Source organism: Endozoicomonas arenosclerae (assembly GCF_001562015.1).
GTDB lineage: Bacteria > Pseudomonadota > Gammaproteobacteria > Pseudomonadales > Endozoicomonadaceae > Endozoicomonas_A > Endozoicomonas_A arenosclerae.
Map to the genome: position 1 here is coordinate 1 of NZ_LASA01000077.1, position 52,763 is coordinate 52,763.

The 52,763-nt window shown below is 48.0% G+C and carries 39 protein-coding genes, 1 pseudogene and 1 riboswitch; of the genes and pseudogenes, 22 read left to right on the forward strand and 18 right to left on the reverse strand.

Annotation, left to right across the window (positions count from 1 at the left end; all coding sequences use genetic code 11):
• Positions 1-319 precede the first annotated feature (319 nt).
• A complete protein-coding gene (locus tag WG89_RS11700) occupies positions 320-1,192 on the reverse strand; it encodes an aspartoacylase (RefSeq protein WP_062266032.1) in 873 nt (290 codons plus the stop codon).
• A 123-nt stretch (positions 1,193-1,315) separates the two neighbouring features.
• Here WG89_RS11700 and WG89_RS11705 point away from each other — a divergent pair, with 123 nt between their 5' ends.
• The 3 genes from WG89_RS11705 (at position 1,316) to WG89_RS11715 (ending at position 5,666) form a co-directional block, all read left to right on the forward strand.
• Positions 1,316-3,358, forward strand: coding sequence for an FUSC family protein (locus tag WG89_RS11705; protein WP_062266036.1), 2,043 nt, complete (start codon positions 1,316-1,318; stop codon positions 3,356-3,358).
• Positions 3,355-4,239, forward strand: a complete 885-nt coding sequence (locus WG89_RS11710) for an HlyD family secretion protein (RefSeq protein WP_062266038.1) — start codon at positions 3,355-3,357, stop codon at positions 4,237-4,239. The genes WG89_RS11705 and WG89_RS11710 overlap by 4 nt, the downstream gene beginning before the upstream one ends.
• A 134-nt stretch (positions 4,240-4,373) precedes the next feature.
• On the forward strand, positions 4,374-5,666 hold the full coding sequence (locus WG89_RS11715; protein ID WP_062266041.1) for a multidrug effflux MFS transporter: 1,293 nt from the start codon (positions 4,374-4,376) through the stop codon (positions 5,664-5,666).
• Here WG89_RS11715 and WG89_RS11720 read toward each other — a convergent pair.
• Positions 5,594-6,562: a LysR family transcriptional regulator gene (locus tag WG89_RS11720; protein ID WP_079253805.1), complete on the reverse strand. Its 969-nt coding sequence runs from the start codon at positions 6,560-6,562 to the stop codon at positions 5,594-5,596. The two genes, WG89_RS11715 and WG89_RS11720, sit on opposite strands and share 73 nt — an antisense overlap.
• A gap of 178 nt (positions 6,563-6,740) precedes the next feature.
• Between WG89_RS11720 and WG89_RS11725 the strand changes: the two genes are divergently transcribed.
• Positions 6,741-7,514 carry a ferredoxin--NADP reductase gene (locus WG89_RS11725; protein WP_062266139.1) on the forward strand — a complete coding sequence of 258 codons (774 nt, stop codon included), beginning with the start codon at positions 6,741-6,743 and terminating at the stop codon, positions 7,512-7,514.
• Between the two features lie 56 nt (positions 7,515-7,570).
• Here WG89_RS11725 and WG89_RS11730 read toward each other — a convergent pair whose 3' ends face one another.
• Entirely contained in the window at positions 7,571-9,049 is a 1,479-nt protein-coding gene (locus WG89_RS11730; RefSeq protein ID WP_062266044.1) for a carbon starvation CstA family protein, read from the reverse strand.
• Positions 9,050-9,592: 543 nt separating this feature from the next.
• Here WG89_RS11730 and WG89_RS11735 point away from each other — a divergent pair.
• Positions 9,593-11,059, forward strand: coding sequence for a catalase (locus WG89_RS11735; RefSeq protein WP_062266047.1), 1,467 nt, complete (start codon positions 9,593-9,595; stop codon positions 11,057-11,059).
• A 38-nt stretch (positions 11,060-11,097) separates the two neighbouring features.
• Here WG89_RS11735 and WG89_RS11740 read toward each other — a convergent pair whose 3' ends face one another.
• Positions 11,098-12,681, reverse strand: a complete 1,584-nt coding sequence (locus tag WG89_RS11740) for a hypothetical protein (protein ID WP_062266050.1) — start codon at positions 12,679-12,681, stop codon at positions 11,098-11,100.
• Positions 12,682-12,810: 129 nt separating this feature from the next.
• Between WG89_RS11740 and WG89_RS11745 the strand changes: the two genes are divergently transcribed.
• Entirely contained in the window at positions 12,811-15,888 is a 3,078-nt protein-coding gene (locus WG89_RS11745; protein ID WP_062266053.1) for a hypothetical protein, read from the forward strand.
• Here the strand turns inward: WG89_RS11745 and WG89_RS11750 are convergent, their stop codons facing one another.
• Positions 15,889-16,098: a hypothetical protein gene (locus tag WG89_RS11750; RefSeq protein WP_062266056.1), complete on the reverse strand. Its 210-nt coding sequence runs from the start codon at positions 16,096-16,098 to the stop codon at positions 15,889-15,891.
• A 293-nt stretch (positions 16,099-16,391) separates the two neighbouring features.
• Here WG89_RS11750 and WG89_RS11755 point away from each other — a divergent pair, with 293 nt between their 5' ends.
• Positions 16,392-18,605 carry a vWA domain-containing protein gene (locus tag WG89_RS11755; protein WP_172806796.1) on the forward strand — a complete coding sequence of 738 codons (2,214 nt, stop codon included), beginning with the start codon at positions 16,392-16,394 and terminating at the stop codon, positions 18,603-18,605.
• 40 nt (positions 18,606-18,645) lie between these two features.
• Here WG89_RS11755 and WG89_RS11760 read toward each other — a convergent pair whose 3' ends face one another.
• Positions 18,646-19,815, reverse strand: coding sequence for a pyridoxal-phosphate-dependent aminotransferase family protein (locus tag WG89_RS11760; protein ID WP_062266063.1), 1,170 nt, complete (start codon positions 19,813-19,815; stop codon positions 18,646-18,648).
• A 204-nt stretch (positions 19,816-20,019) separates the two neighbouring features.
• Between WG89_RS11760 and WG89_RS11765 the strand changes: the two genes are divergently transcribed.
• Positions 20,020-20,730, forward strand: coding sequence for a DNA-3-methyladenine glycosylase I (locus tag WG89_RS11765; RefSeq protein WP_062266066.1), 711 nt, complete (start codon positions 20,020-20,022; stop codon positions 20,728-20,730).
• Here WG89_RS11765 and WG89_RS11770 read toward each other — a convergent pair.
• The gene (locus tag WG89_RS11770; RefSeq protein WP_062266069.1) at positions 20,724-21,731 is read right to left on the reverse strand and encodes a hypothetical protein; all 1,008 of its coding nucleotides are present in this window, start codon (positions 21,729-21,731) and stop codon (positions 20,724-20,726) included. The genes WG89_RS11765 and WG89_RS11770 overlap by 7 nt on opposite strands.
• A gap of 417 nt (positions 21,732-22,148) precedes the next feature.
• Here WG89_RS11770 and WG89_RS11775 point away from each other — a divergent pair, with 417 nt between their 5' ends.
• From WG89_RS11775 to WG89_RS11795, 5 genes are all read left to right on the forward strand, one after another.
• Complete coding sequence (locus WG89_RS11775; protein ID WP_062266072.1) at positions 22,149-24,584, forward strand: DMSO/selenate family reductase complex A subunit; 2,436 nt, start codon at positions 22,149-22,151, stop codon at positions 24,582-24,584.
• A gap of 14 nt (positions 24,585-24,598) precedes the next feature.
• On the forward strand, positions 24,599-25,219 hold the full coding sequence (locus tag WG89_RS11780; protein ID WP_062266075.1) for a DMSO/selenate family reductase complex B subunit: 621 nt from the start codon (positions 24,599-24,601) through the stop codon (positions 25,217-25,219).
• A 2-nt stretch (positions 25,220-25,221) separates the two neighbouring features.
• Complete coding sequence (locus WG89_RS11785) at positions 25,222-26,067, forward strand: dimethyl sulfoxide reductase anchor subunit family protein (RefSeq protein WP_062266077.1); 846 nt, start codon at positions 25,222-25,224, stop codon at positions 26,065-26,067.
• A 78-nt stretch (positions 26,068-26,145) separates the two neighbouring features.
• Entirely contained in the window at positions 26,146-26,805 is a 660-nt protein-coding gene (locus WG89_RS11790) for a TorD/DmsD family molecular chaperone (RefSeq protein ID WP_062266081.1), read from the forward strand.
• 214 nt (positions 26,806-27,019) lie between these two features.
• Positions 27,020-27,973, forward strand: coding sequence for an AEC family transporter (locus WG89_RS11795; protein ID WP_062266084.1), 954 nt, complete (start codon positions 27,020-27,022; stop codon positions 27,971-27,973).
• A gap of 16 nt (positions 27,974-27,989) precedes the next feature.
• Here WG89_RS11795 and WG89_RS11800 read toward each other — a convergent pair whose 3' ends face one another.
• Entirely contained in the window at positions 27,990-29,183 is a 1,194-nt protein-coding gene (locus WG89_RS11800; RefSeq protein ID WP_062266088.1) for a hypothetical protein, read from the reverse strand.
• A 142-nt stretch (positions 29,184-29,325) separates the two neighbouring features.
• On the opposite strand from WG89_RS11800, the gene WG89_RS11805 reads away from it, so the two are divergent.
• Positions 29,326-29,838, forward strand: coding sequence for a lactoylglutathione lyase family protein (locus tag WG89_RS11805; protein ID WP_062266090.1), 513 nt, complete (start codon positions 29,326-29,328; stop codon positions 29,836-29,838).
• Here WG89_RS11805 and WG89_RS11810 read toward each other — a convergent pair.
• Positions 29,826-30,446 carry a hypothetical protein gene (locus WG89_RS11810; protein WP_062266093.1) on the reverse strand — a complete coding sequence of 207 codons (621 nt, stop codon included), beginning with the start codon at positions 30,444-30,446 and terminating at the stop codon, positions 29,826-29,828. The genes WG89_RS11805 and WG89_RS11810 overlap by 13 nt on opposite strands.
• Positions 30,447-30,641: 195 nt before the next feature.
• Between WG89_RS11810 and WG89_RS11815 the strand changes: the two genes are divergently transcribed.
• Positions 30,642-31,235, forward strand: a complete 594-nt coding sequence (locus WG89_RS11815; RefSeq protein WP_062266096.1) for a TetR/AcrR family transcriptional regulator — start codon at positions 30,642-30,644, stop codon at positions 31,233-31,235.
• Positions 31,236-31,504: 269 nt separating this feature from the next.
• Here WG89_RS11815 and ribB read toward each other — a convergent pair whose 3' ends face one another.
• Entirely contained in the window at positions 31,505-32,158 is a 654-nt protein-coding gene (ribB, locus tag WG89_RS11820; RefSeq protein ID WP_062266099.1) for a 3,4-dihydroxy-2-butanone-4-phosphate synthase, read from the reverse strand.
• Positions 32,159-32,277: 119 nt separating this feature from the next.
• A riboswitch (FMN riboswitch) is annotated at positions 32,278-32,431 on the reverse strand.
• 141 nt (positions 32,432-32,572) lie between these two features.
• Here ribB and WG89_RS11825 point away from each other — a divergent pair.
• Entirely contained in the window at positions 32,573-33,553 is a 981-nt protein-coding gene (locus WG89_RS11825; RefSeq protein WP_172806797.1) for a protein-tyrosine phosphatase family protein, read from the forward strand.
• On the opposite strand, the gene WG89_RS11830 is transcribed toward WG89_RS11825, so the two are convergent.
• The 4 genes from WG89_RS11830 to trxC all read right to left on the reverse strand — a co-directional run bounded on the left by WG89_RS11830 (position 33,550) and on the right by trxC (position 37,617).
• A complete protein-coding gene (locus WG89_RS11830) occupies positions 33,550-34,416 on the reverse strand; it encodes a hypothetical protein (protein WP_062266105.1) in 867 nt (288 codons plus the stop codon). The two genes, WG89_RS11825 and WG89_RS11830, sit on opposite strands and share 4 nt — an antisense overlap.
• Positions 34,417-34,517: 101 nt before the next feature.
• Positions 34,518-35,126, reverse strand: a complete 609-nt coding sequence (locus tag WG89_RS11835) for a hypothetical protein (protein ID WP_062266108.1) — start codon at positions 35,124-35,126, stop codon at positions 34,518-34,520.
• A gap of 81 nt (positions 35,127-35,207) precedes the next feature.
• A complete protein-coding gene (locus WG89_RS11840) occupies positions 35,208-37,085 on the reverse strand; it encodes a hypothetical protein (protein WP_062266111.1) in 1,878 nt (625 codons plus the stop codon).
• Positions 37,086-37,170: 85 nt separating this feature from the next.
• On the reverse strand, positions 37,171-37,617 hold the full coding sequence (trxC, locus tag WG89_RS11845; RefSeq protein ID WP_062266114.1) for a thioredoxin TrxC: 447 nt from the start codon (positions 37,615-37,617) through the stop codon (positions 37,171-37,173).
• A 142-nt stretch (positions 37,618-37,759) separates the two neighbouring features.
• On the opposite strand from trxC, the gene WG89_RS11850 reads away from it, so the two are divergent.
• From WG89_RS11850 to WG89_RS11875, 6 genes are all read left to right on the forward strand, one after another.
• On the forward strand, positions 37,760-38,176 hold the full coding sequence (locus tag WG89_RS11850) for a response regulator (RefSeq protein ID WP_062266117.1): 417 nt from the start codon (positions 37,760-37,762) through the stop codon (positions 38,174-38,176).
• A gap of 100 nt (positions 38,177-38,276) precedes the next feature.
• The gene (locus WG89_RS11855) at positions 38,277-38,942 is read left to right on the forward strand and encodes a hypothetical protein (protein WP_153301554.1); all 666 of its coding nucleotides are present in this window, start codon (positions 38,277-38,279) and stop codon (positions 38,940-38,942) included.
• Positions 38,943-38,957: 15 nt separating this feature from the next.
• Positions 38,958-40,382, forward strand: coding sequence for a M12 family metallo-peptidase (locus tag WG89_RS11860; protein WP_062266123.1), 1,425 nt, complete (start codon positions 38,958-38,960; stop codon positions 40,380-40,382).
• Positions 40,383-40,466: 84 nt separating this feature from the next.
• On the forward strand, positions 40,467-40,787 hold the full coding sequence (gene sugE / locus WG89_RS11865; protein WP_062266125.1) for a quaternary ammonium compound efflux SMR transporter SugE: 321 nt from the start codon (positions 40,467-40,469) through the stop codon (positions 40,785-40,787).
• Positions 40,788-40,906: 119 nt separating this feature from the next.
• Positions 40,907-42,289, forward strand: coding sequence for a hypothetical protein (locus tag WG89_RS11870; protein WP_062266127.1), 1,383 nt, complete (start codon positions 40,907-40,909; stop codon positions 42,287-42,289).
• Between the two features lie 59 nt (positions 42,290-42,348).
• Positions 42,349-43,668: a Fic family protein gene (locus WG89_RS11875; protein WP_062266130.1), complete on the forward strand. Its 1,320-nt coding sequence runs from the start codon at positions 42,349-42,351 to the stop codon at positions 43,666-43,668.
• A gap of 81 nt (positions 43,669-43,749) precedes the next feature.
• On the opposite strand, the gene leuS is transcribed toward WG89_RS11875, so the two are convergent.
• From leuS to WG89_RS32095, 4 genes and pseudogenes are all read right to left on the reverse strand, one after another.
• Complete coding sequence (leuS, locus tag WG89_RS11880) at positions 43,750-46,347, reverse strand: leucine--tRNA ligase (protein WP_062266141.1); 2,598 nt, start codon at positions 46,345-46,347, stop codon at positions 43,750-43,752.
• A gap of 231 nt (positions 46,348-46,578) precedes the next feature.
• Positions 46,579-49,659: a YncE family protein gene (locus WG89_RS11885; protein WP_079253807.1), complete on the reverse strand. Its 3,081-nt coding sequence runs from the start codon at positions 49,657-49,659 to the stop codon at positions 46,579-46,581.
• Between the two features lie 280 nt (positions 49,660-49,939).
• The gene (locus WG89_RS11890; protein WP_153301555.1) at positions 49,940-52,396 is read right to left on the reverse strand and encodes an ATP-binding cassette domain-containing protein; all 2,457 of its coding nucleotides are present in this window, start codon (positions 52,394-52,396) and stop codon (positions 49,940-49,942) included.
• Positions 52,397-52,647: 251 nt separating this feature from the next.
• Positions 52,648-52,763 (reverse strand): annotated as a pseudogene (locus tag WG89_RS32095) (IS5/IS1182 family transposase); the annotation flags it as partial.

Sequence of the window (52,763 nt, forward strand, 5' to 3'; positions counted from 1 at the left end):
CCAGCCTTTTGATCCTGTGCCTCGATAAGAATTGATCAGTGGAGACAGGTCGAGCTGGTCAACAACATCCACCACAAAGCGAGCCATATGACCTTCTGGAAGATAATCCTGGATGCTGGCAGGGAAAAGGTCGGGAGTGTTTCGGTCGACCGGTTTGAACTTCCACTTATTCATAGTGCTTTGAGTGTTACTGGTACTGGAATCAGGATTTTACCTGTTTTGCTGGTTAAGTCCGACAGGCTCCTAGGCAATGAAATGCAGGGCTTTCGTTTTGCTTACAGACAAAAAAGCAATAATAAGTGGCTCGTTATTCTCTGATTTAATGCTGCAGCTTGATGATCTCCTTTTGAGTGATCACCAGAGCTGTATTTTCATGATAATAAGCGGCTTCATTGATAAAGATGGGGTAGCCTGATTCACCTTTATACATTGTCTCCGTGCCATCCATATTCTGGAACAGAGGCATGCCAGGCTTCAGCTCTTCAAAATCCTTATCCTGTAACGAGCTATGAACCATAGCGGATAACTGTCCGCCGTCGTTTCTTGGGTAAAGAATTCGGTCTGTAACTTTATAGACTTCAACGGATTCAGGTAAAACGGCGTTCTGCTCGTCGTGTGGCATCAGGGTAAAATCAACCAGATGTTTTATTACCGCTTCAGTTTCAGCAAACTGGTCGTGGCGCAAAATCCCATTGGGAAGAGGCCCAACCTCAATGGCCATTGCATAATCAGAAAGGCTGTTCAGAGTGCGACTGAAGTTAGTATCGCGGTCACTCAGGATGACTTTTACATCCGGCATATGCTGCTGCACATAAGTGGCTGCCTGAAGGTTAAAGGCTGCATGATCTCTGACTATCAGAGTCATTCCCATGTTGCTGGTGGTACTGTGGAGGTCAATAATAAAACGATCATTTTTTGATTTTGGACCAAGCAGCTGATTGATTTCCCGAGCCCGGCGGTGCTCGTATAGGGCATCATCATTTCCGTTAAGAATGTCATCAGTAAAGGAACGGTTCAGGTCTTCATCAATGAATCGCCTGGTTGTTTTGTGGGCCTCTGGGTTTGCCAGTAAATAGTCAACTGGAATAGTGCTATGGCTGAAACTCTGCTCCTGCTCCAGTTTCCTGATCAGATAAGGACCAATAAACTCGTTGCCATGAGTGCCACCAACAATGGTGATTTTTTTAATCATAAAAAGTCCTGTCCCACTGAATCGTTCTGCAAAATAGACTAAACCTGCCGTGAGGCTACTACAACTACTTGTTCTTATGAGCAGCTATACTCTGGCTGCCTCATCCGGGAGCCAGTTAAGCCCATGACCCGCCATTCCAGCAGCCAAGTTGGAGATTTGTTGATCCCATATGATGGCTGGCGAGCCAGAGAATCCATCAAGGTAGCAGTAGCTGTAGCGATCTGTCTGGTTATTATTTTCAATTTCCAGATTGAGAATGGCTTTATGGCGCTGTTGGTGATCACAGTGATTAATGCTGTTTTCCCCCATGATATGACCCGCATGACACTGGAGCGATTCGGTGGTGCAAGTTGTGGGACGCTTCTTGGCTTTCTGCTGATTCAATTCACTGATCCGGTGGTGCAAACCTGTCTTACTGTTGTGGGTGTTCTTTTGCTGATCTGGCCCTATACCCTGGGCAGACTGCATTATGCCTCTGTTTTTGCGGCCCTGACTCTGGCCATTCTCTATCAGATGAATTTTATGGACAGTAGCCGGACCATCACCTTTGGCATGCACTGGATGTTACTGATTGCTATGGGGGGCGGGATTCTCTGGCTGGTCAGTTCTCTCATGTACCCCCAAAATGCTACCTGGGCTTTGCGCTTGCAACTGGATCGGTTTCTGGCTGACTTATACAAAATGAGAAGCAGGCATCGGATTACGGCTCTGCCTTTTCTGGAAAGGTTGTTTCAGGCGGGGGGACGGTTTCTGGATGCTGGAGAACAGATCCGGTGTCGTAAGCTTTGCTCGGTTATTCAACCCCTCTCAGAGGAGTTAAGCGAATTACGACATCTATTGCCCCTGATCAAAAATGACATTGCGTCTGACTATTGGCAGAACTTACACGCTTTTTCCGAGTCGGCAGAGAGATTGCTCCGTCAATCCAATGCCGTCTCCCATCATTGGCAGAAAGATGCTGAGTGTATGGCGAGTCTGTATCAACAAATGCAATCCCACTTCTATCAGTTCTGGGAGCAGTACAGTGCCAGTCAGCTAAAAAGTCATCTGGTGCCTGTGGCCAAAGCCCAGAGGTGTTGCTATGCCATTCTTCAACATTGCCAGTATTTGTTTGAAACCGGGGATTCCCTGACAAAAATGCCTGTGACAGAGCAGCCGGTTGCTGATCTTCATAGCTTGAGAAGAGCGATCAAAATAACCGTCATTATTCTCGTCACTGCCCAGATTTCTCTGCAGATGCATTGGCAGGGTGGTTTCCAGGCACTGATTGCTGCCACAGTGATGGCTATTCAGCCTAATGCCGGTTTGTTACTGAGTCGTATATCTCAACGACTGACAGGGTTATTGACGGGTGCTGCAGTGGCGGTTTTTGTAGCTATGCTGTTGAGCCATATCACCAGTGTCTGGGTGTTAATTGGCTGTTATTTTGTGGGCATCTATTTTGCCAACTATTTCAGCCTGGGCAGTGAACGATACAGCTACGGTGCCTTACAGGCTGGTGTAGCCCTGACATTGACGCTTTCCTATGGCAACTCCACAACCGATATTGACTTGCTGGTGATGGCAGAGCGAATAGCCGGTCTTTTTGAAGGCTTTGCCATCGCCATGATCATCTTGATGCTTTTTCCTGACAGTCCGGGCAGTCAGTATCGTCAGGCATTAAATAAGCTTCAGAGAAGATTGCTTTTGAGGCTTGGGCAAAAAGAAAGTACTGGGCTGGCTGTTCTCCACTTCAATCAGGATATTGCCTTTTTACACCAGCTGGCTTCACAGTCTGACCATCTTTCCACATTTACACGTCAGTTGCCCAGATATAGACCTTTGACCGTTGTGGCCACACGGTTGGTCCGTAATATCAGTGCCATGGAAAAGCACTTTCATGATCTTTCCGGACAAAGCCGGATGAAACCTCTTGGACAAAGTGTCTGCAGGGATTTCTCTGAAATTCTGACGGGGTGCTTTCAAACGCAGACTGCCAGAGAAAAGATGATCGCTCTGCATGAAATGAGGCGCAATCTGGTGAAAATACTCCGCAACCTGCAAGCACCAGATGTTCGGCAAAGTCATTCTTCAGCCAGTCTGAGCCATACTGTCTGCGCATTGCTGGCTTGTCGGGATGCCTGCCAGAATCTGATGACACTGCAACGCTATTACCAGAAATTATGACTACTCCTCAACGTTATGCGACTGTGATTGTGAGTGTGTTTTTATGGGTTGCCGGATTTGTTCTGGTGACTAATCGCTATATCCCCAATACTGACTTTGCCACGCTTCAGGCTTATACCGTACCGGTATCCAGCCTGGTGGCGGGGAATATTACCCGTGTTGAAGTGACGGATAACCAGAAAGTGTCTGCAGGCGATCTTCTGTTTGGTATTGATCCGGAGCCGGTGAATATCAGCCTGACCCAGGCTCAGGAAGCCTATCAGGTGGCTCATGAGCACTTTCAATCACTCAATCGCCTGTTTCAGTCTAAGAGTGTCAGCCGTGACGACTTTCTTCAGGCCGGAAAGGCTTTGTACCTCAACGCCCGTTCCCTGGCGGAAGCGCGTTATCAGCAAAAGCACATTCTTACTCATGCTCCGGTAACCGGGTTTGTTACGAATCTTGAAGTCCGCCCTGGACAGTATGCCGAGACGGGACAGAGAATCATGACATTGATTGATGACAGTGACTGGTGGATTTACACCAATGTTAAGGAGAACAATTTGACGAGGGTCATTCCTGGCCAGCCCGTTTTGATCAGTTTGAATACCTGTCCGGGGTTGGTGATCAAAGGAACTGTTTCAACCATCGCCAGAGGGGTTGATACCGATGAAACTGGTCCGAGCGGATTGGCTCAGGTGGAGAGAAGCAGTAACTGGATTCGACTGGCCCAGCGATTTCCGGTCAGGGTAATCTTTGATCGCAGTCAGCTGCCAGAAGATTGCAGGCTTTATAATGGAACGACTGCCATCACTTCCATCCTTACGGTTGATAACTTTTTATCCAGAACCGTTGCTTCAGGCATTCAACAGCTCAGAACCCACCTTCAATACTTGTACTAGCTGACAAACTCAAAGTCGGTCTGGATTACCGACTAGGGAATAAAGTGTTAGGATGCTGCGAATGGACGACGCATTTTTACTAAATATCCCATAAAAAAGTCGTATGACACTAAGAATTTTCAAGGATTCCGGCCATGGAGCAGGCAAGCCCATCTTCGCCTAATAATAAGCTGTCTACCCGTCTTGCTCTGATGCTTGCTGCACTGGTTTCAATTGGCCCATTCGCTATCGATGCTTATTTGCCTGCGCTGCCTGGTATGGCCGTTTTCTATGACGTTTCTATGGCCAGCGTTCAGATGTCGATCAGTCTGTTCTTCGTTGGTTTTGCCCTGGGTCAGGTCGTAGGTGGCCCTGTTTCTGACAGAGTTGGCCGTAGGCCTGTAGCGCTGGTGGGACTCAGTATTTTTACTCTCACCAGTTTGCTGATTGTCTGGACCCAAAGTGTCGATGAGCTTTTAGTGCTTCGGTTTATTCAGGCATTGGGAGGCGGCGCGACAACGGTGATCTCTTCGGCCACTGTGCGTGATCGATACCGTGGCAGGGATGTCGCCAAAATGCTGTCTATGGTGTCCATGATTATGTTGATGGCCCCCATGCTGGCACCCGGTATTGGAGCCATTGCCCTGAACTTTTTCTCATGGCAAAGCATATTTGGAATTCAGGCGGTCTATGGACTCCTGTTGTTACTCATGGTCGTTTTTCAACTGCCTGAGACCAATCCAAACCCGAAAGCGGAAGGGCCTTTAGTCCGGGGTATTTTGCAAAAATATGCTGAAGTTTTGGGTACTCCCAAAGCTATGGGCTTTGTTTTGTGTACAGGTTTCTCTCTGGGGTGTCTGTTTACTTTCCTGACCGGTTCAGCCTTTACCTATATTGAGTACTTTGGCGTTTCAACCAATATGTACCCCATCCTGTTTGGTTCCAATGTATTGATCTACATGATGGTCAACCGTTTGAACATGAAGCTGCTGAATCGTTACGAACCGGTGCAGCTGATTCCCATAGGTATTGCTATTCAGCTAACGTCTATGGTCGTTTTTAATGCCGTTCTGCACTTTTTTAATCCAGGACTGCCTTTTGTTTATCTGATGATTACTCTGACCATCAGTTCAATTGGTTTTATCGCTGCCAACTCAACCAGTTGTACATTGAAGTATTTTCCTCACAGCAGTGGTACTGCCAATGCCGTTATAGGCACGTTGAACTTTGGCCTGGGGGGAGTTGTTGGCATCCTGATGTCCCTGATGCACGACGGTACTCTGGTGCCTATCGCTACTACCATGTTCCTGGTGAGCTTTTTGTCACTGGTTTTCTTTGTCTGGGGCATGAGAGCTCCGGAGCCGGAGATTCCCGGTCAGGCGTCAGAATCACAAAGTGCTTTGTCTGATTCTGCAACAAAGGCTGTACGTGAACCCGCAGATCTCTGATGTTCTGAAGAACCGGCCGTCCAACTGCGACAGAGCTGAATCAGTTCCTTGATACCCTGGCTGACGTATTTCTGCCGGTGCATGATGAAGTAAAACTGCCGGCTCAAATCCCGATTGGGGATTAATAAAGGAGTCAGACTGCCTCTTTTAAAGGCTTCCTGAAGAGTGATTCGTGACAGGCAGCCAATTCCCAGCCCTGCTTCGACGGCCCGTTTAATGGCCTCTGTATGTTGTAATTCCATAACAACGTTCATGTTTGGCAGAATGCCATGCATGGCACGATCAAAAGCCTGTCGGGTTCCTGAACCTGCCTCACGCAGAATCCAGCCTGTGTCCAGAAGATCCTGATCCGATAACTGGATTTTGTTCTCCAGAGGGTGTCCCGGAGCGCAAAACACCACCAGCTCATCATCACACCAGGGAATGACATTCAGGTCGTGGTGATGCAGTTCACCTTCAATCAGTCCGATATCCAGGTCGAAGTTCAGAACTTTCCTGGTGATGGCCGCTGTATTGGCTACTTCCAGATCAATATGAGTGTCCGGTTTATCCCTCATCATTCTGGCGACAATGTTTACCGCCAGATAGTTGCCAATGGACAGCGTAGCCCCCACTTTAATTTGCCCTACCAGTGTTTTACTGGACAGCTTTTGCTCCAGTTGCTGGGCTTTTTCCAATAGAGCTTCGGCTTCCGGGCGTATCTGATGGCCAAGATCATTCAACTGCAGCCTTTTGCCAATCCGGTCAAACAGTTGAGTACTGAACTGTTGTTCCAGTTCTTTCAGGGCACTGCTGGCAGCTGACTGTGACATAGACAGGGCTTTTGCTGCACGGGTAAGGTTTTGCTGGCGGGCGGCCTCCAGAAAAACCTCCAGCTGACGGAGGGTGAATTTCATTGGCTTATCGATTCAGTCGAATAATCTTATAAGAATTATCTGTTTCACAAATATCGTACCCCTGACTAGGATAATCTGGAAGAAAAAATATTATGAATATATGAACCCTTTTCCTATTTATCCCTCTAACAGGCATTGGGTTGGGCAGAAAAATCGGCCATCAGGAGTGATACCTACCGTGAGCAATCTTATCCGGGAGACAGTAACCAGCGTACACCACTGGAATGATACCCTCTTCAGTTTTACCACCACACGCAACCAGGGCTTGAGATTCAAGAACGGTCATTTCACCATGATCGGACTGGAAGTTGAGAACAAGCCTTTGCTGAGAGCCTACAGTATTGCCAGCGCCAACTACGAAGAAGAAATGGAGTTTTTCTCCATCAAGGTGCAGGACGGTCCTCTAACCCAGCATCTGCAGAAACTGGAAGTGGGCGATGACATTCTGGTAGGCACCAAGCCGGTGGGCACTCTGGTATCTGATAATCTTCTGCCCGGCAAGAATCTCTATCTGCTCAGTACCGGTACTGGCCTTGCTCCTTTCATGAGCATCATCAAGGATTTTGAAATCTACGAGCAGTTCGATAACGTGATTCTGACTCACGGTGTTCGTTATGTGTCTGAGCTGGCCTATCAGGACCGGATTGAGCATGAACTGCCTGAGAACGAATACTTTGGTGAGATGGTTAAAAGTCAGCTGAAGTATTACCCAACGGTGACTCGCGAACCTTTCCGCAATGAAGGACGTCTGACGGATTTGATGGAGAGTGGCAAGCTGTTTTCTGACCTGAATCTTCCTGAACCTAATCTGGAAGATGATCGCTTTATGCTCTGTGGCAGTCCGGCGATGTTGAAAGATCTGTGTCGTATTCTTGAAGAGCGTGGTTTCGAGGAAGCCCGTGGCGGGAAGCCGGGACATTTTGTGATTGAAAGAGCTTTTGTCGAGAAGTAATCCCTCCTGAATAGTGAAAGGTATCGGATGTGCCGATACCTTTCACTCATGGCTTTTTAAGCCATAGACACCTTACCTTTGGCTTTTCTATCCACAATAATCAGTGCTGTCAGCACCGCAATTGCAATCACTACGCCTACCGGTTTGGTCCATTCTGGAGACAGTCCGAAACCAATGCTGGCGGTGAGAATATAAGACAAAGTTACACTGGTTCCGGCGACTGCAGGCAGACTCACAATCCAGTGGAATGCACCACGATCAAACAGATACTTGGTAGCCAGCCAGAGTACGCTGGTGGACAGCAGCATGTTGGAGAAGGCGAAGTATCTCCAGATCAGTGAGAAATCTATAAAAGTAATCAGGTAAGCGATGCCCAGAATCGGTGTCGCCAACAGAATACGGTTACGCATGCTCTGGGGAATGTTGAAGGCATCAACAATGGTCAGACGCAGAGAACGGAAGGCGGTATCGCCAGAAGTAATCGGGAAGACCGCCACAGCAATAATCGCCATGATGCCACCCAAGACACCCAGATAGCTGGAAGCGACTTCGTTAACCACCATGCCCGGACCACCCATGTCCAGAATGGCTTTCAATTCAGCGTAACCACCCGGGAATGCGGCAATACCTGCCAGAGCCCAGACACAAGCTACCAGACCTTCAGACATCATTGCACCGTAGTAAACCGGGCGAACGTATTTCTCGTTGGTCAGGCAGCGAGCCATGATAGGAGCCTGAGTAGAGTGGAAACCACTGATGGCACCGCAGGTAATGGTGACAAACAACAGAGGCCATACAGGCAGCCCGGCAGGGTTGGGGGTCAGAATCGCACTTTGATGTTCCAGATGGCTGTGTGTGATGTAAGTGAAGAAATCACTGGCTACGGGCAGGTGAGGCGCATCAATCAGCAGTGCAATGGCAATCAGAGTGGTCATGACGATCATCAGCAGGCCGAAGAACGGGTACAGGCGGGTAATGATCTTGTCGATGGGCAGCAGGGTGGCCAGGAAGTAATAGCCAAGAATCAGCAGCACCCAGAAGGTATTGTTGGCGAAAATAGTGCCTTCAAAGTAGCTCAGGTTACTGAGCAAACCCGCCGGGCTCATAATGAAAACCACGCCTACAAAGAACAGCAGCATGGCGGTAAAGATCAGCATGATGCCTTTGAAGTAGACATTGTAATATTGTCCGGCGATTTCCGGCAGGGACTTGCCGTCTTCCTTGATGCTCATGACGCCAGAGAAGTAGTCATGCACCGCGCCACCAATAATGTTACCCAGTACAATCCACACCAGGGCAATAGGGCCATAAAGAGCACCCAGAATTGGACCAAAGATGGGACCCACACCGGCAACATTCAGGAACTGGATCAGGTAAGCCTTAACGGGGTGAATGGCCACATAGTCAACGCCCTCGTCAAAACGCTTTTGTGGTGTTTCAGCACTGGGATCAATCCCCGCCTGTTTTTCAACAAAGGGGCTATAAAATTTATAACCCAGTATCAGCAGGGTTATAGCGACAAAAAATACGATCATGGCAATGAGTACCTGTTGTTATCTTGCAGCCTGTGTGGCCATGTTGGATTCTTATACTGCTTCCACTCACCTCAGAAAGAAGAAACAGGGTCTTTGATCAGCTGTACATGTTTTATTTATTAACTCTGGCTGGTGTTGCTTGTGCTCTGATCGAAAGGTTTTTTTGCCCTGTGATAAAACGATTGGAGTTGTTGAATTCTGTGGACAAGGCGGGCGGAAGGATAGGTATTTACCGTGGATTTGGAGTTGATCTGAGTCAATTAACGGGCAACTTTTAACTCATCACGTTGAATTAAAAAGCAGGGTTACAGTCGATATCCGTTAATTAAGGCCGATTCTGATTTTATTCAGCTTGTGTATGAAATAAAGGCAATGGGGAAAATATTGCTTTTGTTCAGGGCGGATTTATTTGAATAATATTTAAACCATAGAAAAATCTAATAAGAGTGATGGAGAGCAATCATTAGCCTCTATCGACAGGATCTCTAAACTGTCAGTCATGAGTTAGCCACTGATTCAATTATCCGTCCAAGGAGACTGGGAATGAGTAACAAGACTTATCTGACTACCGGCAACGGTGCCCCTGTAGCTGATGACAATGCCAGCATTTCTGCAGGAGAGCGTGGTTCACTGACATTTGATAACTTCAGACTGTTTGAGAAACTGGCCCACTTTAATAGAGAACGAATTCCCGAGCGTGTCGTGCATGCTCGAGGCTATGGAGCTTACGGTACTTTCACTCTGAACAAGGATTTGTCCGATTACTCCATCGCAAACTTTCTGCAGGGAGCGGGAAAACAGACGGAAGTCTTCCTGAGATTTTCTACCGTAGCTGGTGGTCAGGATTCGGGTGATTATGTCAGGGATGTTCGTGGTTTTGCCCTGCGCTTTTATACCGAAGAAGGTAACTACGATATTGTCGGCAACAATACACCGGTCTTCTTTATCCGTGATCCAGCCAAGTTTCCTGACTTTATTCATTCCCAGAAAAAAGATCCAAAAACCAATCTGGGGAATCCGGCTCACCATTTTGAATTCTGGGCCAATCACCCTCAGTCCATGCATCAGATGACGATTGTGATGTCGGATCGGGGTATTCCACAGTCTTTGCGTCATATTAATGGTTATGGTTCCCACACGCTGAGCCTATACAACGACAAGGGTGAGCGTTTCTGGATTAAATGGCACTTCAAGACCAATCAGGGCATTAAAACCCTGACCAATGAGGAAGCCGCATCTATGCCGGCTGACGGGATGCAGAAAGATCTGGTGGAGTCCATTGAGAAAGGGGATTTCCCAAGCTGGACCGTAAAAATCCAGATTATGACCGAGGAGCAGGCCAAAGATTATGAAATTAACCCTTTCGACCTGACCAAGGTATGGCCTCATTCTGATTTCCCTTTGCAGGAAATGGGTCAGCTGGAGTTGAACCGGAACGTTGAAAACTACTTTGCTGAAACCGAGCAGGTGGCTTTCTCACCCAGCAATGTAGTGCCAGGCACCGGTGTATCTCCTGACAAGGTGTTGCAGGGCAGACTGTTTGCTTATGCCGATGCTCACAGATACCGTGTCGGAGCCAATCATCAGCAGATTCCGGTCAACAAGCCGAAATGTCCGGTGCATCATTATCAGCGTGACGGCGTCATGGCGGGTGCTTCAGGTTGCCCGGTAACCGTTCACCTGCAGGGCAGTCAGGKTAACTTCTATCCGAATGATCGTGCCGGCGAAGGCGCTCCGGTGCCCAAGCCTGATGTTGCTGAGCCACCCATGCCGATTGAAGAAAATGCCTGGTTGAAAGCCTACGACACAACCAATGAAGACAATTACACTCAGGCAGGAAACCTGTTCCGGATGATGTCTGAAGATCAGAAAGTCCAGCTGGTTGAGAATATTGCCGGAGGGTTGAGTCAGGCGACAGAGTCTGTGCAACAGCGAATGTTTGAACACTTTACCCGTTGTGATGATGACTATGGTCGTCGTGTAGCTGAGGCAGTCAACAAACTGGCCTGATTGAGTGAATATCTGGCTCTGAGCTATTCAGAGCCAGATCATGCACCGTCGGAGTCACTGCTTGAATTGGACCAGTAACGGCCATGTTCTTGATAAGCTCTCTCCTTGGCACTCATAGAGGTCGACGGCATCTCTTTTTCCCCTCTGTTTCTGGGCCTGACAGGCGTCGTTTCCTGATCGGAGGCTTCCTGCGAGGGGGTATCAGGTAAATCCATTCTTAGTCTTTTTCTGGGAATGCTTTTACCGGCCATGGTTTTTCCGGGAGCATGCTTTCCTCCGGTAACAGGACGAGGTTGATCCGTACCACTCTCTTCGGCCTCTGATTGACCATTGTCGCTTGTTGTGGGCTGGCTATCCGTTTCCGTTGCATCATCCGCTGGCCATTCATTACCTGGAATACAATCTACTCTGGGTTCATAACGCTCCAACCACTCTCTCCAGTCAATAGGTTCACCGTTAGCTGTGAGTTTCAATTTGCGTTCCACTACGACGGTATCCAGCAACAATCTCAGCTGATCCTGCTGTCGCAATGTCAGCTGGCTTTCGGCACCCAAAAATGCGTGTAAATAATGGGCGAAATATTCTGAATGCAGCATATCGCCTTCACCCACATTGAACTCAGTAGCCAGATCGCATTCCTGCTGGTTGGACCACATGGCAGAAAATGTGTGGGCAAACAGCCAGATGGATCGGTGAAAGCGACTGTTCTGAAAAATTCTCTCTTCCAATGGCGAGAGTTGATATTTCAGCAAGGCCGATTTGAGAGGGCGCCAGTATTGTATAAACAGGGTTTTACCCAGGTCTTCAATTTGCTGGCTGGTGGTGACTGGTTCACCCAGAAGGTCTTTATTGATGGGATTTACCTTTAGTTCAAGAGAGTTGAAGAAGGCAAATGGATTGGTGTGGATCTCACAGTCTGTGGTTCGATAAGCCCAGAGCGCCATCAAAAAGTACTTTTGCAGATCTGTTAACGGGGAGGTGTCTGAAAAGGCTGTCTTACAGAGTTGCAGGATGACTTCCACCTTTTCCCGACGATCATTGTGCTGGAATGACTGAATCATGGACCTCAAACTCTCTTCAGTAACCGCCTCGCGATTAACCTCAAGTTTTTGTAGAGCTGACAGTAAGTGAGTGATGGCTGGCCATAATTTTACAGACATCAGTTCAGGTGGGGGGGGCTCAGGAATGTTCTCAGGTCTTACAAAACGATCGGGAGCCAGCAACCAGTACTTCCAGCTAGGAGGAATCTGCATATTGCCATCCCTGTCTGTTTTCATGGCTCTGTGCCAGCTGTCGGGGAATGAAGAGCTCCATTCTTGCCATGACGTTTTCCAGAATGCTTTCATCCTGGGTCTCAGGGAGTCGTGATAGACCGGCAGGGAGGAGGTTGGGCCCGTTTTACCGCGTGTTTCTCTGGATGAGACAGAGCGGGATTTTGATTTTTTAGTCTGTTCCAACAAGTGAGGTCTGGGTTGTTTTCCACCCCCTGCAGGCCTGACTGGACGCTGCCGCATGTAGGCCTGGGGCTTTCCACGGCGGCTGGACGAGGGAGGGTTGGCAGTGGCACCACTGCTGATAGATGTTGGAACATTATCTGGACTGAACAACCGCTGCGAATCCATCCCGGCCTCTCATTGCTACTTTCCCTGAATCATTATTGTTTGACCAAGATCAATTGAGAGAGTTCCGGGCACTTTCTGGCGAGATAATGGTCAAAAACATCTGAAGTTCAAAGGAATGGTTTTACGGTTATGCATGGAACAGGCTCAAGCCAGGCCCCTTTTGATTGGAAAGAGGCTTCCCGTCAGGTGATGGATTCTCAACGAAAAAGAACGGCTCACGCACGAGCCGGGACTACAAGCGCGTCTCTCGGCCTGGAGGTCAAGCAGGCACGTGTTTCTGGTCTGTATATGTCACCTGAAACGTCTCAGACCCGATCTCAAAGAGAGACATCATTCCTTTCTGCTAATTACCCATCGCCTCAAGAGTCTCAAACAAAATCCAGATCTTTTGTCAGAGTGACTCGTTTATCGGATTCATCTGAATCTGAGCCTGAAACGGATGAATCTGAAGATGAGGTCAACCTGGAGCCTATGGTGGTTTCCATCCAAAAAGGGATTTTAAATGAGTTTCGGGCACCGTCACCCTGTCCTTCTGATTTTGAAATATTCTCACCGGTCCCGTATTGGGACGTGGATTCGATAGAGTTTCGGGAAGTTGAGAAAAGATCAGACTATCAGGTCATGACGTCCAGTCTGCCGGATGATCAGAAAGCACTGGTTGATGAGATGACCAGGTTGCTGGATAAGGCCAGACAATTTCCCATTGTTGATATTCATCAGACGACAGAAACATTCAGGGAGCGTTGTGAAGCAGCTCGAAACGAGATGATTCAATGGCAGTTCAAAGAGCTGGTGGAAGGGCATTTTCCTGGGAATACGGACTTTGATCAGCAGATGAAAGTCATGATGAAAGCCGAGGGTGCCAGACGTCTTAAATTTATTCGTTGTGATGATTGGTGTTTCTTTCTTCTGGCGCACTGGTTAAGGAGTAATAAACAGAGCTCTCAGGCTTCTCTGGTGAATCTTCAGATCAAGAAAGGAGAAGACACGGTCACTAATCACTATTTTTTGCTGATGGCACCGGGTGATAACCCTGTTGATGGGATTGACGACAGTGAAGTGTCAATACAACAGGGGGCCCTACCCAACAAGACTTTCTGCGAAGCTATGGAGAAGCAAGGGGTAGTCATCGTTGATCCTTCCTTGCAGAGGGTGGTACCTCTCACTGAAAAGACGTTGTCTGACCATATGTTTATGCTTTGCAGTCAGTATGGTTACTGGATGACGGGTGATGCTACCGTCACTCTTGTTGAGCAGTTCCAGAAAAATGGTGGTCTGGGTGAAAAGGATATCAGTCTTGCGAAGAGTCAGACCAGAAGGTTACTTCCATTGGCGGTATTGCTCTGGCATCACAGTCGCGACCTGTCGTTGAGCGGGTTGATGTGGCATCTCAAAAAGATGGAGTGTAATCCCTCGGATATCTGTCCCAATAAAATCAGCCGATCCGTTTTCTGGAGCGCCTGTGCCTTGCATTGCATACCCAAAGTGTTTGCCGATTATGAAGCCGTTGGGCCATTGGGCGAGACCTACAAAACCAACGACTTTGATGTGCTGGCCTGCTATCGAAGCTGTACCGATGAATATGTATCTGCCCTGAGAAACCAGGCTGAAAAGTATCTGCGCAGGGGGCGCTCTGTGGAACAATGTCTGGAGGCTATGAGCACTCACGGTTTTTTTGGGGATTTTGAAGGAGAAAGCAGGGATTCCAGAGGGAAGCCTTATCGAATTCCAGCCATTGAAGGTATCGATCGAAAATATTGGAATAAAAGGAACTGGAGAGGGACTGGTAAAACACTTCTCAAAGCGATCGGAGTGGATATCAAAGCCTGCCGAAGAAGTGTTGGCAGCCGGATTGCACAGTCCATAAAAGACAAAGATCTGATTGATGGTGCAGTGTCGCTTATCTGTCAGGACTATCGTCACCTTTGGGATCGTCGACCTGAAATAAAGTCTGGGATCAGGAGGGCTAAATCCAATATACCGGCTCTTGTCAGGCATTTGATGAAGGAAGAGCAGGTCGCTTTGTCCGAAAGTCAGAGCACTAAAAAGTCGTTTGCCTGGAAGCCTTTGGATACCTTACAGGTTTGTCATCCAGAAACAGGGCACTTTCGTCGCGCTCTGAAAAGTTTCATTACTCAGGGATTTGAGGAGGGACTGGATGTTAAGTCCATGGCTGAGATCCTGAGGTCCAGGCAGGGCACCGTTGCCCTTGTCTCTCAATCAAAAAATCTTCTGGCAGTAGAACTGCCAAAATCAGTTAAGGAGGCGGGTTTTACAGGCTGGTCTGAGCAAGCTCTACTCAAGGTGATGACTAAAGAAGGTATCGAGTCTCCCTCGGCAAAGGCTTTGTTGAATAGAAGATTGCAAAGGATGTTTGACCGAATGGATTGGAGAAAAAGTTCCGAAACTATTTTGGGTAACCTTAATACAGCACTCTCAAGACAGCCTGAGTTTATGAATCTTGCCAGACAATTGATTCCGGACTTTGATGCAGATCGAGCCAAGGGGTGTATAGCCCAGTTTCTACGGTGCCTGATTTTTTATTCGGATTTTGAGCCGCCTGAAAAAGTTGCTGAAGCTTTGGCAGTCAACGCTCTGGATGAATTGGGATTGTATACAACGGGCTGTGAAAACTGGCGCAGAGGTATTTTAAAGCAGATCAAAAGCTATCTCAGGGAAGGGCATACACTGTCTTACATTGTCCACAAGCTGAATAATGGCGACAGTTTTTTCAAACATGGCCCTATGCCTTCTATCGCTTGTCCCGGATTGGGAAGAGACAGGACCTGGACCTATTCAAGGTTAAGGGCGTTTCTGGAAAGTAATGGGCTGACATTCGGCACGATGATGACGAAGTATTCGAAATCTGCAGACTGTCTTGATTTTGAAAGACAAATTTACCGGCGCAAAGGTGAATCAATGACTCTGAAAGAGGGTAGGGTTATCGACCTGATGTTGACCCCTAAGTATGATACTCCCCACGAATCTTCCAGGAGGATTGGTGAAGCCGCTCGAACCTTTAACATGTCGAGAGAAGAAGTCAGGGATTTCTTTTTCAGGCTCAAGCAATTCAAAATGCGCAAGGCAGCCAAACGACCTCATTTGCCCCTATCCATTCCCTTGGAAAATGGGCGAGCTGTCCGGAAGCGTTCTGCCAGCACGGAAGCGCCTGTCAGTAAACACACGAAGCTGGATGTTGAAGCATGATTACTGCTTCACTTTTTCTTTGAAGTCATCGTACATACCTTCAAGCCCACCTCGTTTACCCACTTCAAAGCCAAACCAGACTTTGTTAGCAAATCGGGGGAAGTCAGCTTTCATATAGGCATAATCCTGACCAACGGCCATTTCAAAATCTCGTGAGAGACCCACAATGACAACCAAAGCCAGAAAGACCATTGCCAGCAGCTTGTACATGCTTCATACCCTAGTGAATTTGTTTCAACGATATTAGCAGAATGATTTTTCAGGCTCGATGCACAAGTCTGAATTCTACTCTTAAACATAAATATTATTTCTTAATTTTCTTTATCAGGCAGTCTTCAGACCAATGTGAACGAATTATGAATAATAATGATTATGAGTCGCTGAATCTGAATGATAGATGAATGCGATCATCCTTCTGCCTTGTTGAATAGTCATTCCTTTCTATATTCACGGCGCTGCAGCACTCGAAGCTTGCTTTATAAACGTTTTGGGTGGGTCAAAGTATGAAAAGCATCACGCTGAAAAGTTTGTTTTCCCGATGTTGGTTATTGGAATACCAACGTTTGATGAGCAGGAGACTGAAAGGTTTCCTGTTGTGGTTACGGCTTTTATGGTCGGAACAAGGGTTGAGATACTGTCTGGTCTGTGTAGCTCTGGTGCCGGTGGATAGCTGGAGTTTTGGAATGGTTTTCTCACATCTTCCTGTGCTACCTGGCAGTGGTGGATCGATGGGGATGCCTTTGGTTCGGGGGCAGCCTTTAGATCCGGTTCAACTGTTCAAATTGCCGGAGTTTCCTGAGCAGGTGGGTCTGGGGAGTGTGCTCCTGCCGCCGGATGATGATCAGGAAGTCGAAGAGTATTCCCGGGAGGAAAAGTCGCCGTCGGTGACCATACTGGTCAGGAGTTCAGAACCAGTATGGGAACAAAAGCGTTCAGAAGACAGGGAGCGGCTGGAGGCTTTCAAGGAAGAGGAAGTTCCCGTCAAAGAGTTTGATCTGGATTTGTATGAGAGGGAGGACAATTCACCCTTATCTGAAGTGGAGGGAAAGTCCAAAAACTACGATTCCGGGAATGAAGACTGGTTGGAAGATTCAGATAATTTCAGAGAACAGCAGGCTGCTCTTTCCCGACAGGCCAGAAAATTTCAGGAGAAGCAGCAACAGGCTGACAAGGTCAAAGCTCCATTTGAATCCAGGGATGAATCCACTGATCTTGATCGGGAAAAACTGGAAGCTCATGCCAGTAATGATCTGAGTACCGAGTTTAAGCCGGATACCAACCATGTCTGGAAAGGGGAGTTGGACGGCATGGTTTTTCTTCCTGGCAATAAACCCGATGCAGAGGGTGGTTCAGGTGAATCCGGTCAGATGAATGGCAGTAATGATCCAAGTGCACCACCTCCTCAGGACGGCATCAGTGAGCCGCCTCCTGATTACAATTCAGTTGTGCAGGGGCAGGGTTATGTTGCTCCGCAAGCATTGGAGCGGCAAACCATTGTGATACGCAATGGGGTATTAGTGCATGAGCCAAGCATCCCCGTAGCGGTTGACCTTCAACAGGTCATGGCTGTGAATCCCGAGCTGGCACAACAAAGTGATTTCCTGCAAAGAATGCCGCCTTCTATAGGACGATTACAGAATCTGGGGGCGAACCAGGGGGCGGTTATTGAAGCTACCCGTAAACTGGAAATTCCTATCGGTATCACCAATAAGTTCTCAAAACTGCAGGAGTACCACCTGGATCTGATAATAGACAACAGTGGATCAATGAATGAGAGCGATACCGGATTGTCTGCAACTCCGGGAGGGTATACCCAGCTGACACGTATGGAAGAATTGAAATGTCGGCTGAAATCGATGGTGCCATTGCTGGCTGCTGTTTCAACTCAGGGGATTACGGTGAGGTGTCTGAATGTTTATGAGCCTCAATGTATCCCGGGTCATTTGCCGATTGCCGATAAGGAATGTGCTCTGAACTCAATCATTGACAGTCTTCAGCCCTGGGGGGGAACACCTCTCAACAAAGCGGTTCGGGACAGCTTTGAATCGGCAAGAAGAAACCGTCAGCAAACGGTTGCCTATATCTTTACGGACGGTGAACCTTCTGACTATGGAGAAGGTGCTTCTGGTGCCAAAGGGTTTATAAAAACCATTCAGAAGATACGTCGTCAGGAGTCGGCAGACTTTTACCCCATAGGGATGATGGCCTGTACGGATAAAAAGAGCTGCATTAAATGGATGAACTGGCTGGACAATCATCGTGAGCTTGGACGCATTCAGGTGATGGATGACTATTTTTCGGAGCGCAAAGAAGTCTACGATCAGCATGGTGGGGTGATTCCCTACACCCTGGGTTTGTATATGGCAGCCAGTCTTTTGGGGCCTGTTGATCAGATGTTGGACAACCTGGATGAGAGTGAGATCTTCCGCAAGCACGAGGTTGAGGAGCTGATGGGGTTCCGGATCAGTCAGGAAGAGTATCAACGCTACTATCAGGGAGCGAGGGAAGCCAGAAACAACAAAAAAACCTGGGGCAGGGGCCGGCATCCGGTGGATGAGTTGAACAGGGAGCCTCTGGATTTGATGGGCCACCGTTTATACCGGGTAGTAGACGGTTTCATGGTATCCGACACGGATTCTGATGAAGACGATTTTTCAATGGATGTGGATGAACCACCTATGCCTAATGTTGAACAATGTCCTTGTGTGATTTTATAAAATTATGTCTCCCTCACGGTAATGAGGGAGACGTATTCCGTCAGTTCTGTGAGCGATAGAATGCCAGAGCGGCTGCCGCTCCGTTTTTATCTGATCCCAGTACTGCCTGCAGGGCACCCAGGCAACTCAGAACATTTGTCTGGCTCGCGCTGCAGCCCATAAGGCCAATACGCCAGACCTTGCCAGCCAGATCGCCAAGGCCTGCACCAATTTCCAGATTGTACTTTGACAACAGTTCACTTCTTACCTGAGCGTCGTCTACTCCTTCTGGAATCTTGACGGCGTTAAGCTGGCTCAGACGCTCATCTTCAGGAACAACGAGTTCCAGTCCCATAGCTTCAAGCCCTGTGGCCAGAGCATCGTGATGCAGTTTATGTCTGGCCCATGCGTTTTCGATGCCTTCTTCCTGAAGAATGACCAGTGCTTCATGGAAGGCATACATGGCATTAACGGGGGCAGTATGGTGATAGGCACGCTTAGTGCCTTTACCCCAATAGCCCATGATCAGATTCATATCCAGGAACCAGCTCTGAACTTTATGCTTACGATTGGCAATTTTATCCACAGCCTTTTCACTAAAGCTCACAGGAGAAATGCCCGGTACACAGGAAAGACATTTCTGGGTACCGGAATAAATAGCATCAATGCCCCATGCATCCACTTCCAGCTCGGAGCCACCCAGGGAGGTGACCGCATCGACAATGGTCAGACAGTTGTTGGCTTTAGCTAAGCGACAGAGTTCTTTTGCATCAGAACGCGCGCCTGTCGAGGTTTCTGCATGGACAAAGGCCAGAATACTGGTATCAGGGTGTGCCTTGAGCGTTTTTTCTACTTCTGCCACATCTACCGCTCGGCCCCACTGACCCTGAACCAGAACCGGTTCACCACCCGCTCTTTCTACGTTTTCTTTCATCCTGCCGCCAAAAACACCATTGACGCAGACCACCACTTTGTCGCCCGGTTCTACCAGGTTAACAAAGCAGGCTTCCATTCCGGCTGATCCCGGAGCGGATATCGGCAAAGTCAGGGGGTTGGTGGTTTTGAAAGCGTATTGCAGCAGCTCTTTGACTTCGTCCATCATCCGGACAAACTCGGGGTCGAGGTGGCCGATGGTTGGGCGTGACAGGGCTTCAGTAATACGTGGGTAGACATCTGAAGGGCCAGGGCCCATCAGGGTTCTTTTGGGAGGGTGGAATGATTGGATGGTCATTTTTTTATTTCACTGTGGACAATCATTTTTAATTTATTGACCTTTTGGTCAATAAAATGAAGTAGGTGCCTTCATTTAATACACACTTTAACCGGCATGTTCAATATCCATATTCAATTTAGGCTGTGTCCTGTTTACACTGACAGTCCTATTCAGACCCTGGGCGTTCAGGGGTATTATCTTTGCTGAGGAAGCACCGCACTCATGAAACCTGAAAGCTTTGACATTATTTTTGAGCGAGCTTGCGAGCGCAAGGGTGGAGAGGCCGCTGTGGAGTCTCTACTGGCCAAACCTTTATCCAGCGATCAATTGCGGGCCATTGCGGATGATCGTTATCTGGCAGAACTGACTCGTAAGGTGTTTCAAAGCGGTTTTGTCTGGAGGGTTGTGGATCAGAAATGGCCGGACTTTGAAGAGCTGTTCTGGGGGTTCGATATCGAGAAGCTGCTGATGATGCCTGATGACATGCTTGAGCGCAAAGCCTCGGATCCCAAAATCATTCGACACCTCAAAAAGGTCTGGAGTATTCGCGACAATGCCTTGATGATCCGTGACGTACAACTGAGAGAAGGCAGTTTTGCCGAGTTTGTTGCGAACTGGCCCGAAGACAATATTATCGGGCTCTGGGCTTATCTGAAAAAGCAAGGCAGTCGTCTGGGTGGAAACACCGGGCCTTATGCTCTGAGAGCCATCGGTAAAGACACTTTTCTCATGACCCGTGATGTAGAAGGCTACTTCCGGGCCATGAAGATTATTGATGGCAGTGCAACCAGCCAGAAAAGTCAGAAAGCGATTCAGTCCTTTTTTAATCAGCTACGTGAGAGCAGTGGCCGATCCCTGACAGAACTCAGTCGCATTCTGGCTTTTGGCGTTGGCGATAATCATGTTCAGGCGCTGACTGATATGGCTCACTGAATGCAATACAAACCGTTTTTGTCACCAGCAATTTTCAGCCCTTCATCCAGGCATTTTTGGGGTTCGTACAAAGCCTGATAGTGCATTGTCGTTTCATCAGGAATTTGAACACGAGTGATCAACAGCTTATGAAGAGTGTCATAGCCTACATACTCGTGGTCTTTCGGGACGGAATCTTTCCATTTGTCATCCTTCCCTTTGCAGAGGTAGAAACCTGATGTTCTGAAGTAGATGGGGAGTAAACCGTCTATTTGCCGAGAGTGATCCGCAGTGGCAACATAAATGTAGTCGCCATCCGCACTGGCACATTCATAGTGTTCAGCTGGGAGATGGTTGATATTGTAACTGCCCAGTAGTCTGCCAATATAAAAGCTGTATTGAATCAGTGAGGCAAAAGTGCTTCGGCAAACCAGTTGGCCATTGAAGTTAAGCAGCCCTTGGTTAGCATCACAGACCTCAAAGGTCGGCATGATGGTTCTGATTTTTTTCTTGCTGATGGATTCGCATTCCGCTTCTATCAATCCAGTGTCTCTTGTTAGATACGTCCTTTTAAAGTCGCAGGTACCTGGTATATCACTGGCATGGTTGAGAGCAGGCGACTGCCAGTTATAAAAAGGTATCCAGGCTGAAGGCCGGTACCAAGCATCTTCACTGTCAGCGTTCTCCAATTTGAGAGAGGTTATGTACTGGGAGGCCATCATCCTCTGACCCGGCTTGAAAACCAGCTTGTTGCCTGCCAGCTGAATATCAAACCCTCTCTCCACAAAATGGCATGTGTTTTCTAGACTGCTAGTGCCGTATGTAATGACTTTGCCTCTTGCTTCAGTAGCTACTTTAATTTCCTGTCCTTTTTGACCCTTGGCTTTTCTGAGCTGGAGTTCATTCAGATAACTGCCTCGTGGGTAGGCAGAGTCTGCTGTTGTACAGGATGAACTGGCACTGACTTCAGCGGTTAATGCAGAAAGGCAAACAAGAAATAGGCTTGAGGAAAGGAGCTTCATTGAGGAGCCTGTCAGGTAAATGCTGACAGTATAGTCAGAGATAAATTAACGCTGACTAATTTTCTATGAACAAAGAAATCAGTTTACGAAAACAGTCGTCAAGCTTCGTAAAATAGAACCCTGAAAAGGGCAAATAAGTAAATTTTCCAGTTGCAAAAAAATAGTTAGTTAATATCAAAATTTATATGTTAATTATTTGATTTGTATCAACCGCCTTCCTTTTTTATCCCCCGTAAAATTGGTTGAAAAGTATACCTGAATAGCTCATTCACATTTATTGGTGGGTGTCTGCTTCCGGCTGAATCATAACTATACGCCCATTGAAGTTTATAAAACTCCGCAGAGAGTTGCCAAACCTCAGCCAAGGCATCATCAACAGCCGCAGCGTCAGGTTTCACTGGATAGCGGGAAATATCAATGAAAAGCTGGCTAGAAAACACTCTTGTTTCGCCCATCAAGCGGCGAAGTTTTATGAAGTGGGGTTCTGCTGTGGGCGGAGCTGCTGCTGTATTGGGGTCGGGGTTGCCCCTGAAATCCATTGCCCGGATCAATCCGGAAAAAGCGGCTGATACGGTGACCAAAACCACCTGGTCGGCCTGCATGGTGAACTGTGGCAGCCGTTGTGCACTCCAGGTGCATACACAGAATGGCATGATCACCCGTGTAGAGTCTGATACCACCGGTGATGACAAAACCTTTGGTCAACATCAGATTCGTGCCTGTCTGCGGGGCCGCTCAATCAAGCATCGGGTTTATAACCCGGATCGCCTGAAATACCCGATGAAGCGTGTGGGAAAACGGGGTGAAGGCCGTTTTGAGCGTATCAGCTGGGACGAAGCTCTTGATCTTCTGGCCAAGCAGCTTAAATACACCATCGACACTTACGGCAATGAGTCGATTTTCTTCACTTATGGAACCGGCACCCAGGGCTACAGAACCGATGGCCAGCATGCCATGAAGCGGTTAATGAATATGCTGGGTGGCTACCTGAATTATTATGGTAACTACAGCTGGGGACAGATTCAGTTTGCGTTGCCGTTTACCTATGGTTCCATCAAGCCTTCTGCATTTGGTAGTTACACTTCTGAAATTGAGAATGCCAGGTTGCTGGTGATGTTTGGTTACAATCCAGCTGAAACCCGGATGAGTGGTGGTGGCGAAATTTACGAACACACCCATGCACTTCGCAAGAGCGGTGTCCGGACCATCATCATTGATCCTCGCTATACCGATACCATGCTGGGCAAGGAAGATGAATGGATTCCTATTCGTCCAGGTACTGATGCGGCTTTGGTAGAAGGCATTGCTCATGTATTGATCAAGGAAAACCTGGTCGATCAGGCATTTCTGGATAAATTCTGTCAGGGGTTTGACGAGAAAACCCTGCCTGACAGTGCGCCTGAAAATGGTCACTACAAAGCCCATATTCTGGGTCAGGGTCCCGACGGCATAGAGAAAACACCTGACTGGGCTGCAGGTATCACAGGCATTCCTGCCCATAAAATCATTCAGCTGGCCAGAGAGATGGGCACAGCCAAACCTGCTTACATTGTTCAGGGCACCGGTATTCAACGTCAGGCCAATGGTGAGCAAAGTGCCCGTGCTATTGTGATGCTGCCCATTCTGACCGGCAACATTGGACTGCCGGGTACTCATACCGGGGATATGCCTGCAAACTTTGGTTACCCTGTGCCTACGCTCCCGATGGATCCCAATCCGGTTAAGGCATCTATTCCATTCTTTAAATGGACTGATGCGATTACCCGTGCCCATGAAATGACCGACAAGACGGATGGTATTCAGGGTGTGGAAAAGCTGAATGCGCCCATTAAATTCCTGATCAGTTATGCCGGCAACATGCTGATTAACCAGCATTCCGAGATCAACAAAACCCGGAAGATTCTGGAAGACGACACACAGTGTGAGTTCACTCTGGTGATCGACAACCATATGACTCCGAGTGCGCGCTTTGCAGACCTGTTACTCCCTGATGTAACGACACTTGAAAATACTGAAGTGAGTTCAGATGGTTATGCTTCTGGCTCCATGGGCGCTGTCGTTCCTCTGGTTCCTGCCATCAAGCCGATGTATGAATGCCGCAGCGCATACGACATCTGTACTGGTCTGGCGGAACGTTTTGGTATCAAAGGCAAGTACACCGAAGGCCGAACCCATGAAGAGTGGGTTGAGTATCTCTACGCCGGTGCTCGCAAGAAAGATCCACAGCTACCGACTTTAAAAGATCTGCAAAAACAGGGACCTTTCAAGGTTACTGCTCCTGAAGATGAAAGAGTGGCCCTGGCTGATTTCCGAAAAGATCCTGCCAGGCATGCTCTGGGTACTCCATCCGGCAAGATTGAAATTTATTCCACCAAACTGGAAAAAATTGCAGCTGAATGGGAGTTGCCTGAAGGCGATGTTATTACGCCTCTGCCTCAGTACGTGACGACCTGGGAGAGTCATCTCGACCCTCTGACCAGCAAGTATCCACTGCAGCTGGTGGGTTTCCATACCAAAGGACGGGTGCATTCGACTTATCACAATATTCCTGAACTGCGTGAAGCGGTTATGGACGGTGTCTGGATTAATCCTGTGGATGCCAAAGCCCGGGGCATCAAGAACGGTGATTCAGTGAAAATCTGGAATGATCGGGGCGAAACCCGTGTTCTGGCCAAAGTGACTCCACGAATCATTCCCGGTGTTATGGCGCTGGGTGAAGGTGCCTGGTACAAGCCGGACAGAAGAGGTGTCGACCATGGGGGATCGATCAACACGCTGACCTCCCAGCGCAATACGCCCTTGTCGAAAGGTAATCCACAGCACACCAATCTGGTTGATATCGCCAGGGTCTGAAGGAGCAATAATCCATGACTCAATACGGATTCTATGTCGATACCAGCAAGTGTACCGGCTGCAAAACCTGTCAATTGTCGTGTAAAGACGATAATACTCTACCCGTAGGCGTCAACTGGCGCAGGGTTTATGAATACGGTGGTGGTGACTGGGTACAGCATGAAGACGGTACCTTCACCAACGACGTTTTTACATATTACATGTCCATCAGTTGTAACCATTGTGCGCAACCTGCCTGCACCAAAGCTTGTCCAACAGGTGCCATGCACAAGCGTGAGCAGGATGGTCTGGTGGTGGTCGATGGTGATGTGTGTGTTGGCTGTCGTTACTGTGAAATGGCCTGCCCTTACGGTGCCCCTCAGTACAGCGAAGAGAAAAAACACATGACCAAGTGTGATGGCTGTTTTGACCGGGTGGAACAGGGCAAGATGCCCATTTGTGTTGATTCCTGCCCCCTCAGGGCTCTGGAGTTTGGGCCGATCGGCGAGCTGCGTGAAAAATACGGTCACCGGGCGGATGTTGCCCCTCTGCCGGATCCGGCGCTGACCAACCCTTCACTGATCATTGGTMCCTGCCGTAACAGCCGCTTGAGTGGCGATACCACAGGCGCTATCCAGAACCCGACAGAGGTGTAACGATGCACAAATTACCACTCGTATTTCTTACTGTTCTGGCTCAGGGGGCCGTAGGAATCTTTATTTGCCTGGGATTGATTGAATGTCTGGCAAAGCCTGGCGAAAAAGCCATGACCCGGTCGTTTATCGCTTCGCTGGTCTTGCTGGGCGTTGCTTCAGTGGCATCGGTCACTCACCTTGGCCAGCCTTTCAGAATGTTGAATGTGATGTTTGGGCTGGAGCACCTTTCTGCTCTGAGTCTTGAAATTGTAGCCCTGAGTTTGTTTGGTGGTTCTGCCGCTGCTTATACAGGTATGAGATTGTTCAATCTTCTGCCTGGGCTTCGCAAACTGGTTTTACCCGTTGCTATGGTGTCAGGCTTCATCTTTATCCTGGCATTTACCAACGTTTACACCCTGAAAACTGTACCTACCTGGAACAGTGGCTGGACGTTCTTCCAGTTCCTGATGACCGCTGCGGTTATAGGTCCTGTAGGGGCGGCTGCTTTGCTGCGCTGGCAATCTGCAGAAGCGGGTAGTGTCCAAATGACAGCCGACAAGGCTCTGGCAACCGTTGGCTTAATGGCTCTGGTAGTGTCTGTCACCGGTTATGTGGGCTATCTGTTCTGGCTTGGACAGCTGGCTGTCCATGCAAATCCCCTGGCAGTCATGGATTACCATGCCGTTATGTCTATGGTCCGAATGGCTCTGCTGATGGGAGGCTTAATAGCTTCTGCCGTGTCTGCCATGCGTGGCAATCACAAGGCTACCGGAGTGACTGCAGTTTGCTTCCTGATGGTCATAGCTGCTGAGCTGATGGGACGTATTTTCTTCTACGATATTTACATCAGTGCCAGCTCCGGAATGTGATCCGAAACTAAACGACTATTGGCATTAGATCGACGGCCAGATGAAATCTGGCCGTCGTGACCAGAGGATTATCTCACTATGATTGAGCATCAGACTCAACAACTGGCCGGGTTGCACATTGCCAGTCAGTTTTTTTACCGCTTGTTCCATCAGTCACCAGACCCGATCTGGATTGAAAGCTTGAAGCAAGAGTCTCTGCTTCAGTACTGGCCCTTGGATCTCGATCCTGCCGATCAGAGTTTGCTAGACCAGTTCCAACAATCTCTTGAGACGGATATTAAAATTCTTGCCAATGATTATGCGGATCTGTTTGTTGGCCCCGACAAACTGCTGGCTGCTCCCTGGGCGTCGGTCTATCTGACTGAAGAACAGATAAACTGTGGTCAGCCAACCCAGTTGGTGAAAGCGTTCTATCGAGAGTTTGGCATTGAGATTGATACCGGAGAAACTGAGCCGGAAGATCATATCGGTTTGATGTTTGCTTTTCTGGCTCATCTTACCCAGGAAGCTCTGGCTGCGGCTGAAAGCAATGATCAAACTATTGAATCCTGGATAACGGCATGCCGGGCTTTTCTCGAGAATCATTTGTTGACCTGGGCTCCCCGCTTTCTGGAGCTGGTTCAGGAACATGCGAAAACTGACTTCTACAGGGACGGAGGCAGGCTCTGCACGATAACCCTGCAACAGTTTGCTGATTTCACCGATGCCGAGTACAAAATTGTCAGGTTGTTTCGTTGATTTTTTAGCCCGGAAATTTCATAAAACTAGAGAGAAGCCGACGAGCGATATTTGAATATTTTCGTACACATCAAAATTCCAGTATTTCTGCGGGCTTGAACCTGTTGAAAGCGACTTTATGAATTTTACGGGCTAAGCACTAGTGTGCTCATTGGTGGATGTCAGGCAGATGTTTTAAGATGGTCGGGTTTGGCTGACAAAAAGAAGTAAAGCTATGATTCTGGAAACACTGTTGTTCACAGCTGAAGTCACCCTGCCGGTGTGTGTTATGTTGCTGGCGGGCATTCTTTTCAAGAGAAAGGGTGTGATAGACGACCATTTCATCAGCGTTTCCTCCCGTCTCGTTTTTAACTTTGCCCTGCCTGCTGTCATATTTTTAAGTCTTTCAAATCTGGATCATTCTGCAGGACTCGACCCAACACTGGTCGGGCTGGCATTCCTGGGCTCTCTGGCTGGTTTTGTTCTGGCCTGGCTGGTTTCCCTGAGGGTGACAGACAAGAGAGAGGATCGGGGCGTCTTTATTCAGGGAGCAGCCAGGGGCAATCTGGCCATAATCGGCCTGGCTTTGGTGGCCAATATGTACGGAGATTCAGGGGTGGCCCTGATGTCTTTGATGATGGCTTTTATTATTCCTCTGTTTAATGTCTGTTCTGTTGTTGTTCTGGGCGTATATTCCAGGCAGTCAGGAACGTCGCTAAGTGTCAGGGGGCTGTTATCGGATCTGGTGACCAATCCTTTGATCATTGCGGTAGTGCTTGGGGTTACTGTCAGTTTCAGTGGAGTGGTTATTCCTTCGGTTCTGGATAAAGTCGGTCGCTATTTTGCTCAGATTTCCCTGCCTCTAGCTCTTTTGGGTATTGGTGGAACGCTCAGTATTCAGGCATTGAGAGAAACCAGCCTGGCCTCACTGTGGGCCTCACTGCTCAAAGTGGTATGGATGCCCCTGATTCTCGTGCCTCTGGCTTGGTGGATGGGTTATGACGGCATGGAACTGAGTGTTATTTTTCTGCTGTTTTCCTGCCCGACAGCGGTTGCCAGTTTTGTCATGGCCAAAGCCTTTAATGGTAATGCGCCTTTGGCGGCCAACATTATTGTGCTGACAACGCTGGGCTCATTGCCAGTGGTCAGTGTGGGTATCTTTTTTATGAGAACAGTAGGAGTGGTCTGATCATCAGACCACCTCATTATTTTTTCTCTTTGGAGGTAATACCGTCTCGATAGTTTGCCAGTTGGCTGGCCCAGACTTTTATTGTTACTTGAAGTGAACTTAAAGAGTTGCAGGCAGATTGACTGGCAGTCTGACCTTCGAAAAAAACCAGGTCATTCATACCAAAAGCGGCCAGGGTGTCTGAAAGTTTATTGCATGAGAATTCGAATCGTTTGTTTTGTAGAGCCTGTTCACTGAAATCACTAAAATGTTCATCTCGTCTGTCAGAGGCTTCAGACATTCTGTCACGACCCGCTTCCAGTGTATTTGCAAGACTCTGGTTCACTTTTGTGACCAGGGGCTTGGAAAGAGAATGGATCCCTGGTGCAGTAAGGAACTTTTTATTATCGAGCACAAAGTCACGAAGTCTGGTTTGGAGGTGTGAATCTTTTGAGTGCCTTTCACGTTCTTTCAAATACTGTTTTGATTTATCTCTTAAATCTTTTTCGTGAGGAAGAACCGTCCCTCTTTCAATAAAGGCTCTGGCGTCCTGTTTGAAATCTCTCCAGGCTTCTCTCAAAGGCTCAAATTCTTTAAATTTTTTTTCCATTTCTTTTACTTCTGGCACTTTAAAGGCAGGTAGAAACTTAGCCTGAACATCTTGCGGGGTATAATCGCCTGCATGAATCAGCTTGCCCTCCAATGTATTAATGCCTTGGAAGGCAACTTCATGAAGCTGAAGCCTTTCTTGTGTGGTGAGTCTGGGAACTGCAAGAAGTGCTTCAGTGTGCAGAGATGAACTGGATTTGGAAAACCGGCCAAGGTGTTTGGATGTTGTGCGTGAGCTAGCTCCACGTTCGAAGTTAGGATTCAATCTATTGCCAGCACTACTGGGTCTTGTTTTCTTTAAGGTAGGCTTTTTCTTTACTTCTCCATCGACTTCTTCATCGTCTGATGAACTGCTCTTATTCAGCTCTTCAGCCGAGCGGGTCATCCGATCAGGCAGTTTTTTTGCTGTAAGAGGGGTACCTGGTGTTGAGCTGGTCTGGGACAAACTCTCTTCCTTGATGTTTTCCAGGGCTGGAGTCGCAGAGTGTGTCCGACGGTGCTTGAAGTTACCTTCCTGAGGCTTGCTTTTATCCTCTGCATCACTGCCTTCAATCTTGATATCAGGCATGGAGTGGGTGCTGATTGTTGAGCCTGTTGAAGAAGTCGAGTCTGAACGGTCCATTGTATGATTCCTGCTGAGTCCTACTTTCAGTCTAGAAAAGTATTAGCGCCAATGGTTTGACTAATGTCCATGCTGACATCGTTTAACTGCTTGATTTTCAACTACTCTCTGACTGTTCCTTTCATTGTCTGAGGGCTTTCAGATGAGCAGTCAAAATCATCCTTATCCCCGTAATTTCAGTCATATTGGAATATCGGTACCCAATCTGGAAAAGGCGGTTGAATTCTATACTGAGGTGCTGGGCTGGTATTTGATCATGCCACCCACCGAAATTTCTGAAGATGATAGTGCCATTGGGGTGATGTGTACTGATGTATTTGGAGAAGGCTGGTCCTCGTTCCGCATAGCGCATTTATCCACCGGTGACCGAATCGGTGTTGAGCTTTTTCAGTTCCCGCAACAGCAACAGCCCGACAATAATTTCGAATACTGGAAAACCGGGGTTTTTCATTTTTGTGTTCAGGATCCGGATCTGGAAGGTCTGGCCGATAGAATAGTCCGTCATGGTGGCAAACAGAGAATGCCGGTGCGCTATTACTACCCTGGGGAAAAACCTTATCGAATGGTTTATATGGAAGACCCGTTTGGCAATATTCTGGAAATTTATTCCCATAGTTATGAATTAACCTACTCATCGGGCGCTTATTCTGGATGATCGTGCAAGTCTTTCTGGCTATCAAAGTTAATGTGTAACTTGTTGCAGTTTGGGTCCTCACATTCGCCGTCATAGTAACAAATGCAGATTTCTGTATTGATGCTGCCATCCATTTTATAGAACTGTGGACTGTCTTTGACCTGCTTGATTTCTCCGGGAGTGAGATGGGTCAGATAACAGTGTGGGTAATTACATTGGTCATGCAGTAGTTGATTGATGCAGATATCGGCATAGCTGGGCATGGGGGCTGCGAGATTTGGCACCGCCTGGGCAATGGGTTGCAAGGCATTCTGGTTCCAGTGCTGAGGGCTGGGAAGAGGACTCCAGCCCGCCTCCAGTGTTCCTTCACCCCAATAACGCATGAATCGACCCAAAGAGTAATGTCTTACCCTGTCTTCCTGTATAGCCTCTGCGGGTATAGCCACCAGTCTGGTGAGATTGCCATTTCTCAGCAGTTGTTGAATCAGGTTCCTCTCATTGCGTGCGTATTCAATGACCAGCACTTTATTGCAGGGAAGGAGAATATACAGCGTTTTCCCAAGACAGGGAGCAGGCACTAAAAAAGCTGACAGCAGAGTCAGCCAGCAGGTAATCAGGATGACTTTCATTGGTGCTCTAAGATCAGAGAATGAACCACCTTTAATTCTGAATCATCGTTCCTCTTTCCATGGTTGATTTCGTTCTGAAGCCTTCTCCTGATAGAACATAATATGTTGACCAATTGAGCAAAAAGAGTTTGCAAGCAATACATTGCCGTCTATAACTAATCGCGTCAGTATAAATACTTATATAGAGGTTCGGTCATGGCCAGACCACAGCAGTACAACAAAGAGAAGGTGACTGATCAGGCAATGCACCTTTTTTGGAAACAAGGCTATCAGGCCACTCCAGTCAGTGACCTGGTGAAGGTCACAGGTGTACGTCCAGGCAGCCTCTACAGTGCTTATGGGAATAAAGAAGGTTTGTTGCTGGCAGCGCTTGAGCACTACACCAATGAGCTTGAAATCAGTGTTCGCCAGCACATTAATAACAGCATCACTGCAAAAGAAGGGGTTGAATCCCTGATGCAGAATATGATTTACGAAGCGACCGATAGCAGCAGCTCTGATGGCTGTCTGTTGATCAACACCCTGCTTGAAATGTCAGGCCTCAATGACAATGTTTGCAATCTGGTCAGCCAGTTACTGGTCAGAATGGAACAATGCTTTACTGAGGTTCTTGAAAGAGCTAAAGCGGAAGGTGATCTGTCCCAAGAGGCAGACTGTGAGCAGCTGGCCATCTTCCTGATGGGTATCGTCTGGTCCCTGAAGGTGATGAGTCGTTTGTCGCCGGAGTCCTGGCGTATGCAGGCTCTGCTGACTCCGGCAATGAAAGGTATGTTTGCCAGGGGTTGTTGAGGTTTTGTTTTGCGGCTCAGTGCTGCCGAAAAGCGGTCATATACAAGGCAGGTTGACGATGGTGTAGTTTTTCTACAGCAAGGAGACCTAACGCAGTAGATGGCCGCTTTTCGGAGCAGGCTACGCGCCCCGTCCGTAGGACAGTTTCTGGGGCATCCATTCCTGCGTTCCAGTAGTTTGAAAGACATTGAGTATTCCTGCACTACTGCGCCTTGCCCTGGATGCCCCAGAAACTGCTGAGCGCGAAAACAAAACCTCAACAGCCCCTATTAGGCGGTTCTTTTCTGTTGTCCCAGACGGTAGCTGACCAGGTCTTCAATGGTCAGTACCGGCATCTCATGATGTATGGCGAATTCAACCAGGGCTGGTAGTCGCATCATGGTCCCATCTTCATGAGTCAGTTCACAGAGAACACCTGCGGGCTTAAAGCCAGCCATTGTGGCAAGGTCAACGGTACCTTCTGTGTGTCCCCTTCTGTCCAGAACACCATTAGGGCGGGCTCTCAGTGGGAATACATGGCCGGGACGAGCCAGGTCTTCAGGACGACAATCGTCTTTTATAGCAGTTTTGATGGTGGTGACTCTGTCAGCAGCCGAAACGCCGGTAGTGACACCTTCTTTTGCTTCAATGGTCACCGTAAAAGCGGTTCCATAGCTGCTGGAATTGCTTTCCACCATAGGAGGCAGGTCCAGTGCGTTGAGCTTCTCATCGGTCAGACACAGGCAGACAATGCCACTGCATTCACGGATCAGCAGTGCCATCTGCTTTTCGGTCAGGGTTTCTGCAGCAAAAATCAGATCACCTTCGTTTTCCCGATCTTCGTCATCCACAAGAATGACGCCTTCGCCTCTGCGAAGTGCTGCCAAGGCTCTCTCTACACGTTGGAGTGGGTTGCCAAAAGGTTCTAATAAAGACTGATTCATGGAAAAAGCTCTTATAACGGGTTTACCAGAATCAGGGCACAGGAACGAACGCAGACAGGAACAAAAGCTCCTGTATAAGGTAGATATAGATATCCAGAGCAGCCCACAATGGGACTGTTCTTCATTCTCTTCCATCCGGACTATCACCGTCGGCTCTGGAGTCTCACCAGATCTGCTGACCCTGCTGTATGTACAACAGGCGCTCGCGGGCTTTTGCCTGAAATTCGGACAATTACCGCCGGTGGGGAGTTTCACCCCGCCCTGAGAATAAGCCAGTTCTTTTCTGACACGGCCATGCTAAGCGTGGATAAGGCAGTAAGCAAGTTTCTGTAAGAAATAATGTATCAGGGGAGGCTGGCCTCTGGAGTTAACGGAGCTATCGACGATATTTTATACAGGGATGCAGTGCATAGGGTGCCACCTCCACTCATGGGAGATGAGGTTATCGATAGAATCAACCCTGATCATAAGCCGATGGCTATTGTTCCTCCTCTTCAGGAAGGTCCTTCGAGTGCGGAGAGTGAAAACCCCGGGCGGCAGGTTACTTCAGAGACACAATCTGCCGTTCAGGGGAGATCTCTTCCTGAAAGAACAGTCGAGAAAACGGACAAGGAAAAAGTAGACACATTACGTGATGCTGCTGGCGCGATGTGGGGAGCTCTTCGTTCTGTCCCTTTACCTCAGAAAACGGGAAATCGAGCTTCTGGAAATATTCTCAATATCCATGATATTGGCGATCCGGGAGACATTTTTGCCCGGGTTTGCTCAAAGCCGGATCTTGACGAGTTTTTTCCATTCTGGAACTTTATCCTGAAAGAGCAGATCCCGGTGATCGTGAATATTAATGAAGAAGGCTTGAGTGGGGATTACTTTCCTGACCAGAGTCAGATTATCAGCAGTGGGTCGATCACTGTGACTAAAAAAACTTCAGAGAGCTTACGCTCAGAGAATATTCCAAGAAAGATTGAAAAAATCAAACTCAGGGTTAAAGAGGTGGGGCAACCATCATTCCGGGTCAAGCTCTACAAGATCACTGACTGGCCTGATGGTAGCGGTTATTCGAATTCGAAGCGTATCATTCATTTCTGCAAAAAGCTGATTTCCCAGAGACGTCCTCCTTTGATTCATTGCCAGGCAGGCCTGGGAAGATCCGGTGCATTGGTTCTGGTCATGAACCTTTTGTTGCTGGAAGGGGCAGGATTGCTGAACAAAGAAACGGGTGTGGCTAAGTTGGCTGAACTGATTAACCAGGCCAGAGTGGATCGCAATGATGACCGTTTTGTAACCACCCCTGACCAGTTTTATTTATTACTGCGGGTATTAAAAAGGCTGACTGGTCTGAGTTCTTCAGAGCTGGTGGATCAAGTAAACAACTATTGTGGATTGGAGGATTAAATTTCCCCAATCATATTTTTTAGATGGAAGCGTCCAATATCCAGCTCGGGTGTCCAGAAATCCACTTCATGGAGGTATTCCATCTTTGCGCTGAGTTTTTCAAGGTCGGCTTTAGTCGCTCTTGAACGGAACAGGGGATCATTCACCTGACGGACAATGCAGTCAGCATAAGCCTGATAAGTGGCGGATTTGTCTTCTTCAGGTAATCTGAGTGCTTGCTCAAGGTCCCTGTAAGCACCGGTGAAGTCGCCATCCAGCAACTTGTTTGCTGCCTGCTCGCGGAAAAATGCAGTGGTCACTGGGATGGCGAACAGGGCTAAATCTTTTGACCAGATATGCTTGAGTCGAAGGGCTTCCAGCTGTCGCATAATATTGCTCAGAGGAACCTGGCTTTCGAGTTCATGATTGAGCAGACCCAGCCAGGAGTTAATTTCCAGTTCATCTACGGTTTCTGCAAATTCGTGGGGTGCATCCTTGAACGACTTAAATCGTTCAATGGCTTTGATAGCTAAAGCATAACTCTTGTTGCTGTTGTGGATAACAACACTGATAAAGGCAGCTTTTCCGGCAATTTTTAATTTCTTTTTCTCTTTGGGGTCATCGCCCCATTGAACAAGAGCGCTTTGAATATCGGGATTGTTAGTATGGATGTATTCCAGTTCCTGATTGATCTGCTCTGGGGTGTAGTCATTCACCAGCATAAAGCAGAAGAGGAACTGCAGCAGTTCCGTTTGGTTCTGAGCCACAGCGTCTTTGATTTTCTGGCTGAGCTCAGCGCGGGTCATCTTCTCTGATAGTCCCGGGTATGGGCTGTTTTTGTCTTCTGACATAACGTTATCAATCGACTCTGCTGCTTTATTCATGGTCTGTTCCGGCCTGAAAACATCTAAAAGAAGCCCCCTGTTTTGCAGGGGATGTGGCTTATATCGGCCATTTTTCAGGTATCTGAGAGCAGCCTGTCGTCTCAGTGGTGTGAAAGGGATTGTTGAAGTTGTTCGCAGGCATCAAAAAAGAAAGGCGTATTAGCTGGAATTAATTCTCTGGCGTGACTTAATGAACTGAGTGCTCTATTACGATCACCATTGAGTTGAAATAAACAGGCTGAAAAAAACGATAATTTGCCATTATCAACCGACAGCCATCGGGCTGGCTGGTTTTCAATCCAAACAATTAACTCTTCTGTCCATTGGGTGTTATGGAGATGCAGTGATTGCAGTAGAGAAAGAAATGCATCCTGTGTTGCATTCAGTGCCAGCTGTTGGATCAGTAACCTTTGCAACCAGCATTGCACCAGTTGTTTGCTTTCAGGAGACAACAATCTGACAGTGGTCAGGTTTTCAGCCAGTCGTTCTGCTGAAACGCCATAATCCGGATAGTGATCCAGAAGCTCCAGCACATAGGCATAGTTGGATTGGGCACAGCCCATTTGCAGCAACATTTCCCATCTCCATACTCTGATGGGGGTGTGCTGTCCGGTTGTCTGTTGATCGGATTGATTCCAGTGAATGTTCAGGGAAGGTCTGAACAGGTTGAAATACAAACCGACTTCAAGTTTGCCCAGTCTGATTTTCATGCATTGAACAACAGGGTGAGAACAGTTCTTCTGGTTGTATCGGTGAGCAGTGAAGAGGTATGAGTGCTGGCTGATTTATGGTTATTTAGATAATTGCTGGTATTTCTCTACAATTTTTTCCAGGCTCTTTTTCTCTGTGGTCATAGTGTCCTGGACGCTACGGGGTACTTTGTTCATATTGATTTTGCCCATTTCGTTCAAGAGTTCCCGGGCCTGATTATTTAGATCTTCCAGTTGGCCTGCGGTTAATTTCTGGCTGGCTTCTCCGGTGGTATCTCTCAGCCGCAGTTCGGCAAACTTGTCTGTGACAGGATGGGCTGATTTCAACCAGGGCATACAGTGTTCAAGAGTGTGGGTAAAACTGTTGACCCTGACCGTACGAAAGACACCCTCGCCAAATTTTTTAGCCGTGATGTCTTCCAGAGGTACTTTTCCATAAGGAGTGCTGCCCAGATCAACTCTGTATTTAGCTTCTGTGGTGTCTTTGAGGTCTGCAAGCAACTCAGTGTATTGAGCGTATTCTGCTCGGGTGATGTCTTCCAACTGATCATTCAACCATCTGGACACCTCTGTGCCCGAGTGAGGCTCAAGATCCCTCAATGTCATAGGATCTAAATGGCCATGTTCTGATAAAGGCAACATCATCTGGCTCACTGTCGCCATCCGGACATTTCGGCCGAGCTGGTGCTGATCACAAAAACGATAAAAGCCGGTGAGTTTGTCCCCTTTCTGGAAAGCGATATCTTCCAAACGGCGCCGCAATTCCTTTTGAGTGTCTTTTGCACTGTTATTCTTGCTGAATATCGATGAGCCGGGCACTTCGTGGTTAAACCATTGTTTATCGACATTCGCCTTACTGGAAGCTCCTGTCAGTGCCATTGCCCTGAGGTAGCGTGTAAAGAACTTGGGCATTTGTTCTTTCCAGGGTTTATCCGCATTACGGGCAAGACTTTTGGCCATGTACTTGGCTGGAGCATCCAGTTCTGCCTTGCGTTTTCTCCTGCGGCCAGCGGGGATATCCAGAGAGACCTCACTCTTGATCGTCATCGGTTCAGGATGACTTTGTGGTGCTTTTTCCTCAACGCTCCCAGGCAGACTCTTTGGGCTGGCTTTGATCAGCTCCGATGCTTTTTCTTCCTGAACAGGAGGAAGGGGCTGTGACTGCTTCTTAAGCTCGACGCCTTTGTCTTCAGGTGGTTTATAGCCTGGCAACGAACTGGTTCGCACCGATGGTTTGGGGGGCACTTTTTTGACTGTTCGGGCTGGCTGTTCAGGACCCAGAAGTTTTGCACCCTCTGAGACCAGGCGTCGGTAAAAATGTTTCTGTAGATCTTTTATGGCAGCAGGGTCATTGGCCAGTTCTGGCTTTCCAAGATCTCTGGCGGCTTTATGAAGGGCCGATTCAATTTCAGAAAATTCATCATCACCTTCCTCAAGGGTGCTGGGTTTGAACTGTTCAATCAGTGCCCGGTAATCCTCCTGCTTGTTTTTTGACGATGAGAGAATGCCCAGATGATGATCCAGAAGCTCATGAGTGGCTTTCTGTATTGAGGAGGCATGATGAGAAACGCTTGCCAGAGGTGATGCGACTTTACTGATGGACCGGCTTGCCAGCGCTTTGGTTTCTCCAGGTCTTTCTGTGATGACCTGGCTTCTGGGGCGAATGCCTGAGCTTGGTGTTTTACCCGGTTGTTTTTCTGGTTTTGGTGCAGGTGGAGGCGGGGCAGGTCTTCTGGGTTTGGCAGATTCCCTGTTCAGCTGGTTTGGCATAGGAGGCATAACCTTGACGCCTCGCTCATAGATCGACTGTCTCCGGGGAGTCATTTGCTGTTCGAAAACGGGCATCTTTTTGACGACATCTTTCAGCGCCTCAACTCTGCCATTGTTCGAAACATGCCTTGTGCCTTGTGGCTGAATCCATTGTGGATCCTGACCCGAGGTTTTGTCGATCCAGCCCATACGATCCCTGTAAGCTGCTGTTTTACTGTCTATTAAGAATAGTCGAAGAGAATAGTTGTTTTGCTTATTATTGCTTCTGGTTTTATTACTTGCGCAGTTTCGCTGCTGTTTTAATCCATTTCTTAAGCTGCGCGGGTGGCAGGGCTCCTGATGTTCTGCCGGTTTCTCTGCCGTTATTGAAGACGATCAGGGTAGGGATGCTGCGAATATTCAGCTGAGCAGCAATTTGCTGATACTTCTGGGTATCGAGCTTAGCCAGCCTTACATTGGGCTCAAGTTCCCGGGCTGCTTCAGTAAAAGCAGGGGCCATGGCTTTACAGGGACCACACCAGGGTGCCCAGAAATCCACGATGACAGGTACATCCGTCTGGGACAGAAATCGCTTGAAGTTTCCAGCATTCAGCTCAACGGGTTGGCCATTGAACAGTTTATTCCTGCACTTGCCACAGATGCCTCCCTCTGCCAGTCGTTCTTTGGGAACCCGGTTGGGGGTGCTGCATTTGGGGCATACGATCTGAATAGGCTGAGACATATCAGTACCTGAAAGCTAAGGGAGAATTCAATTGTTCTCTATATGGGGCTGAATCGTGACTTATCAACAGGGAAGGGTGGTGCAATCTTTGAGTTAACCGCTAATCTGAAAGTAAGGTCATAAATATTAGACAGGTTAAAGCATGGACGTTTCCGAGATTGCAGAGTCAGGTGTATTGAATAACAAAAAGTTGCTGGTGGCTGAGGATAACCCCGCTAATCAACTGGTATTAAAAAAGTTACTTAAGAAGGTAAATATTGAGCCTGTTTTTGCAGAAAATGGTCAGGTAGCCCTGGAGAAATACAAGGGCAGCCCAGACAGTTGGGATCTGATTCTCATGGATTGTGAAATGCCGGTCATGGATGGTTATTCTGCTACCGAAGCCATCAGACAGTTCGAGCAGGAAGCCGGAGTTGAAAAACATACCATTATTGGCCTCAGTGCCCATGCCATTGATGAGCTGAAAAACAAAGCTCTGGAAAAAGGTATGGACGACTATCTCACCAAGCCTATTGATCGTGACAACCTGTTCCAGACGCTGGTTGATTACCTGAGCTGATAAAAATTCTATCCATCGTTTTTGCGAACTGCGTTCTTGTAATGCGTGCTCATTAATCGTTATTTTGTAAGAGGTTTCAGCAAAATACGAGTGAACGTCCGTGTTGCAGAAAAACTATGTCCTGCTTTGCTGTCTTGTCCTGATTACATCCTTCGTCGTTTATTTCCAGACAAAACACCATCAGGCTCAATCACTATTGAGCCTGTCTTCGAATAATGAATCCCTCCATCCTTTTGATGAAGTCAGCTCGGTAGAGTCGAGAAAAAACAGACAACATCACGCTGAAAATGATTTGAAGTTGTCAGAAGGGAAATTAGTCCAACCAGAAACTGCAGAGTTAAAAGTCATTGAAAACTCTGTCCGTTCTGACCCCTTACAGAAACCTCTGAAACTCTGGACATCCGCTTCACCTGAAATGGTTGAAGTGGAGTCAGGCCTTATGGCTCAGAAAGTGAGATTGAAACCAGACTTTTACCAAAGCCTGAAACCAGGAAGTGTTCTGGAGATGGCCATTGCCGAGCTGAAAGAACCTGTACACATCACGCTGACTGAAACTCGAAATGCTTATGGAGGGCGTCATGTATGGCGTGGTGACATTGAGAACGGACGACCCTTTGATCGTTTTTCCATGACCCGTGGAGAAAAGCTGACCATTTTGAGTGTGGGGACGCGGGCAGGGGTATTCACCCTGACTGTAGATAACGAAACCGGTGAGGGCATTCTGGTGAATGAATCAGAGGCAGTAATGCTGGCTCCGTTGAGCTAACAGGAGTGGATAGGAATGAAAATAAGAAACGGCTTTATGATCCTGGCACTGGGCCCTGCCTGTGTGCAGGCTGAAACGCTGGATATTATGGTGTTGTTCAATGAGTCGGCCAGAAGTCAGATCAGTGATACTGATACCTGGGCGACTCAGGCTGTGGAGTTTTACAATCAGGCGCTCGACAATGCCAATATCAGTCTTCAGGGGAAACTGGTTTATGCGGGTAATGCCCCGTCCGCTTACAACAAGTCCTTAACGGGTAATACTGAATTGAATGAAATGATTGCTGACTCCCAGATTAAAAGTCTGAAACAACAGTATGGAGCAGACGTCATTGGTTTGATAACCGGTTCTGCAACGAACTGGTGTGGCTATGGCAAGATCATTCAGGGTAACAGCACTACCGGACAGATATCTGAGGGACAGGCAGAGAGGGCGGTTTTCTGGTCAAAAAAATCCTGTGGCTATAAAACTTTTGCTCATGAAGTGGGGCACAGTATGGGGCTGGGGCATTCTTATGAGCAGGGAAGTCGTGGAGGTATGTATACCTGGGCACGAGGGCATGGCGAGAAGAGTCAGTGGGTAACCATGATGGCTTATACCAGCGCTTATGATGTGCCTTCAGGCAGTCGTCTACAGGTTTTCTCCAACCCGCAGGTTTCATTCTGTCAGGGATCTGCCTGTGGCAAAGACAAAAGTTTTGCTGATGGTGCGGATGCAGCCGGCTACGTGAATCAGGTGGCCAGTCAATTGATTGCGTTGACCCCAGCCATGGACAATAACCCAAACCTACCGCCAGAAGCCTGCTCGCAGATGCTTCCGTCAAATAATCTGATAGTGAATGCCGGTATGAACACCAAAAGCAGTTGGGCGGCATTTCCTTCGGGAACCTCTCTGGGTTTTTCGGTTATCGAACAGCAGGAAGAGCAATGTCTTGAAAAACGACTGTTAACCTCACAAAGAGCTAATGAGGGAGCCGGAATCAGTCAATCCCTGACAGGTAAAATCAGTACAAATAAAAAGTATAAATTGCAGGCTGAGGGCAAACTGTTTTTATCCGGTCGGGAAGTTTTGAAGGCCAGTCTCCAGTTGAGTGATGGTCAATTACAGTTATTGGGCAGCGTTTCTATTACCCAGAATGAGATCACAAGACTGGAAACAGAGTTTGTGCCTGAAATGAGCTCAGATCAGGAGTCAGTGAATCTCGTGTTTACCATGAGCTCAAACAAAGATTTCCTTCTGGATAATGTCAGTGTTGTCTATTTGGAAGATGTAGAGACCCTTCCTCCACCCGACACCACGATTCCTGAATGGGACAGAAACACCATTTATGCGCAGCCAGGTAATAAAGTGCGATACCAGGGGAAAACCTACCAGAATAAATGGTGGACCCGGGGTGACGTACCAGGCAGTCAGCAGTGGGGACCCTGGGAAGAAATTTGATATACTCATTCATCTTCAGAAGTAAGGACGACCTTACCTCTCTTTCTGAAAACGGGGACGACCTCGATCACAGCGGAGCTGGTTATGAACTGGTTTCTACTGATACTGGCCGGGCTTTTTGAAGTGGGCTGGGCCATTGGTTTGAAGTACACAGAAGGGTTCACTCGTCCCCTGCCTTCCGTGCTGACGGTTGCAGCCATCATTCTGAGTATGCTGTTTCTGGGAATAGCGCTGAAAAGCCTGCCTGTGGGAACCGCTTATGCTGTCTGGGTGGGCATAGGCATTGTAGGGACTTTCATTTTGAGTGTCATACTCTTCAATGAGCCTGCAGGTCTGTTACGCATCTTCAGTGCCTTGCTGATCGTTGCGGGTATAGTGGGGCTGAAGCTGACCTCAAACAGTTAAGCCCCTGACGACAGTGTTATCAGCAATAACAAAATACTGAATCCATAACCCTTTCTCTTGTCCAACGACTGAAGAAGCTCTTCTCAGGGCTTTTCAGGTATTGGCAAGAGGTTTTCGGTATGTTTGGATCAGCTACTGATAAGTCACAGACTCTAGAGTTACGAGAAGAGGTGCTGACGCCTGACCTTCTTCAAGAGGAGCGTCCGACTGACAGTCAACAGTCTTCAAACGGTGAGAAAGTACATCATAGAAAAGTTCAACTGGCAGCCGTGTTTTCCAGTTCGAAAAGCTGTTTGAAAACTGATGCTTCTAAAGGCTTGGCTCATCTTAGCAATTATCCGGATCAGGAACTTCCCAGATTACTGGTGGATGGCACTCTTTTATGTCGAGAGCAGGGAGTTGATGCTTATGAACAAAGAGAGCCTGGCTGCCTTAAAACCCTGATCAATGGCTGGCAATTCATAATTCAGAAACTGAAAGCACTTAAGCCGGGTGAAGTGCCAGAAGTTGATCTTGAATTCTTGCTTGATCTTCATCGAACAGTGGCAGGTCATACAACCAACTGCTTTAAGGGGGAGTTGTATTGCCCCATGCCTCCAACCAATTTCTTTATTCCATTGACCCATTATGATCACCCTGACTTCTGGTATTGCGACAAAGAGGGCATTCTGGAAGCGAATGAGTTACATCAGAGGCATTGTGATCTGGCCGAAATCGCAAAGGAAGATACGGCATCAAGAACACCTTTCTATTTGTATATCAGAGCAAAGTCATTGCCTTTTCCAGCTTTTCTTCCATTAGAGACAGACAGAGTATTAAAACTTCTGGAGTGTCATTCAGAACCAGAAGCATTTTATAGGACGTTGCATGAGCAGCTGAATCAAAAGGGTGATTTAAAACATTTTGTTGATTTGTTTTATAACTGCATGTTTCAAGTTTACAAGACGGCTCATAAAAAGAAATTTGAAGGGATTACTGACAGGGAGAGTCAGCAAAGACTATTTTTGAAATTGTTTTTTGAAGAGATCCGGAAAGATTTCAGTCGAGTTATTCATCGTTATACCGTACCCACAACGTCTTCAGAAAAGTTGGTCAGGCATACATTGGAAAGTCTGAAAAAGAACCTGTCACAGTGCACAGACAGGGAGGCGCTGTTTTCTATTATCACAAGCCATGTTGCCGAGCTGGAACAGTTGCATTCGTTCAAATCCGTCAATGGAAGAACCTATACCCTGCTTATGCAGTATTTGCTCATGGCGTATGGCTTTCCTCCCGCCACTCTGGAAATGCCAGAAATGTTCTCTATGTTCGGTAAGGCAAGAATGGTTGAGGCTCTTAAAGAAGGCTTACGTGATACAGAACTGTTGGCAGCCAATACCAGGAGTGGTCAGCAAGTTCATCTTCATGGCTACCTCCATGACTCAAATGACAGCAGTTATGGAGGAGTGTGTCGGGAAATGAAAAGCATGATTGATGCCCAAACGACAGAGTCAGGGCAATGAGGCACATAAAGATCGATTGAGGTGGTCATTTAAAGTTTGATCTAAGGAAGGATGCCAAGATGTATGGAGTAAGCGGAAGTCCACAGTATGCCCAGAACTCAAACCATGGGAGAGCGTCTCCTGGTAGTGAAGTTAAGGCAAAGCCACAGCCAAAGCCAGAAGTGGAAGCAGGTGCATCCGAGGTACTGCATCGAGCGGTTTCACCGGTCGAAGTGGATATGCTGAATAAGCCGTTGAGAACCAGGCCGAGAGCAGGGCTTTGCTGGTTAGCGGATTATCCGTTGGTTGATCTTCCCCGGCTTTTGGTTGATGGGGTATTACTGGAGCGCGAAAATGGAATAAGTGCTTATGAAAAACGGGAGCCAGGCTGTCTGGAAAGTCTGATCAAAACCTGGGGCGTGGTGGCTGAAAAACTGAAAAGTCATAAACCGGGCGAACCGTTGGCGATTACCAAAGAGCTTATTCTTGAACTGCATAGTTTGATTACAGCGTTCGATTCAAAAAACCTTCCGGGTGAGATTACTTCCTTCCCTCCAGAGAGTATTTACATACCTGTTGGTCACACCAGCCTGAACGATTTGCTCTATCTTGATCTGGATGGAATCTCTGAGGTGCAGGGAGTCCATGATGCCCATTGTGACTTCTTGGGGATTCCAGAAGATTTTCTTCATGAACGCTGTGCCTTTGCTCTGTTCTTCAATTCAGGTGGCTATGACGAAGGATTGCCAATCACCGAGCAGACTATGAAAGAGTTGTTCAGGTGTCGAAAAAAACCTGAAGCGATATACCATCTTCTCAACCAGGTGATGGGCTACAACACACCAGAAGGTTGGGAAATGAGGGACTACTTTCAACAACTCATAACAGTGCATGGGGGAGCAACGGCCAATCGGCAATGGGTACTCAGGGAAATATCGCAGGCTATTCATGAGGAGTTTAATTGTACTGTTCGTCGGAAAACGGTCAGGGCCGATTGTTTTGAGGAGATACTGGATTACATCCTTGAAGAATTGAATACAGACATCTCAGTGGCGGTTACGAGAAATCAGTTTCTGGAAGTTGTGGGAAAACGAATAGCTGAGTTACAGCAGTTGCACCCCTTCAAGGGCGGTAATGGCCGTACGTTTACCATGTTAATGCAGTACCTTCTAATGGCTTATGGTTTTCCTCCGGCAACACTGGAAGAGCCCAATGTTTTTTCATTATTCAGTCAGGCAAGAATAGATCATGAGTTGAAGGTTTCTCTCGAGAATACCCGGGGATTGATCAATCAGGCTAAATCCGGAGAGTACGAAGCGCTGCATGGATTCACTCCAGACAGGCTGGACTTGAGATACCGTCACATTTGCCGTGAAATGAAAAACACTATCGGTTCCTGACGTACTGAGGAAATAGAATTTAAGATAAAAAAAGGCCAGTATTTCTACTGGCCTTCTTACATTGGAATTCGTCGTTACTGATCAGTTGGCGACAATATTCACCAGCTTGCCTGGAACAACAATCACCTTACGCACCGTTTTACCTTCGGTGAATTTGGTGACGTTTTCCTGCTCAAGTGCCATTTTTTCAATGGCTTCTTTGTCCATAGCGGCGGGTACTTCCAGTTTTGCACGTACTTTGCCGTTTACCTGAACGACCAGAGTGATGGCGTCTTTTTCAAGAGCAGACTCATCAAACTCTGGCCAGTCAGCCTGAACAACCGCTTCCTGATGACCCAAAGCATTCCAGATGCTGTGCATCGAGTGTGGAGCAATAGGAGCCAGCATCAATGTAGTGGCTTCCAGAGCTTCACGCAGAACAGCACGACCCTGATCACTGGTGTCCTTGAACTTGGCTATGGCGTTGTTCAATTCCATGATGGCAGCGATGGCAGTGTTGAACGTCAGGCGGCGCTCACAATCATCAGAAACCTTTTTAATGGTCTCATGAGTCTTGCGGCGAAGATCCTTTTGTTCCTTGCTCAGGTTTTTGGTGTCCAGAGCGGGAGCTTCACCCGCTGCAGAGTACTCTGCAACCTGTTTCCAGAAACGACGCAGGAAGCGGTGAGCCCCTTCAACTGCGCTTTCAGACCATTCCAGAGTCTGCTCGGGAGGCGCGGCAAACATGGTGTACAGACGGATGGTGTCAGCACCGTACTTGTCGATCAGCTCCTGAGGGTCAATACCGTTGTTTTTGGACTTGGACATTTTGCTCATGCCCGCGTGCTCAACGGCTTCACCGGTTTCTTTCAGGGTTGCCTTGATCAGTCGACCTTTGTCGTCCAGCTCAAAATCAACGTCAGTCGGCGCAATCCACTGCTTAACACCTTTCTCGTCGTTCATGAAGAATGTATCAGCCAGAACCATGCCCTGACAAAGCAGCTTCTTGAAAGGCTCGTCGCTGTCTACCAGACCTGCATCACGCAGCAGCTTGTGGAAGAAGCGGGAGTAGAGCAGGTGCATAACCGCATGCTCAATACCACCAATATACTGGTCTACAGGCAGCCAGTAGTTGGCAGCAGCTGGATCCAGCATCTGATCATCAGACTGTGGTGAACAGTAGCGTGCGTAGTACCAGCTGGATTCCATGAACGTGTCGAACGTATCGGTTTCACGGGTTGCAGCTTGACCGTTATGGGTGGTTTTCGCCCACTCAGGATCCGCTTTGATCGGTGACTGAACACCGTCCATTTCAACATCTTCTGGCAGCAGAACCGGCAGGTCTTCCAGAGGAACGGTGACTTCCGTACCGTCTTCCAGATAACGCATTGGGATTGGAGCTCCCCAGTAGCGCTGACGGCTAACACCCCAGTCACGCAGACGGTAGTTAACCTGCTTTTCACCTTTACCTTCCGCAATCAGCTTGTCGGAAATGGCATTGAACGCTTTCTGGAAAGTCAGGCCGTCAAACTCACCGGAGTTGATCAGTTTGCCTTTCTCGGTGAATGCTTCTTTGGAGAGATCGCACTCTTCACCGTTCACAGGCTCAATAACCTGTTCGATTGGCAGTTCGAAGCGTGTAGCAAATTCGTAGTCACGCTGGTCGTGACCGGGAACGGCCATAACGGCTCCGGTACCGTAATCCATCAATACAAAGTTGGCAGCCCAGACTGGTACTTCTTTACCCGTGATAGGGTGAACAGCACGAAGGCCGGTATCAACGCCCACTTTTTCCATGGTGGCCATTTCAGCTTCGGTGACACCGTTGGACTTGCACTCTTCAATGAATGCAGCCAGTTTCGGATTGTTCGCAGCAGCTGCTTTCGCCAACGGGTGTTCAGCAGCTACGCCGACATAGGTAACACCCATCAGAGTGTCCGGACGGGTGGTGTAGATCTGGAACTCTTCCGGGGAGCCTTCAACAGTGTTGGCTACCTTAAAGGTCATCTGAACACCTTCAGAACGACCTATCCAGTTACGCTGCATGGCTTTAACCTGGTCTGGCCAGTCTTCCAGCTGATCCAGGTCGGCCAGCAGCTCATCAGCGTAAGCTGTGATCTTCACAAACCACTGAGGCAGCTCTTTACGCTCAACCAGAGTGTCACAACGCCAGCAGCGACCGTCTTCTACCTGTTCGTTCGCCAGAACGGTAGCGTCGTTAGGACACCAGTTCACAGAAGACATCTTCTTGTAAACCAGACCCTTTTCATACAACTTGGTGAAGAACCACTGTTCCCACTTGTAGTAATCCGGCTTGCAGGTGGCCAGTTCACGATTCCAGTCATAACCGAAGCCAAGACGCTTCAGCTGACCTTTCATGTAGTCGATGTTCTCGTACGTCCATGGGGCTGGCGCGGTCTTGTTCTTGATGGCTGCGTTTTCTGCAGGTAGACCGAAGGCATCCCAACCCATGGGCTGCAGGACGTTTTTGCCCTGCATGCGTTGATAGCGGGAAACCACGTCGCCAATGGTGTAGTTGCGAACGTGGCCCATGTGCAGTCGGCCGCTGGGGTAAGGGAACATGGACAGGCAGTAGTATTTTTCCTTGCCTGTGTCTTCAGTGACAGCAAAACTGTCGTTCTCTTCCCAATACTTCTGGGCCTCTGTCTCAATCTTATGCGGGTGGTAATGCTCTTCCATCATGGCTCTTTGCGAGAATCTGGATTTAAAGGGTTTCTTGCTCTGTAAGTCAGCGTCCTGAACTAAGGTGCAGGCTTACAGAAGGAGGAAAACGGTAGTACACAGTATAAACCCTCGAAGGATACATGAGAGAAGGCAATGGCGGTAGAGTTTTCATGAATTGTAAGGAGAGAGGGAAGACCCGCTAAGTTACTTAACGGGTCTGTATTGAGAAAGTTCGATTAAATACGCTTATGCACCATCACGATTCAGAACACCGTCCTGGTTTCGGTCCAGAGCTATACGATAGCCTGAGCCTGGAGGTGTGCAGGTAAAGGTCAGAGTATTATCCCCCTGTCTTGCCAGTCTGCGAAGCTGTCCGGCAGGAATCATCTGCTCAGAAGATTGATCAGGACGATAGCCATTCTGGCCAGGGATGTAGAGGTAGCCCCTTTTCTTGCCATTGATCATGCCCTGAGCCACCAGATCGCACTCTTTGGTGACACCGCCAAGAATCTTGGAAACAAACTGGGTTCTGGCTCTCTGTTGAAGCAGACCCACCCTTCTGTTCATAGACTTGCTGCTGCCTGCGTAGAGGGTGATCTGCTGACCAACAATGGGGGCCAGATCGCTGTCGAATTCCATCAGATAATCCACAAGACCCTGTCGTGTTTCATCATCAGGAATACCTACGGTGCCTGACTGATCATTCATGGTACAGCCGTGAAGGTCTGCACTCATACCAGGAGGGCAACCTTTTGTACCATCATCAAATACTCCACCCTGAAGGAACTGGAACAATTGATCGGTCGCGCCGTCATGAAGGAAACCAAAGCCACGAACCTGATCTCCCTGGTGGGCACGGGTAGGACTGATCATAAAACCATTTCTGTCAGGCAGGCCGAACATTCCGATTTTCTGGTAAAGGTTCCGGAAGCTGGGTACTTTGGTGACCAGCACTTCACCACCATGGGCGGCTTTACCGTCAGAACCATAGAAGCCTTTTGATGGATCAAGAGTATGACAGCCTTCACAGGTTTTACCGTCTTCACGATCAGCAGGTGGGAACAAGTAGTCGTACTCAACACCGTCGGAGCGTCTGGGACCGGCGAAGAAGTTCTTACCCTTGGTAGCCGAAGCGCTCAGTGAGTTGTCGAGTCCTCGAATAGGGTTTGGAGGAAGCTGAACAGCCAGCATAAAGTCTGCAAACTTGTCCATATCCCTTTCCAGAGCAATAACCTGGCTGGATTTCGCGTCGTGATTGACATCATGAAGTTCTACATTCATACCCAGCAAACCTTCAAAGGCGACAATAAAGTTCTTGAAGGAAAGGCGTTCATCCAATGCTTCCATATCGGTCAGGTTATCAGCGTGCTGAGTGCCGAAGTAACCTGTAACACGGTCACCACGCCAGTGCATATGGCCATGGGTCGACATGCCTCTCATGGTCTGGGTAGACATCGGACCTTTCATGGAAGCCAGGGTTCTCTCGCCACCGTCACCGTTAAGAATTTCTGCAAAGAAGCAACCGTCATCGTAGACAGACTGATTGTTATTACAGTTCAAGCGGGTGAAGTGTTCGGTCGGGAATGGCTGGCTGTTATACGTATTGGGAGCGTCCGGGTTACCCAGGTTCCAGGAGATATGGTCCATATCACCAAAGACATGACAGCTGGCACAGGAGGATTCACCGTTAGATGATGTTCTATTAGCGTCGTACAACATGAAACGACCGGCTTGCAGCTCAGCAGGTTCCGGGTTGAACATGCCTACAGACTGGCGCAGGACACCGGTTGTGGCATCAATAACTTTGACACTGTTGTCGAAACGGGTCAGAACATAGAGCTGTCCGTTATCGCCGTTGTTTGCTTCATCCAGCAATATCCCTTGAGGTCCACCTTCAACATTAATGTGTCGACTACTGGTAGAAGAAGGACTGAAGTTGTTCCAGCGATTGTCTTTTTCCAGGTCATTAGTGTTGTAAACCGCAATCTTGTTGGAACCTAAGGCGGCAACATACAGTGTCGAGCCGTCTGAACTTATCTGCATCTCAGTCGGTGTAGAAACGGAGTGTCGTTTGACTGAAGGGGGTGCTTTCAGGACAGAATAGTTAATGTGTTTGTTCAGGTGTCTGGGTTTAACTGAACCATTGGCAGTATCAATAACGGTAATACGAGACTTGGCAATGTTTCCCTGAACCGTTGAACCACCATGAAGACCAGGACCTTCAAACCGGACGGCATTATTAGCGTCAGTATTTGATACATAAAGCTTGCCACTGACCGGGTTGATGGCCATGTTGAACAGGGTTGTGCCAACATGTTCATAGTCATTGGTTTGCTGCAGTGTTCCAGCATCAATAGCAAAGACATCATGATCGGGCAGGTTAAAGCGAATCCCGTTGCTAAAGTTCAGGCCTCGTGTATCAAGCCACTGACCATTTTCCCTGTCGTATTTTACGATCATGGCTGTCCATGGCTGTATTTCGCCATTTTTATTTCTGCCAGGAGCAGGGCGGTTGGCAGGCAGGGCAGCATTCGCCAGACCGTTTGGCGAAGTAATATTATCCTGAACATAGCAGCCGTCCGGCTCATCCATTCTGACAGGGTAGCCCTGAACTGTTGCATACTGTGGATTAACGTCCTCAAAACCCGCACAGACAACACCTTCATGAACAATGGATGTTTGGTTACCCGAGTTAAATACCGCGGCATAAACCGTGTTACCGTCAGGGCTGACAGTCAGGGCTCTGGGGGTATCACCAAACAGCTCCATAATCTTGACGGGTTTACCACCCAGTGCACTACCGAGACTGTTGGGGTTAAAGACCCAGATGTCGGCGCGAGAGACGCTGGGTGTATGTATCTGAGGATCGCCAGCCCCTGGAACATTGTTCAGGGACGAGTGGGTACGATGTTGTCCCCTGTGAGCTGTCGTTATGAACGCTTTACCTTTGGCAAAGACAATATCTCTGGGTTCATCACCGACCAGCAGCGTTCTTTTTACTGCACCTTTGTTGGTATCAACGATGCTGACAGAGTCTGAAAGATGGTTGACGACCCAAAGGTCATTGCCATTGACTGCAAGGGCAACCGGCTCCATACCTACAGAAATAGTCGCGCTATGGGTCAGGGCACCGTCTTCTTCGATGCTATAGGCTTCAACGGCATTATCAGGTGTATTGGTTACGTAGAGTGTGTGGCCATTTTCAGACAAGGCCATGGGACGCACAGAGGCAGATTCGAAGGCAATAAATGAGGGAGGGGCAGCGTTGGCGGATAACAGAGTTATCCCAAGACAAGCTGCTATGAGTGTCGATATTTTTCTTATCATGCAGTTATCCTCAATGGATTGAACGGGCTCCTCCAGTTGGGTCAACGTTTTGAGTAGACCCCGGGGACATCGAGCAATCACGGATATTGTTATTGTTCTTATTTTGAGACACTAATGTATCATTTGATTCTGTTGTGATTAAGTAGGTTTTTTGTAAAGTGAGACCTGTTGCACTTTTTAATTGAAATAATGCAGCTGCTTTATGTTATGGGCTGTTGGCGATTAGACCGAATTTGGCTTATTGCCGGCAGGCTCTGGACTCGGTATCAAATAGCTATGACTAATCCATTTCACGACGACTAACCTGTCCAGCTTCCAAATGGAGCTTGCCGGTATAGAACTCGTTGTGGTTATTTTGCTCTGCATTGTGATCAACGATTAGCAGCAGACTATCTGGCAGGTATTTTCTAAGCATGTCCTGTGCCAGCTGGATGGACGTTTGATCCATTCCGGCGAAAATTTCGTCGAGTATGGCAATTTCGGGATGTCGGTTAATGACAGAGAGCAGGGCCAGTTTTTTTATCTGCCCGCCACTGAGCTGGTCTTTCCAGTTGCGTTTGTCATGAAGTTGTTCTTCTAAAAGGTGCCATTGATCTTCAGGGTAGAATTCGATCTCCTTCAGAATTTTAATGAGTTCAGGGTCAGTCAGGTCAGGTCTCTCATTGGTTACTCTTATATCTTTTCTGTCGTCCACTGAACTTTTATCTATCCTCAGTGTGACCAACTCTCTGAAGGTTGTATTGGGAGGGATATAGGTGAGCTGTTCTGCATGGAAGACTTCAGGTAACTCGCCATTGTGAGTGGTATAGGTCACACTGCCTGTCGCCCAGATACCGTTTCCTGCTTCTCTTCTGATTTTTGACAGCAGACTGCTTTTACCACTGCCAGAAGCACCGGAAACCGCAAAGTATCCCCTGGGAATGATGAGACTCTGATCGGTCATCAACACGCCTTCAGGGTGTCCCATAGAGAAGTCATCCAGGTGGATAGCTACCTCAGAACCTACTACTGCGGAGTAATCAGGTTGCTTCCATAGCTCCTGGGGAGGGTGGTTTATTTCTGCCGTCAGATTCTGAACACCCTGTACCGCTTTATTAAAGTCCAGCATGCCGGCAGCGTTATTCGGGTACCAGGAAAAGGCACTGGAAACACTTCCCGTGGCGAAAAGAAGTGCCAGATAGTCGTCGTATGCTACTTCACCCGTACTCATCTTTTTGGCAATGAAAAGGCTTTTGGCAATATAGTCAGTAAAGCCTTTTGCAATTCTCCAGCTGCCTGAAATCAGACCTGTTTTAGCCTGACTGGCTTCGGTCTCCCTGAGCTCTTGCAGCAAATCTGAATACTTTTCAACCATGAAGTCTTTCTTGGCTCCGCTGCCAATGGTTCGGGCATTAGTGGTGAGCTCTTTTCTCAGCAAGTCGAGTTCTGTGCCAAGATCATCCCTTTTGACGGCCAGATCCAGGAGACCCTTGTTCAGGGTCAGGGTCATGGATTCAGTCGCTTTACTGTAGATATCCATGAACACCAGCATGTCGGCAGAGCCGCTTCTGACGATAAATGAAAGGTCGTAAAAACCGCCTATGTAGGCGCGAGCCAGAGAGCTCTTTAATGCACTCCCCGTATTTACAACGGTATGGATGTTACTGTCCATTCTGGCAATCAGGGTGTCTAGGCTTTTATTCAGGTTTAGTCGTATAAAGTTTTGGTCGTCGAAAAAGAGACTGTCCAGTTCATTTTCGGCTGATTGAGTCATTAAAAGTGTGTAGTAGCTCTCGATGACAGAATCCATCAGCCAGTTTCCGAGGTAGGGCAGGCAGAAGTAGCCTAAAGACAAACCGGCCTGCACATAAGTGCCCAGCGCCTCTTCAGGTTTTATTCCCAGCTGTGGATTAAAGTTTGCCAAGCCTGTATCAATCGACTGATATCGGGTAGAGAGCATTTTGGCCAGCCTGGAGCTTATCAACTGTGAGCCAACCAAAGTGAGAGCCTGCATATGCGACAGCCTCTGGATCGCCTGGCTGTCCATTATTTCATTCAGGGTCCGGTCCATTTCAGAAACGATTTCCAGGTTGGTTTTATCATTATCCCGGCTGGAAGGCTTTAGAGTGATACACAGATAGGAAAAGGAGTGCTCGTCATCTGCAAGAGTGGTGAACAGACAGGTGCCACTCCAGACTGTACCTGCACTTTCAAGTAGATAGGGAACATTAATCTGCGATATGGCGGAACTGTATGGGCTGCCAATAAGCGGCAAACTGCTCAGACCTGATGAAACAAAAGGGGTCATTATTTTCAGCTGGGTAACAGCCGATAATGCGGTGGATAAGGGCGCGGTGTCCGTCAGATCACAGGCTGCCATGACTTCGTCTGCTGCTCCGAGAGCTGCGCCCGCAGCGGCTCCTGGCATGCCTCCCAGAATGGCGCCATTGATGGCTCCTTTTACAGGGGCGCTCATGTATTGTTCAAGGAAGTTGAACTGGCCTGTAGCAACCAGTGCACCTCCGACGAAACCACAAAGGTAGTTGAGAGAGCTGGGCATGGGAACATTGCTCATAGCAGCCGCTCCCATGACACCTGCACTCATATAATAGGAGGCCGATGTTTTGAAATGGTTATAGAGGATGTCCAGGCTGGATAAGGCTGCACCTGTAATTACTCCGGCGGTCACAGTATAGGGGGTGTGGCCAGCAGAGTTGCTCGTGGCTATGCCACCTGCAATACCGCTCATTATTGGCATGACCAGCCACTGTGAGTTATGCACCAGCTGATGAGGTTGATGAGATACCAGACCAGGATAGGATGGCTGTGCTGATTCTGAAGAGAAAGCCACTTCAGTTATAAAGAAAAGAATCAATACCAGACTAAGGAACCTGCGAATAACCTCTAATTTACTTCCCTTCTTGAATCGAGTTCGAAGTAGGACTGAAATCAGAGGTCTCAACCCCTTATTTGTATGATATTTAGCCACTTTCGTGACTTCAGGGCGGACTAACCCTGTGCCCGGATCATTTGATCCAGTCGAACAATATTCGCCAGGGCAAATAAAGTAGACAGTTTATTGTCATTCTTCTTCAAACCTCGATACCTGGCTTTTATAAATCCAA

Coding starts and splice junctions, on each gene's coding strand:
- WG89_RS11850 (WP_062266117.1), top strand. CDS start 37,760: ATGGACGTTTCCGAGATTGCAGAGTCAGGTGTATTGAATAACAAAAAG.
- WG89_RS11700 (WP_062266032.1), bottom strand. CDS start 1,192: ATGATTAAAAAAATCACCATTGTTGGTGGCACTCATGGCAACGAGTTT.
- WG89_RS11765 (WP_062266066.1), top strand. CDS start 20,020: ATGAAACCTGAAAGCTTTGACATTATTTTTGAGCGAGCTTGCGAGCGC.
- WG89_RS11775 (WP_062266072.1), top strand. CDS start 22,149: ATGAAAAGCTGGCTAGAAAACACTCTTGTTTCGCCCATCAAGCGGCGA.
- WG89_RS11745 (WP_062266053.1), top strand. CDS start 12,811: ATGCATGGAACAGGCTCAAGCCAGGCCCCTTTTGATTGGAAAGAGGCT.
- WG89_RS11830 (WP_062266105.1), bottom strand. CDS start 34,416: ATGAATAAAGCAGCAGAGTCGATTGATAACGTTATGTCAGAAGACAAA.
- WG89_RS11750 (WP_062266056.1), bottom strand. CDS start 16,098: ATGTACAAGCTGCTGGCAATGGTCTTTCTGGCTTTGGTTGTCATTGTG.
- WG89_RS11885 (WP_079253807.1), bottom strand. CDS start 49,659: ATGATAAGAAAAATATCGACACTCATAGCAGCTTGTCTTGGGATAACT.
- leuS (WP_062266141.1), bottom strand. CDS start 46,347: ATGGAAGAGCATTACCACCCGCATAAGATTGAGACAGAGGCCCAGAAG.
- WG89_RS11835 (WP_062266108.1), bottom strand. CDS start 35,126: ATGAAAATCAGACTGGGCAAACTTGAAGTCGGTTTGTATTTCAACCTG.
- WG89_RS11755 (WP_172806796.1), top strand. CDS start 16,392: ATGAAAAGCATCACGCTGAAAAGTTTGTTTTCCCGATGTTGGTTATTG.
- ribB (WP_062266099.1), bottom strand. CDS start 32,158: ATGAATCAGTCTTTATTAGAACCTTTTGGCAACCCACTCCAACGTGTA.
- WG89_RS11870 (WP_062266127.1), top strand. CDS start 40,907: ATGTTTGGATCAGCTACTGATAAGTCACAGACTCTAGAGTTACGAGAA.
- WG89_RS11715 (WP_062266041.1), top strand. CDS start 4,374: ATGGAGCAGGCAAGCCCATCTTCGCCTAATAATAAGCTGTCTACCCGT.
- WG89_RS11730 (WP_062266044.1), bottom strand. CDS start 9,049: ATGATCGTATTTTTTGTCGCTATAACCCTGCTGATACTGGGTTATAAA.
- trxC (WP_062266114.1), bottom strand. CDS start 37,617: ATGTCTCAGCCTATTCAGATCGTATGCCCCAAATGCAGCACCCCCAAC.
- WG89_RS11790 (WP_062266081.1), top strand. CDS start 26,146: ATGATTGAGCATCAGACTCAACAACTGGCCGGGTTGCACATTGCCAGT.
- WG89_RS11890 (WP_153301555.1), bottom strand. CDS start 52,396: ATGCCAATAATGAGCGGTATTGCAGGTGGCATAGCCACGAGCAACTCT.
- WG89_RS11860 (WP_062266123.1), top strand. CDS start 38,958: ATGAAAATAAGAAACGGCTTTATGATCCTGGCACTGGGCCCTGCCTGT.
- WG89_RS11805 (WP_062266090.1), top strand. CDS start 29,326: ATGAGCAGTCAAAATCATCCTTATCCCCGTAATTTCAGTCATATTGGA.
- WG89_RS11720 (WP_079253805.1), bottom strand. CDS start 6,562: ATGAAATTCACCCTCCGTCAGCTGGAGGTTTTTCTGGAGGCCGCCCGC.
- WG89_RS11840 (WP_062266111.1), bottom strand. CDS start 37,085: ATGGGCTGGATCGACAAAACCTCGGGTCAGGATCCACAATGGATTCAG.
- sugE (WP_062266125.1), top strand. CDS start 40,467: ATGAACTGGTTTCTACTGATACTGGCCGGGCTTTTTGAAGTGGGCTGG.
- WG89_RS11875 (WP_062266130.1), top strand. CDS start 42,349: ATGTATGGAGTAAGCGGAAGTCCACAGTATGCCCAGAACTCAAACCAT.
- WG89_RS11785 (WP_062266077.1), top strand. CDS start 25,222: ATGCACAAATTACCACTCGTATTTCTTACTGTTCTGGCTCAGGGGGCC.
- WG89_RS11815 (WP_062266096.1), top strand. CDS start 30,642: ATGGCCAGACCACAGCAGTACAACAAAGAGAAGGTGACTGATCAGGCA.
- WG89_RS11810 (WP_062266093.1), bottom strand. CDS start 30,446: ATGAAAGTCATCCTGATTACCTGCTGGCTGACTCTGCTGTCAGCTTTT.
- WG89_RS11770 (WP_062266069.1), bottom strand. CDS start 21,731: ATGAAGCTCCTTTCCTCAAGCCTATTTCTTGTTTGCCTTTCTGCATTA.
- WG89_RS11795 (WP_062266084.1), top strand. CDS start 27,020: ATGATTCTGGAAACACTGTTGTTCACAGCTGAAGTCACCCTGCCGGTG.
- WG89_RS11800 (WP_062266088.1), bottom strand. CDS start 29,183: ATGGACCGTTCAGACTCGACTTCTTCAACAGGCTCAACAATCAGCACC.
- WG89_RS11705 (WP_062266036.1), top strand. CDS start 1,316: ATGACCCGCCATTCCAGCAGCCAAGTTGGAGATTTGTTGATCCCATAT.
- WG89_RS11740 (WP_062266050.1), bottom strand. CDS start 12,681: ATGGATTCGCAGCGGTTGTTCAGTCCAGATAATGTTCCAACATCTATC.
- WG89_RS11760 (WP_062266063.1), bottom strand. CDS start 19,815: ATGACCATCCAATCATTCCACCCTCCCAAAAGAACCCTGATGGGCCCT.
- WG89_RS11710 (WP_062266038.1), top strand. CDS start 3,355: ATGACTACTCCTCAACGTTATGCGACTGTGATTGTGAGTGTGTTTTTA.